The organism is Streptomyces sp. NPDC048637 (assembly GCF_040650675.1).
Taxonomy (GTDB): domain Bacteria; phylum Actinomycetota; class Actinomycetes; order Streptomycetales; family Streptomycetaceae; genus Streptomyces.
This window is the reverse complement of sequence record NZ_JBEZHQ010000010.1, coordinates 56324-112930: the sequence shown is the minus strand read 5'-3', so window position 1 is coordinate 112930 and position 56607 is coordinate 56324. Positions and strand designations below refer to the sequence as shown.

Annotated in this window: 49 protein-coding genes, 5 pseudogenes and 1 riboswitch (1 of these 55 running past the window's edge); of the genes and pseudogenes, 21 read left to right on the top strand and 33 right to left on the bottom strand. The window is 69.4% G+C overall.

Annotated features, from left to right (window positions below):
• The first annotated feature begins 25 nt into the window (after positions 1-25).
• Complete coding sequence (locus AB0C46_RS15820) at positions 26-1594, top strand: FAD-dependent monooxygenase (protein WP_362828377.1); 1569 nt, start codon at positions 26-28, stop codon at positions 1592-1594.
• A gap of 34 nt (positions 1595-1628) precedes the next feature.
• On the opposite strand, the gene AB0C46_RS15815 is transcribed toward AB0C46_RS15820, so the two are convergent.
• Positions 1629-2228 (bottom strand): TetR/AcrR family transcriptional regulator, encoded by a 600-nt coding sequence (locus AB0C46_RS15815; protein WP_362828376.1) that lies wholly within the window; start codon positions 2226-2228, stop codon positions 1629-1631.
• Between the two features lie 78 nt (positions 2229-2306).
• Here AB0C46_RS15815 and AB0C46_RS15810 point away from each other — a divergent pair, with 78 nt between their 5' ends.
• Entirely contained in the window at positions 2307-3296 is a 990-nt protein-coding gene (locus AB0C46_RS15810; RefSeq protein ID WP_362828488.1) for a DMT family transporter, read from the top strand.
• Between the two features lie 37 nt (positions 3297-3333).
• Here the strand turns inward: AB0C46_RS15810 and AB0C46_RS15805 are convergent, their stop codons facing one another.
• Together AB0C46_RS15805 and AB0C46_RS15800 are read right to left on the bottom strand one after the other, a co-directional pair.
• On the bottom strand, positions 3334-4731 hold the full coding sequence (locus AB0C46_RS15805; protein WP_362828375.1) for a gluconate:H+ symporter: 1398 nt from the start codon (positions 4729-4731) through the stop codon (positions 3334-3336).
• A 79-nt stretch (positions 4732-4810) separates the two neighbouring features.
• The gene (locus AB0C46_RS15800) at positions 4811-5341 is read right to left on the bottom strand and encodes a gluconokinase (protein ID WP_362828374.1); all 531 of its coding nucleotides are present in this window, start codon (positions 5339-5341) and stop codon (positions 4811-4813) included.
• 133 nt (positions 5342-5474) lie between these two features.
• Between AB0C46_RS15800 and AB0C46_RS15795 the strand changes: the two genes are divergently transcribed.
• Positions 5475-6176: a FadR/GntR family transcriptional regulator gene (locus AB0C46_RS15795; protein WP_362828373.1), complete on the top strand. Its 702-nt coding sequence runs from the start codon at positions 5475-5477 to the stop codon at positions 6174-6176.
• A 28-nt stretch (positions 6177-6204) separates the two neighbouring features.
• On the opposite strand, the gene AB0C46_RS15790 is transcribed toward AB0C46_RS15795, so the two are convergent.
• A complete protein-coding gene (locus AB0C46_RS15790; protein ID WP_026169541.1) occupies positions 6205-6417 on the bottom strand; it encodes a hypothetical protein in 213 nt (70 codons plus the stop codon).
• A gap of 141 nt (positions 6418-6558) precedes the next feature.
• Between AB0C46_RS15790 and AB0C46_RS15785 the strand changes: the two are divergent.
• Both AB0C46_RS15785 and AB0C46_RS15780 read left to right on the top strand, forming a co-directional pair.
• Positions 6559-7200 (top strand): annotated as a pseudogene (locus tag AB0C46_RS15785) (hypothetical protein); the annotation flags it as partial.
• Between the two features lie 16 nt (positions 7201-7216).
• On the top strand, positions 7217-7885 hold the full coding sequence (locus AB0C46_RS15780) for a YdcF family protein (protein WP_362828372.1): 669 nt from the start codon (positions 7217-7219) through the stop codon (positions 7883-7885).
• Between the two features lie 136 nt (positions 7886-8021).
• Here AB0C46_RS15780 and AB0C46_RS15775 read toward each other — a convergent pair whose 3' ends face one another.
• Positions 8022-9620, bottom strand: a complete 1599-nt coding sequence (locus tag AB0C46_RS15775) for a methylmalonyl-CoA mutase family protein (protein ID WP_362828371.1) — start codon at positions 9618-9620, stop codon at positions 8022-8024.
• A gap of 137 nt (positions 9621-9757) precedes the next feature.
• Here AB0C46_RS15775 and AB0C46_RS15770 point away from each other — a divergent pair, with 137 nt between their 5' ends.
• Complete coding sequence (locus tag AB0C46_RS15770) at positions 9758-10633, top strand: L,D-transpeptidase family protein (RefSeq protein WP_362828370.1); 876 nt, start codon at positions 9758-9760, stop codon at positions 10631-10633.
• A 293-nt stretch (positions 10634-10926) separates the two neighbouring features.
• Here AB0C46_RS15770 and AB0C46_RS15765 read toward each other — a convergent pair whose 3' ends face one another.
• Both AB0C46_RS15765 and AB0C46_RS15760 read right to left on the bottom strand, forming a co-directional pair.
• Positions 10927-11289, bottom strand: a complete 363-nt coding sequence (locus tag AB0C46_RS15765) for a hypothetical protein (RefSeq protein ID WP_362828369.1) — start codon at positions 11287-11289, stop codon at positions 10927-10929.
• Positions 11290-11803: 514 nt separating this feature from the next.
• Positions 11804-13147, bottom strand: coding sequence for an MFS transporter (locus AB0C46_RS15760; RefSeq protein ID WP_362828368.1), 1344 nt, complete (start codon positions 13145-13147; stop codon positions 11804-11806).
• 142 nt (positions 13148-13289) lie between these two features.
• On the opposite strand from AB0C46_RS15760, the pseudogene AB0C46_RS15755 reads away from it, so the two are divergent.
• A pseudogene (locus AB0C46_RS15755) lies at positions 13290-13415 on the top strand (L,D-transpeptidase); the annotation flags it as partial.
• Positions 13416-14430: 1015 nt separating this feature from the next.
• Here AB0C46_RS15755 and AB0C46_RS15750 read toward each other — a convergent pair.
• The 3 genes from AB0C46_RS15750 to AB0C46_RS15740 all read right to left on the bottom strand — a co-directional run bounded on the left by AB0C46_RS15750 (position 14431) and on the right by AB0C46_RS15740 (position 17480).
• On the bottom strand, positions 14431-15468 hold the full coding sequence (locus AB0C46_RS15750) for a hypothetical protein (RefSeq protein ID WP_362828367.1): 1038 nt from the start codon (positions 15466-15468) through the stop codon (positions 14431-14433).
• Positions 15468-16364 (bottom strand): sigma-70 family RNA polymerase sigma factor, encoded by an 897-nt coding sequence (locus AB0C46_RS15745; protein WP_362828487.1) that lies wholly within the window; start codon positions 16362-16364, stop codon positions 15468-15470. Before AB0C46_RS15745 ends, AB0C46_RS15750 begins: the two co-directional genes overlap by 1 nt.
• Positions 16365-17012: 648 nt before the next feature.
• Positions 17013-17480: a hypothetical protein gene (locus tag AB0C46_RS15740; RefSeq protein WP_362828366.1), complete on the bottom strand. Its 468-nt coding sequence runs from the start codon at positions 17478-17480 to the stop codon at positions 17013-17015.
• 664 nt (positions 17481-18144) lie between these two features.
• On the opposite strand from AB0C46_RS15740, the gene AB0C46_RS15735 reads away from it, so the two are divergent.
• A complete protein-coding gene (locus AB0C46_RS15735) occupies positions 18145-18564 on the top strand; it encodes a hypothetical protein (RefSeq protein ID WP_362828365.1) in 420 nt (139 codons plus the stop codon).
• 166 nt (positions 18565-18730) lie between these two features.
• Positions 18731-19414: a hypothetical protein gene (locus AB0C46_RS15730; protein ID WP_362828364.1), complete on the top strand. Its 684-nt coding sequence runs from the start codon at positions 18731-18733 to the stop codon at positions 19412-19414.
• Positions 19415-19738: 324 nt separating this feature from the next.
• On the opposite strand, the gene AB0C46_RS15725 is transcribed toward AB0C46_RS15730, so the two are convergent.
• Together AB0C46_RS15725 and AB0C46_RS15720 are read right to left on the bottom strand one after the other, a co-directional pair.
• Complete coding sequence (locus AB0C46_RS15725; RefSeq protein ID WP_362828363.1) at positions 19739-21244, bottom strand: ATP-binding protein; 1506 nt, start codon at positions 21242-21244, stop codon at positions 19739-19741.
• A 357-nt stretch (positions 21245-21601) separates the two neighbouring features.
• The gene (locus tag AB0C46_RS15720) at positions 21602-23326 is read right to left on the bottom strand and encodes a glycoside hydrolase family 20 protein (RefSeq protein WP_362828362.1); all 1725 of its coding nucleotides are present in this window, start codon (positions 23324-23326) and stop codon (positions 21602-21604) included.
• 454 nt (positions 23327-23780) lie between these two features.
• Between AB0C46_RS15720 and AB0C46_RS15715 the strand changes: the two genes are divergently transcribed.
• The 5 genes from AB0C46_RS15715 (at position 23781) to AB0C46_RS15695 (ending at position 27885) form a co-directional block, all read left to right on the top strand.
• Complete coding sequence (locus AB0C46_RS15715) at positions 23781-24257, top strand: 2-oxo-4-hydroxy-4-carboxy-5-ureidoimidazoline decarboxylase (protein ID WP_362828486.1); 477 nt, start codon at positions 23781-23783, stop codon at positions 24255-24257.
• Between the two features lie 204 nt (positions 24258-24461).
• The gene (gene sdhC, locus AB0C46_RS15710) at positions 24462-24842 is read left to right on the top strand and encodes a succinate dehydrogenase, cytochrome b556 subunit (protein WP_026169539.1); all 381 of its coding nucleotides are present in this window, start codon (positions 24462-24464) and stop codon (positions 24840-24842) included.
• A 6-nt stretch (positions 24843-24848) separates the two neighbouring features.
• Entirely contained in the window at positions 24849-25337 is a 489-nt protein-coding gene (locus AB0C46_RS15705) for a succinate dehydrogenase hydrophobic membrane anchor subunit (protein ID WP_362828361.1), read from the top strand.
• Between the two features lie 20 nt (positions 25338-25357).
• Positions 25358-27112, top strand: coding sequence for a succinate dehydrogenase flavoprotein subunit (sdhA, locus tag AB0C46_RS15700; RefSeq protein WP_362828360.1), 1755 nt, complete (start codon positions 25358-25360; stop codon positions 27110-27112).
• On the top strand, positions 27112-27885 hold the full coding sequence (locus AB0C46_RS15695; protein ID WP_129294548.1) for a succinate dehydrogenase iron-sulfur subunit: 774 nt from the start codon (positions 27112-27114) through the stop codon (positions 27883-27885). The genes sdhA and AB0C46_RS15695 overlap by 1 nt, the downstream gene beginning before the upstream one ends.
• On the opposite strand, the gene AB0C46_RS15690 is transcribed toward AB0C46_RS15695, so the two are convergent.
• Entirely contained in the window at positions 27869-28696 is an 828-nt protein-coding gene (locus AB0C46_RS15690) for a hypothetical protein (RefSeq protein ID WP_362828359.1), read from the bottom strand. The genes AB0C46_RS15695 and AB0C46_RS15690 overlap by 17 nt on opposite strands.
• A 353-nt stretch (positions 28697-29049) precedes the next feature.
• Here AB0C46_RS15690 and AB0C46_RS15685 point away from each other — a divergent pair, with 353 nt between their 5' ends.
• Both AB0C46_RS15685 and AB0C46_RS15680 read left to right on the top strand, forming a co-directional pair.
• The gene (locus AB0C46_RS15685; protein WP_362828358.1) at positions 29050-29217 is read left to right on the top strand and encodes a hypothetical protein; all 168 of its coding nucleotides are present in this window, start codon (positions 29050-29052) and stop codon (positions 29215-29217) included.
• Between the two features lie 273 nt (positions 29218-29490).
• Entirely contained in the window at positions 29491-30720 is a 1230-nt protein-coding gene (locus AB0C46_RS15680; protein ID WP_362828357.1) for an alpha/beta hydrolase, read from the top strand.
• A 120-nt stretch (positions 30721-30840) separates the two neighbouring features.
• On the opposite strand, the gene AB0C46_RS15675 is transcribed toward AB0C46_RS15680, so the two are convergent.
• The 6 genes from AB0C46_RS15675 to AB0C46_RS15650 all read right to left on the bottom strand — a co-directional run bounded on the left by AB0C46_RS15675 (position 30841) and on the right by AB0C46_RS15650 (position 36816).
• Positions 30841-31344: an FBP domain-containing protein gene (locus AB0C46_RS15675; protein ID WP_362828356.1), complete on the bottom strand. Its 504-nt coding sequence runs from the start codon at positions 31342-31344 to the stop codon at positions 30841-30843.
• A gap of 252 nt (positions 31345-31596) precedes the next feature.
• Entirely contained in the window at positions 31597-32784 is a 1188-nt protein-coding gene (locus AB0C46_RS15670; RefSeq protein WP_362828355.1) for a S8 family serine peptidase, read from the bottom strand.
• Between the two features lie 116 nt (positions 32785-32900).
• Positions 32901-34460 (bottom strand): hypothetical protein, encoded by a 1560-nt coding sequence (locus AB0C46_RS15665; protein ID WP_362828354.1) that lies wholly within the window; start codon positions 34458-34460, stop codon positions 32901-32903.
• Positions 34461-34504: 44 nt separating this feature from the next.
• A complete protein-coding gene (locus AB0C46_RS15660) occupies positions 34505-34822 on the bottom strand; it encodes a hypothetical protein (protein ID WP_362828353.1) in 318 nt (105 codons plus the stop codon).
• Between the two features lie 196 nt (positions 34823-35018).
• Complete coding sequence (locus tag AB0C46_RS15655) at positions 35019-36503, bottom strand: metallophosphoesterase (RefSeq protein WP_362828352.1); 1485 nt, start codon at positions 36501-36503, stop codon at positions 35019-35021.
• A 22-nt stretch (positions 36504-36525) separates the two neighbouring features.
• Positions 36526-36816: a hypothetical protein gene (locus tag AB0C46_RS15650; protein WP_362828351.1), complete on the bottom strand. Its 291-nt coding sequence runs from the start codon at positions 36814-36816 to the stop codon at positions 36526-36528.
• Positions 36817-36826: 10 nt separating this feature from the next.
• Between AB0C46_RS15650 and AB0C46_RS15645 the strand changes: the two genes are divergently transcribed.
• Positions 36827-38272, top strand: coding sequence for a D-alanyl-D-alanine carboxypeptidase (locus tag AB0C46_RS15645; RefSeq protein ID WP_362828350.1), 1446 nt, complete (start codon positions 36827-36829; stop codon positions 38270-38272).
• A gap of 87 nt (positions 38273-38359) precedes the next feature.
• Here AB0C46_RS15645 and AB0C46_RS15640 read toward each other — a convergent pair whose 3' ends face one another.
• The 3 genes from AB0C46_RS15640 to trpS form a co-directional block, all read right to left on the bottom strand.
• The gene (locus AB0C46_RS15640; RefSeq protein ID WP_362828349.1) at positions 38360-39403 is read right to left on the bottom strand and encodes a YhjD/YihY/BrkB family envelope integrity protein; all 1044 of its coding nucleotides are present in this window, start codon (positions 39401-39403) and stop codon (positions 38360-38362) included.
• 341 nt (positions 39404-39744) lie between these two features.
• Positions 39745-40329 carry a 2'-5' RNA ligase family protein gene (locus AB0C46_RS15635; RefSeq protein WP_362828348.1) on the bottom strand — a complete coding sequence of 195 codons (585 nt, stop codon included), beginning with the start codon at positions 40327-40329 and terminating at the stop codon, positions 39745-39747.
• A gap of 182 nt (positions 40330-40511) precedes the next feature.
• The gene (gene trpS, locus AB0C46_RS15630) at positions 40512-41525 is read right to left on the bottom strand and encodes a tryptophan--tRNA ligase (protein ID WP_362828347.1); all 1014 of its coding nucleotides are present in this window, start codon (positions 41523-41525) and stop codon (positions 40512-40514) included.
• 341 nt (positions 41526-41866) lie between these two features.
• Here trpS and AB0C46_RS15625 point away from each other — a divergent pair, with 341 nt between their 5' ends.
• Complete coding sequence (locus AB0C46_RS15625) at positions 41867-43276, top strand: cytochrome P450 (protein ID WP_362828346.1); 1410 nt, start codon at positions 41867-41869, stop codon at positions 43274-43276.
• Between the two features lie 54 nt (positions 43277-43330).
• Here the strand turns inward: AB0C46_RS15625 and glyA are convergent, their stop codons facing one another.
• A complete protein-coding gene (gene glyA / locus AB0C46_RS15620) occupies positions 43331-44602 on the bottom strand; it encodes a serine hydroxymethyltransferase (RefSeq protein ID WP_362828345.1) in 1272 nt (423 codons plus the stop codon).
• A 42-nt stretch (positions 44603-44644) separates the two neighbouring features.
• Positions 44645-44736: riboswitch (ZMP/ZTP riboswitch) on the bottom strand.
• A gap of 129 nt (positions 44737-44865) precedes the next feature.
• On the opposite strand from glyA, the gene rocD reads away from it, so the two are divergent.
• Positions 44866-46071 (top strand): ornithine--oxo-acid transaminase, encoded by a 1206-nt coding sequence (gene rocD, locus AB0C46_RS15615; protein WP_362828344.1) that lies wholly within the window; start codon positions 44866-44868, stop codon positions 46069-46071.
• A gap of 294 nt (positions 46072-46365) precedes the next feature.
• Here rocD and AB0C46_RS15610 read toward each other — a convergent pair whose 3' ends face one another.
• Both AB0C46_RS15610 and AB0C46_RS15605 read right to left on the bottom strand, forming a co-directional pair.
• Positions 46366-46953: a hypothetical protein gene (locus AB0C46_RS15610; protein WP_362828343.1), complete on the bottom strand. Its 588-nt coding sequence runs from the start codon at positions 46951-46953 to the stop codon at positions 46366-46368.
• A gap of 347 nt (positions 46954-47300) precedes the next feature.
• Positions 47301-47648: pseudogene (locus AB0C46_RS15605) on the bottom strand (tetratricopeptide repeat protein); the annotation flags it as partial.
• A 29-nt stretch (positions 47649-47677) separates the two neighbouring features.
• On the opposite strand from AB0C46_RS15605, the pseudogene AB0C46_RS15600 reads away from it, so the two are divergent.
• Positions 47678-47991: pseudogene (locus AB0C46_RS15600) on the top strand (hypothetical protein).
• Between the two features lie 83 nt (positions 47992-48074).
• Here AB0C46_RS15600 and AB0C46_RS15595 read toward each other — a convergent pair.
• The 4 genes from AB0C46_RS15595 to AB0C46_RS15580 form a co-directional block, all read right to left on the bottom strand.
• On the bottom strand, positions 48075-48248 hold the full coding sequence (locus AB0C46_RS15595) for a hypothetical protein (RefSeq protein ID WP_362828342.1): 174 nt from the start codon (positions 48246-48248) through the stop codon (positions 48075-48077).
• A 696-nt stretch (positions 48249-48944) separates the two neighbouring features.
• Positions 48945-49799 (bottom strand): helix-turn-helix transcriptional regulator, encoded by an 855-nt coding sequence (locus AB0C46_RS15590; protein ID WP_362828341.1) that lies wholly within the window; start codon positions 49797-49799, stop codon positions 48945-48947.
• A 24-nt stretch (positions 49800-49823) separates the two neighbouring features.
• Positions 49824-50351, bottom strand: a complete 528-nt coding sequence (locus tag AB0C46_RS15585) for a DUF6879 family protein (protein ID WP_362828340.1) — start codon at positions 50349-50351, stop codon at positions 49824-49826.
• Positions 50341-50556, bottom strand: a complete 216-nt coding sequence (locus AB0C46_RS15580; protein WP_362828339.1) for a hypothetical protein — start codon at positions 50554-50556, stop codon at positions 50341-50343. Before AB0C46_RS15580 ends, AB0C46_RS15585 begins: the two co-directional genes overlap by 11 nt.
• 395 nt (positions 50557-50951) lie before the next feature.
• Between AB0C46_RS15580 and AB0C46_RS15575 the strand changes: the two genes are divergently transcribed.
• Positions 50952-51173 carry a hypothetical protein gene (locus AB0C46_RS15575; RefSeq protein WP_362828338.1) on the top strand — a complete coding sequence of 74 codons (222 nt, stop codon included), beginning with the start codon at positions 50952-50954 and terminating at the stop codon, positions 51171-51173.
• A gap of 23 nt (positions 51174-51196) precedes the next feature.
• On the opposite strand, the pseudogene AB0C46_RS15570 reads toward AB0C46_RS15575, so the two are convergent.
• The 4 genes and pseudogenes from AB0C46_RS15570 to AB0C46_RS15555 form a co-directional block, all read right to left on the bottom strand.
• Positions 51197-52052, bottom strand: a pseudogene (locus AB0C46_RS15570) (IS5 family transposase).
• Positions 52053-52074: 22 nt separating this feature from the next.
• Positions 52075-53268 carry a glutathionylspermidine synthase family protein gene (locus AB0C46_RS15565; RefSeq protein WP_362828337.1) on the bottom strand — a complete coding sequence of 398 codons (1194 nt, stop codon included), beginning with the start codon at positions 53266-53268 and terminating at the stop codon, positions 52075-52077.
• 16 nt (positions 53269-53284) lie between these two features.
• Entirely contained in the window at positions 53285-53692 is a 408-nt protein-coding gene (locus AB0C46_RS15560) for a hypothetical protein (RefSeq protein WP_362828336.1), read from the bottom strand.
• A gap of 196 nt (positions 53693-53888) precedes the next feature.
• On the bottom strand, positions 53889-56607 hold the 3' end of the coding sequence (locus tag AB0C46_RS15555; RefSeq protein ID WP_362828335.1) for an Ig-like domain-containing protein. 4016 nt of this gene lie beyond the right edge of the window; the window shows 2719 of its 6735 coding nt (coding positions 4017-6735); its start codon lies off the right edge, out of view; it ends in the stop codon at positions 53889-53891.

Genomic DNA, 56607 nt, shown 5'->3' with positions numbered 1-56607 from the left:
CACTGTTAAACCCATTCTCGGAGCCATGGAACTTAACAACGTTAAGGGCGCCCGCGGCGTGCCGGACGACCTCCCCACGACCGTCGACGTACTGATCGCCGGCGCCGGCCCGACCGGCCTCGCCCTCGGCATCGACCTCGCCCGGCGCGGGGTGCGCGCGCTGCTCGTCGAGCGGCAGGACCGCCTCTCGCGCGGCGCCCGCGGCACCGCTCTGCAGCCGCGCACCCAGGAGGTCTACGACGACCTCGGCGTGCTGGCGGCCATCCAGGCGGCCGGCGGCCACTACCCGAAGACCGCCCGCTGGGAGAACGGCCGGATCGCCGAGATCAGCGAGATGATCGAGCGGGTCGCCCCCACACCCTCCACGCCCCACTCGAACGCCCTGATGGTGCCGCAGTTCCGCAACCAGGAACTACTGCACGCGCGGCTGCAGGAACTCGGCGGCAGGGTCCTCCTCGGCACCGAACTCACCGCGTTCACCCAGGACTCCGACGGGGTGACGGCCCATCTGCGCGGCGCCGACGGGGTGGAGCGCAGCGTGCACGCCGCCTATCTGGTCGCCGCCGACGGCGGGCGCAGCACCGTACGCCGGGCGCTGGGGATCGGGATGAGCGGCCCGTCACTGCCGGCGGGCGCCGCGGTGCTCGCCGATGTCCGGGTGGACGGCCTGGACCGGGACCACTGGCACCGCTGGAACCTGCAGGGCCACGGGTTCGTCACCCTCCTCCCCCTCGCCGGTACCGACTACTTCCAGACCTTCGTCGTCGCCGGCGAAGCGGCGGATACCTCGCCCGAGGGGGTCCGCGCCCTGCTCGCGGCCCATACCCACCTCGGCGCCGAGCAGATCCGCGAGGTCCTGTGGTCCTCCCTCTACCGCCCCAAAGCGGGCCTGGCCGACGCCTTCCGCACCGGCCGGGTCTTCCTGGCCGGCGACGCCGCGCACATCCACTCCCCGGCGGGCGGCCAGGGCCTGAACACCAGCGTCCAGGACGCCTACAACCTCGGCTGGAAGCTCGGCCAGGTACTGCGGCACGGCGCCCCCGACACCCTGCTCGACAGCTATGAGACCGAGCGCCGGCCGATCGCCGCGCACATCCTCGACACCAGCACCCGGCTGCACCGCTCCGGTTCGCTGCGCCGCGGCCGGGACCTGCACCAGCTCGGCATCGGCTACCCCGACAGCCCGTTGACGCGGGAGCTGCGCAGGAACGTCACCGAGGGCGTGCCCGCCGCGGGCGACCGGGCCCCCGACGCCCCGTGCACCACGGCCGACGGCCGGCCCACCCGGCTCTTCGACGCCTTCCGGGGCCCGCACTTCACCCTGCTCACCCTCGGGTCGACCGACCTCGACGACACCGCGCTGCCGGCCGATCCGGCGCTGCTGCGCCTCGTCCGCGTCGGCGGCCCGTCCCCCGATCTGCTCGACACCGACGGCCATGTCCGGGACGCCTACGGCAGCGACCCCGCCGTCCTCCTCATCCGCCCCGACGGCTATCTGGCGCTCGCCGCACCGGCCGAGGACGCCACGGCCCAGGTGACCGCGGCCCTCGGGACGTTCCTCGGCGCGGGCACGGCGCGGGCGGTCGCCCGGTGACCCGCGCAGGCCGGCCCGGCGGACCGGCCTGCGGTCAGGGCCGCACCCCCGCGGCGGTGAGCAACCCCCGCGCCTCGTCCCGGGCCTGACCGATCGGGTCGGGGAAGATGTCCAGGCCGTGGGCGACCAGGGCCCCTTCATGCAGGAGCATCAGCGCCCGGCCCAGCCGGTCGGCCCGGTCAGGGGCGGCGGCCCTCACGAGATCGGTGAACAGCGCGAGCATCCACGCCTTCTGCGCGGTGATGATCGCGTACGCGGGGTGGGACGGGTCGCTGATCTCGGCGTGGGCGTTGACCATGCTGCACCCCTTGCCGCTGTGCTGTGCCGACCAGGCACCTGCGGCATCGAACACCGCCAGGACCCCCGCCGCGGGAGACGGCCGTGCGGCGTCGAGATACGGCGCGAGAAAGGCCCGCCACCGTTCGTCACGGTCCGCGAGGTACTCCACGACGATCTGCTCCTTGGAGCCGAACCGGTCGTAGAGGGTCTTCTTCGTCACCCCGGCCTCGGCCGCGATCAGATCCACCCCGACGGCATGGATGCCGCGCTCGTAGAACAGCCGCTCGGCGGCCGCCAGGGCGCGGCGCGCGGCAGGCGTCATGGTGATCCGGCGCGGCGTCTGCGAAGTAGCCATGGTCAAAAGTATACCGATCTGTATAGTGGAAGGAGAGGTATACAGATCGGTTTAGTGAAGGAGCACGGTATGCACGGCATGCGCTTCCTGCTCTCGGCCGCCTTTGTGCTCTGCTGGAGCTCCGGTTTCATCGGCGCCAAGCTCGGCGCCGGCAGCGCGCCCGCGGCCACGCTCCTGATGTGGCGGTTCCTGCCGCTCGCCGCCGTCCTGGCCCTGGTGGCGGCGACCGCCACCCGCTCCTCGTGGCGGGGCCTGACGGCACGGACGGTCGCCCGGCAGGCCGCCGTCGGCGCCCTGTCACAGAGCGGCTATCTCTTCACCGTCTACTACGCGATCCAGCTCGGGGTCTCCAGCGGCACCACGGCCCTGATCGACGGCACCCAGCCCCTGGTGGCCGGGGCGCTCGCCGGGCCGTTGCTGCACCAGTACGTCTCCCGCCGGCAGTGGCTCGGACTGTGTCTGGGCGTGGGCGGCGTCGCGCTGGTCACCACGGCCGATGCGACGGCCGCCGCGGGCGTGAGCCGGTGGGCGTACCTCGTCCCGTTCCTCGGCATGGCCTCGCTGGTGGCGGCCACGTTCCTGGAAGGCCGCTCGCGCACCCGGGTCGCACCGTCGGTGGCGATGACCGTCCACTGCACCACCAGCGCCGTCCTCTTCACCGCCCTCGCCACCGCCACCGGCTCCGTACTGCCGCCCGCCTCACTCTCGTTCTGGGCCGCGGTCGGCTGGCTGGTGGCGCTGTCCACCTTCGGCGGGTACGGGCTGTACTGGCTGATCCTCCGGCGCTCCGGCATCACCGAGGTGAACACCCTGATGTTCCTGATGGCACCGGTCACCGCGCTGTGGGGCGCCGCCATGTTCGGCGAACCCTTCGGCCCGCAGACCGCCGCCGGACTGGCAGTCGGCCTCGCGGCGGTCGTCCTCGTACGCCGCGGTGCGACGCCCCCGGCCGCGAGCCGTACCGGGAACGCGCCCGTACGCGCACGAGGCCGCACCAGCGGACCTCCGCTCGTACCGCCTCGTGCCGGGGACAGGCGCCTGAGGGGGGTGGGGCGCCCGGGGCGGTGACCCGCCCGGAAAGAACAGCGGTCCGACGGACCGGGCCCTAAAGGACCAGCGACAGCAACAGCACGCAGACGATCCCGACCACCGAGATCAGCGTCTCCATCACCGACCAGGTCTTCAGCGTCTGGCCGACGTTCATCCCGAAGTACTCCTTGACCAGCCAGAACCCGGCGTCGTTGACATGGCTGAAGAACAGCGACCCGGAGCCGATGGCCAGCACCAGCAGCGCGGCATGAGGGGTGCTCATCTCCGCGGCGAGCGGGGCGACCAGCCCGGCGGCGGAGATGGTGGCGACGGTCGCGGAGCCGGTCGCGAGCCGGATGGTGACCGCGATCAGCCAGGCCAGCAGCAGTGTGGAGATGTTCCAGCCCTTGGAGATGTCCAGGATCATCTGGCCGACGCCGGCGTCCACCAGCGTCTGCTTGAAGCCGCCGCCCGCGCCGACGATCAGCAGCACCCCGGCGATCGGGGCGAGCGACTTCTCCACGGTGGTGGCGATCCGGTCCCGGGTGAAGCCGGCCGCCCGGCCGAGCGTGAACATCGCGACGATCACGGCGGTGAGCAGGGCGATCAGCGGCGAGCCGATGACGTCGAAGACCTTCTGGACCTGGTGCCCGGGGTCGTCGACGACGATGTCCACCAGCGCCTTGGCCAGCATCATCACCACCGGCAGCAGCACGGTGGCCACGGTGATCCCGAAGCCGGGCCGCTTCTCCAGGTCGTCGGAGGTGCGCTCGGGCACCAGATTCTCCGGCGGCTGGATGTCGACCCAGCGGGCCGCGTAACGGGAGAAGACCGGACCGGCGATGATCATGGTCGGGATGGCGACGACCACCCCGAGTGCGAGCGTGACCCCGAGGTTCGCGCCGACCGCGTCGATCGCCACGAGCGGCCCGGGGTGCGGGGGTATCAGCCCGTGCATGACGGACAGTCCGGCCAGCGCCGGGATGCCGATGCGCATCAGCGAGAAGTTGCCGCGCTTGGCGACCAGCAGCACCACCGGGATCAGCAGCACGATGCCGACCTCGAAGAAGATCGGCAGCCCGACGATCCCGGCGATCAGCACCATCGCCCAGGGCATCGCCTTCCGGCTCGCCTTCGCCAGGATCGTGTCGACGATCTGGTCCGCACCGCCGGAGTCGGCGAGCAGCCGCCCGAGGACGGCACCGAGCGCAATCAGCACACCGGTGCCCGCGACCGTCGTGCCCAGGCCCGCCGAGAAGCTGGTGAGGGTCTTGTCGAGCGGTGCGCCGGCCACCGCGCCGAGCACCAGCGAGCCGACGATCAGCGCCAGAAAGGCATGCAGCTTGAACTTGGTGATGAGCAGGACGATGACGGCTATGCCGGCCAGGACGGCGATGCCCAGCTGCGCGTGACCGGCCGTGGTGATCGGCTCGGCCGCGTCCGCTGCGAGCATCTCGACGCTGAGATGTGTCACGGCGATTCCCTTGGTTGGACGGAGGGGGAAGGGGGTGCTGCGTTACCTGTGGGGGGAGTTGGGGTGAGGGGGAGGCGTTCTAGGACGCGCCCCGGCCGTCCGCCGCGTCCCGCGCGCGCAGTGCGGCCACCGCCCGCTCGGCGATCTCCTCCGGGGTGCCGGACACCTCGACGGTGACGCCGGCCTCGTCGGGCGCGGGCGGTTCGAGCGTGGCGAACTGGGAGTCCAGCAGCGCGGTCGGCATGAAGTGGCCCTTGCGCCCGGCCATCCGCTCCTCGATCAGCGCGCGATCGCCGGTGAGGTGCAGCAGGACGATGCCGGGGGCGACGGCACGCAGCCGGTCGCGATAGGCGCGCTTGAGCGCGGAGCTGCTGACCACCCCGCCGCGCCCGGCCCGTTCACGCGCCCAGGCTCCTATGGCGTCCAGCCAGGGGCCCCGGTCGTCGTCGTCCAGCGGGATGCCCGCCGACATCTTGGCGATGTTGGCCGGCGGATGGAAGTCGTCACCTTCGGCGTACGGGACGCCCAGTTCGCCGGCCACCAACGGGCCGATCGTGGTCTTGCCGGTGCCGGCCACGCCCATCACGACGATCACGTCGGGGGTGCTCATCCCGTGGTACCTCGCTGTCCTCATCGACCCCGTGCGGCCCCCACTGAAACCCATTAGGTACGACGTATTCAAGAGCCTGTGATGCAAACGTCATACTTAATTGGCCGAGGGGTCGGGAACGTAGGCTTGCCCCATGGAAAACGAGGGGAAGGGACTGCACGCCCGAGTGCTGGAGTCCCTCGGACCCGCGATCACCGCGGGCGACTACCCTCCGGGCACGATCTTGCGAACGGACGAGCTGGAGCAGCGCTTCGACGTCTCGCGCACGGTCATCCGCGAGGCGATCCGGGTACTGGAATCCATGCAGCTGGTCGCCTCCCGGCGCCGGGTGGGGGTGACCGTCCGGCCCACCGAGGAGTGGAACGTCTACGACCCGCGGGTGATCGGCTGGCGGCTGGCCGGCCGGGACCGCCCCCGGCAGCTGCGCTCGCTGACCGTGCTCCGCTCGGCGATCGAACCGGTCGCCGCGGGCCTGGCCGCCCAGCACGCCACCCCCGAGCAGTGCGCCCGGCTCACCGAAGAGGCGATGGGCATGGTCGCCACCTCACGCGGCCAGCAGCTCGACGCCTACCTCGTCCACGACATGGCCTTCCACCGGGTGGTGCTGACCGCCTCCGGCAATGAGATGTTCGCCCGGCTCGGCGATGTGGTCGCCGCCGTCCTGACCGGCCGCACCCAGCACCATGTGATGTTCACCGACCCCGACCCGGCCGCCGTCACCCTCCATGTGCAGGTCGCGGAAGCCGTCCGCACCGGCGACGCGGCGCGGGCGGAGTCCCTGACCCGTGAGATCACGGCCGGCGCGATGGCCGAACTGGACGTGCTGGCACCGTAGTTGACCCCGGCGCCGCCGGGCCCACGGGTCAGAACAGCGGCTGCTGCCCGGGAATCGGCGGCTCCTCCGGGTCGAACAGCTTCTCCGCGGGCGCCATCATCGGCGCCATCCTGCGCGACCCCGGGCAGGAGATCAGCTCCAGCACCGTCCGCCGGCCGGGCGGGTCATGGCGGGCGAAGCGGCCGCCGACAACGGCGATCTCTCGGGTGCAGATGGGGCACGCGCGGCGGGGTGACGACATGACACCAGTGTGACTCAGGCCGGCTCGCCGGTCACAAGCTCCCGACCCCCACCGCGCGCCCGCACGGGACTCCGGAAGCGACGCGGGCCGGGGCCGCTTCCGGAGCGCCGGGGGGACTGCCGGCCGGTGTCAGCGAAGAAGCTGGGTGATCTCCAACGAGACCAAGGAGCCGTCCTCGGCCCGCTGTCGGCCCAGCACTCCTATGCCGGTGCCCGCTCGCTGTTCACCCAGCTCGACATTCCTCGCCGCATCGCCCAGCTCGACCTGTCCCTCGCCGTGGTCGCCGAGATGTCCGGCAAGCTGGAGACCGCCGCCCGCCATTACGAGACCCTGGCCGTCGACGACAGGCTCTCCCGCCGCGACCGGGCCAGAGCCCAGCTGTGGGTGGGCACCGCGCTGAGCAAGGGCGGCAACAACGACTACGCCGCCCGGGTCATGCTCGCCGCGACGCACGAGTTCGAGGACCTGGCCGAGCCCGACGACTGGTCCGTCGCCCATCAAAAGCTCGCCCTCGCCCACCGCGGCGTTGGTGACATCACCCAGGCCCTGTACTTCATCGACATCGCCCGTAGCACCGGAACGACCGACTCACCCATGCAGCAGGTCCGGCTGGACACCGCCCACGGTCACATCCTGCTGTCCGATCCCGTCACCCGGGATGATGGGCTGCATGTGCTCGACGACGCCGCGAAGCCGGCCGCCAAGTTCGGTCTGAGTCACCAGTTCCGCAGCATCGGGGGCATCCGGATGACGAGCGAGGGGGCCTCCGGCCCCCGGCGGTGACCAGGGAGAGACGCGAGTGACGGACAACGAGCGGGCCATCACCGAAGGCCAGCGACAGCAGGCCGAGCTGATCTGGGACTACCACCAGATGCACCACGAGGTGCGGCCCACCGACGCCGCCATCGGCCTGGGCAGTCACGACCTTGGTGTCCCGGCTTTCTGTGCCGAGCTGTACCGAGCCGGCCTGTTCCCCACTCTGGTGTTCTCCGGCGGCTCCAACCCCACCGCCCCCGAACGCTTCCCCCGCGGCGAAGCAGTGCACTTCCGCGAGCATGCGATCGCCCTCGGAGTGCCGGCGGACGCGGTTCTGCTGGAGCCCGGCGCGAGGAACACCGGGCAGAACATCACCCTCTCCCGCGAGGTCCTGGTTGCCGCCGGGATCATGCCGAAGACTGTGTTGCTGGTCTCCATGCCTTATATGGAGCGACGCGCCTATGCCACTGCCCGCAAGGTGTGGCCCGAGGTCGAGGTGATCTGCGCCTCGGCTCCCTTGGAGTTCGATGACTATCTGAAGACGATCGGTGACGAAGAACTCGTCGTCCACCAGCTCGTCGGCGACCTGCAGCGGGTGGTCGAGTATCCCCGTCTCGGGTTCGCCATCGAGCAGGTCGTCCCGGAGGACGTGCGGGTCGCATACGCATCGCTCGTCCACGACGGCTTCACCAGCCGCCTCCTCGCTCCCTGACGTGCCGCCTCCGGGCGGGCTGTGCGCGAGTCACCAGCCCAACGCGTTCCCGGGGCAAAGCCGTGCCACTGCCCTGGCACGTCTCTCTGGAGGGCAGTGCGCGCTGACTTGGCACCCCGTCGTGCCCGGCACACCCTCAGAAAGCATCCGTCGGAACATAAGTCCCCCACACCCCCCGCAGCGCCTCACACACCTCGCCCACCGTCGCCCTCGCGCGCAGCGCCTCGCGCATGGGGTGGAGGACGTTGTCCGTGCCCTCGGCGGCCTTCTGCAGGTCGCCCAGGGCCGTGGTGACCGCGCGCTGATTGCGGCGGGACCGCAGGGTGGCGAGCCGTTCGACCTGCTGGGCCTCGATCGCCGGGTCGACCCGCAGCGGCTCGTAGGGCTCCTCCTCGTCCAGCTGGAAGCGGTTGACGCCGACCACGACCCGCTCACCGGCGTCCGTCTCCTGCGCGATGCGGTAGGCGTTGCGCTCGATCTCGTCCTTCTGGAAGCCCCGCTCGATGGCGGCCACCGCACCGCCCAGGTCCTCGACCCGCCGCATCAGCGCCACGGCCGCCTCCTCCACCTCGTCCGTCATCGACTCGACGGCGTAGGACCCGGCGAACGGGTCGACGGTGGCGGTCACATCGGTCTCGTACGCGAGCACCTGCTGGGTCCGCAGCGCGAGGCGGGCCGACTTGTCCGTGGGCAGGGCGATGGCCTCGTCGAAGGAGTTGGTGTGCAGCGACTGGGTGCCGCCGAGCACGGCGGCGAGGCCCTGGACGGTCACCCGGGCGAGGTTCACCTCCGGCTGCTGGGCGGTGAGCTGCACCCCCGCGGTCTGGGTGTGGAACCGCAGCATCATCGACTTGGGGTTCTTGGCACCGAACTCCTCCCGCATCACCCGGGCCCAGATCCGGCGCGCGGCACGGAACTTGGCGACCTCTTCGAGCAGCGTCGTACGGGAGACGAAGAAGAAGGACAGCCGCGGCCCAAAGTCGTCGACGTCCATCCCGGCGGCAACGGCGGTCCGCACATAGGCGATGCCGTTGGCGAGCGTGAAGGCGATCTCCTGCGCGGGCGAGGCACCCGCCTCGGCCATGTGATAGCCGGAGATGGAGATGGTGTTCCACCGGGGGATCTCGGACCGGCAGTACTGGAAGATGTCCGCGGTCAGCCGCAGCGACGGCTGCGGCGGGAAGATGTAGGTGCCCCGCGCGATGTACTCCTTGAGCACATCGTTCTGGACGGTCCCGTTCAGCTGACCGGCCGCCACCCCTTCCTCCTCCCCCACCAGTTGGTAGAGGAGCAGCAGCAGCGCGGCGGGGGCGTTGATCGTCATCGACGTCGACACCCTGTCCAGCGGGATGCCACCGAGCAGCACCCGCATGTCCTCGACGGAGTCGATGGCCACCCCCACCTTGCCGACCTCGCCGGAGGCGATCGGGGTGTCCGAGTCGTGCCCCATCTGGGTCGGCAGGTCGAAGGCGACCGACAGTCCCGTCGTGCCGTGGGCGATCAGCTGCCGGTAGCGGGCGTTGGATTCGCGGGCGGTGCCGAAGCCGGCGTACTGCCGCATCGTCCAGGGCCGCCCCGTATACATCGACGGATACACCCCCCGGGTGAAGGGGTAGCCGCCGGGCGCACCGAGCCTGCGCTCCGGGTCCCAGCCGTCCAGCGCCTCCGGCCCGTACACGGGCTCGACGGGCAGACCGCTCTCGTTGTGCCGCACACTGCCCGACTCGTGCGCCATGGGTGTACGCCTCCCATTGGGTGACCGGTTCGTCCGGGTTTACGCCTTGCTGACAGCATGCCCGCAGGTTCGCCGCCCCGCAGCACTGGGAAGAGTCACCGATGGCCGGTCGGGCCGCCGAGATCCGGGGGTTGCGCATGCAGCGGAGCAAGGGACGACGTACGGCGCCGGCGGTGGCCGCGGTGCTGGTGGTGGCGGCGCTCGCGGTGGGCTGCCGCCCGGTGACGGTCACCGGGGCCGGTTCCCCGGACAGCAAGGGCGCCCGCTACGCCCCCACCACTCCCGCTCCCCCGCCGCTCGGTCATCACAAGCCCCCCACCCCCGCCCGGCACGCCACCCGGCCGCGCCCCCCGCGCACCGCCCACCATCCGTCCCCGGCGCCCAGGCCGCTGATGGCGGCGGGCTCGCGCGGTGCGCAGGTCCGCGAACTCCAGGCGCGGCTCGCCCAGCTGGGCCTGTTCCACCGCGCCCCGACGGGCTATTACGCCTCGGTCACCGCCACCGCGGTCCGCGCCTTCCAGCAGCGGCAGGGCCTGCCCCGTACGGGCACCGTGCCGCCCGCGACCTGGCGCGCACTGCGGTCACAGACCCGCCGGCCGTCGCATGCGGAGCTCCGCCCGCCCACCACCCGGCCGGTCGGCGTCCCCGATCCGCGCTGCATGAGGGGCAGGGTGATCTGCATCAGCAAGCGGAGTAACACGCTCACCTGGGTGGTCAACGGCCGGATCGTCTCGGCGATGGATGTCCGCTTCGGCTCGCAGTACACCCCCACCCGCGAGGGCACCTTCCGCATCACCTTCAAGAGCCGCCACCACCTCTCGACGCTCTACCACACGGCCATGCCCTACGCGATGTTCTTCAGCGGCGGCCAGGCCGTCCACTACTCCGCAGACTTCGCCGCCCACGGCTACCGCGGCGCTTCCCACGGCTGCGTCAACGTCCGCGACAAGAAAAAGATCGCCGCCCTGTTCGACACGGTGAAGGGGGGCACCAAGGTGGTCGTCTACCACTGAAGAGCCGTCCCGTAAATCATCTTCGAGTCGTCTGGGGCGCGACCTCCAAGAGGCAGTGGAGAAGTCGTCCCGGGCACGGTTCCGGTCTTTCGACCGGCCCGCTTCCCCGAGCCGCTTCCTGCACCCACCGTGCAACTTCCACTGCAGCTTGGACAGCTTCCGCCCGCCACACCCGACCCCACCAGCCACCGTCGCGCAATCGGCGGCGCAGGTGGGAATCATCCGCTCCGCACCGAAAGGGAAGGGAAACTGGCCCCGGTCGTCCGACCGGAGCCAGAACCACCCAGCTCCGGCTATCTCGGCGTCGGGAACGCTATAGAGATGATGTTCCAGTTCTCCGGGTCATAACCTGGGGGGAGGTCTCCGAGCCTGCCCTCAAACTTCCTGCCCCCAGGATCCAGTATCTTGCCCTCAAATTCCAGGTAGGTGAAAGTGATACAGTCCTCTGGATTTGAGCCGATCCGTTGCCAGGTGATTTTTGCCACCGGGCCTTTTTCGATGGCGTTCCCGGACCCCTTCAGCGAGGGTTCACACTTGTTCGCCTTGGAAACGGGGCCATCTGCAGCGGAGGAAATTCCCGGGGCGCCCAGAACGAGCACCCCCGAGACGCCAACAGCTGCAGTAACCTTGAACAATGCCCTGCAGAACTTACGCATACACTCCCTTTGTTCGATGAAGGCGCGCCATCACGCCGCCCCCCTCAAGGACCGAAATCATGAAGGCCATGCGACAGAAAGGCATGAAGCCTTCACAAGAGGCTTCTTGGGTGCCATTCCTATCCACAACCCGCGGCACTCCTGAAATTACGTCCGCGCAAGGGCTGGAACATCCGCCATCTGACGGATACTTTGATCCGCCGCCGAAATCGGCGCAGACCGGAGTGCGGCGCCCGCCCCGCACTCCTCCGGGACATGGACCAAGGCCAGTTGAGTAGCTGTGAGATGGTCAGCGACGATGTTGCTGCCCGCGCTCCCCGCTTGCCGAAGACCCGCTACCGGCTCACCAGCCCCGCCCGGAACGATGCCCAGCGAGCCAGTTCTTCGACCGAAGCAACAATTGCTCCACCCCACCCAGAGCAACCACATCCGCGAGAGCGCGCGCCGGCTTAAGTGGCAGGGGATTCACCAGTGCTCGGACACTGCTCCGTAACGCTGTCAGACGGAGCATGCCTCATGGGCCCGCAAGATCAGCACCGTCGCTGAGCTGCGCTGATGGCCGTTTAAGCACTACATTTTGCTCGCCGCGGCGGCCGGCTCGTGCTGCCGCCCCCACCGGATGGTCGCTCCCCTGATTCTCTATGGAGGACGTGAGGGTGCGGTGCCCGAAAGCCAGTGCGATGCAAGCAAGGGCCGCGCCGGAAAGGGCTGTGGTGACCGGAGCCCATGGCCCGTGACCGCCGACGGAACCGGCCAGTGCGGTGCCGGCTGCCTGGCCGAGACCGAGGGAGGCAACCAGCCACGCAGCGGCCTCGCCCAGAGTGCCGAGCGGTGCGAGATGGTCCAGGCCGGCGAATGCCTGTACCAGGAGCGGGGCGAGAAAGAGCCCCGGCAGGGCGGCTGCCGCCACGGCGCCGATCGGGCCGGGCCCGGCGAGCAGAGGGAGCAGGGAGAGGAAGATGCCGGTGGCGGTCCACAGAAGCCGGCTCGCCGTCGTTCCGGGCCAGGCCCTGCGGCCGTAGAGGAGTCCGCCGGTGAGGCTGCCGACTGCCAGTGCAGCCGGAATGAGGGTGGACAGGGCTTGGTTGTGGTGGAGTTCGGAGAACGTGAGAGCGGCAACGTTCACGGCTCCCAGCGCGGCACCCGCACCGAACAATGCAGCGGCCATCACGCGGGGGCCGGATGCCCGCAACGGGCTGGGCCGGACCGCGCTGACCACGGGTGCCGTGTGCCGCCGGCGCCGAACGGGCGGAGTGGTGGCGAAGAGGAAGCTGCCGGCCAGCCCGATGAGAGCGCAGCTCGCCAGGGCCAGACGAGCGTCGGCTGCCACATCCAGGACGAGGACCAGGACGGGGCCGACGATGAAGACGACCTCCTGAGCGGAGGCGTCCAGGGCAAGGACCGCACGCAGTTCGCCGTCGGAGGCGGTGACGTCACTCCACAATGTCCGCAACGCTGCCTCAAGCGGCGGTGTTGCCAGTCCTGCCGCGGCGGTGACGACGCACGCGGCCGCGAGGTGGTCGACGGGGCGCATCACGGCGAGAGCGGTGAAGGCCATGGTGGATCCGCCCGCGGTGACTGCCAGGGTCAGGAGGTGGCCGCGGCTGTCGAGCATCCTCCCCCATAACGGCTGCGCCACGGCCGTGCTCACGCCATACATGGCGGCGAGCATGGCGGCGTCGCTGACTGTTCCTCCCTCGGTGCGAATCACCAGGAGGATCGCCAGGGGCGCCATGGCAACGGGTAAGTGCCCGACTACGGCGCCGACGAGCAGCCGCAGGACATCTGGCATGCCCAAGACGTTGCGATAGGTGGCGGCGGGCGCCGGGGTTTCAAGGACGGTGGTGCTGCTGGGCATGGTGCCGGTTCCGGTGGGTGGTGAAGAGGTGAGCGCGCCGCGGACGGTGCGCGGGCTCGACGGCCAGGCGATCTTGGTGTCAACGAGACGGGCCCAGGCGCAAGAAGAAGGAGAAGGGCGCGGGCAGGGCCCGGGGGAACTCGCGGATTTCGCCGCCCACGGCTACCGCGGCGCCTCCCACGGCTGCGTCAACGTCCGCGACAGACGGAAAATCGCCGCCCTGTTCGACACGGTGAAGGGGGGCACCAAGGCGGTCGTCCACCACTAGTGGGGAAGCCGGCACGGGGCGCGATTCCGGTCTTTCGACCGGCCCGCTTCCCCGAGCCGCCCCCGTGCGACTTTCACCGCAGTGGGCACTCCACAATCCCCGTTCAAGAAACCGGGGTGACCACCGGCGGCGATCTCGGCGCAACCTACCCGCTACAGCTCCTCAAAGGTCACCCCAGTGAGGTGCCATTCTTCCGGGCAAGTAATCGGGTCGGAGGGATTTGGCACCGGGTAGAAGCGACCGTTCGGGCCCCCATCTACGTCGTATGTGAATTTGGAACCGCCCCCCCACGTCGGGCGTTCCAAAGTCCAGTGCACAGTGATGCGCCACTTCCCGGGGCCGATCCAGACGGTGGTCGTCTTCGCGGGACAGGACCGGTCCGACTTCGGCGAGGTTAGCGGGCCAACGGGATCAACCTTATTCGCCCTGGGAAGGGGGCCATCTGCAGCAGAGGAAATGCCCGGGGCGCCCAGAACGAGTACCCCCGAGACGCCAACAGCTGCAGTAACCTTGAACAATGCCCTGCGGAACTTGCGCATCTATTCCCCTTGTTCGATGAAGGCACCCCAGCACGACGGGCCCCTCAAAAACCGAAATAATGAAGGCCATGCGGCAGAACGGCACAAGGATTTACCAGTCGCTTCTTGGGCGCCGGCCCCGTCCGCACCCCGCACTCGTGAAATTACGGCCGCGCGAGGGGCGGGACATCCGTCATCTGACGGATAGTTTCTTCAGCTCGGTGAGGTGGTCAGCAGCGGTGCCGGCTGTCGGCGTCCCCCGCTTGCTCTGTGACCGAAGCGAAAATTGAGCAACCCCCACCCAGAGCAACCACATCCGCGAGAGCGCGCGCCGGCTCGGGCGCAAAGACAGGGGGCGCGGGCAGGGCCGGGGGAACGTGCCCCGCCCGCGCCGTGTGCGCTGAGCCGTGGGTACGGGGGGAACCCCGGCTCTTCGCGCAGCCGATGACCAGTCGGCTTCATTCAGTACTGCGTCACCGGCTCAAAAAACGTCACACCTACGGGGCGGCGGTTCCGGTCGGGGTGGCGTGTCCGGGGTCCGTGGTGGTCGCCGAGGGCGTGGGGGCCGGGGCGGACGCGCCGGGGCCGGGGGTGGTGCCGGGTGTCTGGGAGGGGTGTTCGTCGTCGTCCTCGTCGCCGCCCGAGCCGCCGCCGCTCTGTTCGGTGCCGCCGGTGCCGCCGCCGAAGCCGTCGTCGCCGCCCGTGCTGCCGCCGTCCTGGTAGCGCGCCAGGTAGGCGCGGCAGAAGAGGTGCACCTTCTCCGGGCCGCCGGCCTTGCGTTCGAGGCGCCGCAGGGTGTCGCGGTCCATGCCGTCCCGTTTGCCGGACTCATAGCTCTGGCACAGCGCGAGCAGCAGGTCCTTCTTGTCGCCGTGGCCGGGCGGGGTGCCGTCGCCGCCGGGTCTGTCGTCGCGTCCGGTGCCGCCACCGGGGTTGCCACGGCCGGGGTGCCTGGTGGCGCCGGGGGGACTGCCGGGTGCGGGGGTTCCGGTGGGGCCGGCCGACTTCCCGCCGGGGGTGGCGTCGGGGGTGTGCGCCGTGGTGCCGTCGGTCTGGGCGCCGGGCTCGCGGGTGTCGAGCGGCCCGGGGGTCTCGGCGGCGGAGACGCTGGAGGCGGGGTCGGGTTCGCCGCCCCGGAAAGGGCTGGGCAGTACGCCGGTGCCGGCTCCGACTGCGACGCCGCCGATGGCGCAGGCGGCGAGCGCCACGGCGAAGCCGCGCCGGAAGGGGCGGCCGACGCGGGTGCGTTCGGCGAGGCCGGTGGCGCGTGCGGGGCGGACGCCAGGGAACGGTTCGTCGGCGGCGCGGTTGCGGGCGCCGGAGCCGCGGCGGGCGGCCTGCCGGAACGCGGCCAGGGCGGCCTCTTCGCCGGGGAGTTCGGCGGTACCGGGCGTCTTGGCGCCGACCGCGGCGGCGGCCTGCAGGAGCTGTTCGAGTTCGTGTGCGCCGTCACCGTGCCGGGCACTGACCTGTTCACCGCGCAGCAATCGCTCCGCGGTGTCCTTGTCGAGCCAGTCGTACCGGTCGTCGGCCATCACATGTCCTTCTGCGTTCGTGCGGCCGTTTCCGTCACACCTGGTACGTACGATTCCGCCACGCCGTCGCGGCGCCTTCTGCCCTGTGCGGGCACCCCACTCACCGTTCCACCACCTCGGCGCGGGCCCGGTGCGGACCGGCCGGAGGGGGCGCTTTCCTGCTGGTCGGCGCCGTCTTCGCCACCGTCCCGACCGCTGCCCTGACTACCGTCCCGACCGCTGTCCTGACTGCCGTCCCGACTGCTGCCGTGGCCGCTGCCCTGACTGCCGTCCCGACTGCTGCCGTGGCCGCTGTCCTGGCCGCTGCCCGGACTGCTGTCCTGGCATCCGTCCCGGCCGGCTCCCGGCGTCTCGCCGATGAGCTCGGCGAGCCGTCGCAGTCCGCGGTGTGCGGCGGTGCGCACCGCGCCGGCCCGTTTGCCGAGCACTTCTGCGGCGCTCTTGGCGTCGAGCCCGACCACCACCCGGAGCACCACGGCCTCGGCCTGGTCCTGCGGCAGCCGGGCTATCAGCCGCATGGTGTGGCCGGTGCCCAGGGCTTCGAGTGCCTCGCCGGCAGTGTCGGACGCGCCGGGGGTGTCGGCCAGTTCGCTTTCGTCGCCGCCGATCGCCGGGCGGCGGCCGCGCATCCGGATGTGGTCGAGGGCGCGGTTGCGGGCGATACGGGCGGCCCAGCCGCGGAAGCGGTCGGCGTCGCCGCTGAAGCGGGCGAGGTCACGGGTGATCTGGAGCCAGGCTTCGGAGGTGACGTCCTCTACGTCCGGTTCGCTCACCAAGGTCCGCACATACCCCAGAAGTCGGGGATGTACGGCGCGATAGACGGTACGGAACGCCGCCTCGTCGCCGTCCTGCGCCGCCTGCACGGCCGCCGTCAGCCGACGGTCGTCCGGCTGAATGTCGTCCCCTCGCACGGGTCCATCCTGTCGCACGCGGAATGTCCGCCGCCCGGTCCTTGCTGCATTGTCGCTTCACCCGGCCACGTCACCGGCCCGGCTCCGCCAGCGGCGTCGGAGCTGTGCCGGTTACCGCCCGCCGCCGGCCACGGTCGGCCGGAAACCCCCGGTAACCCGGATGTTCCTGCAGACCGTAACGCGTGAGCCGCCGCACTCCACACCCGGGAGGGGCGCACCACCCGCCCCGGCGGGGCCGGGAGCGCGGGCGCGAACGACGCCACCGGTACACCGGCGAAGTGCGCGCACGGATCCATCTGGAGCTCCCGGGGAGGACGGCTTTCCAGGCCGCGGCAAGCGGCGCGAACAGTGCGCCTACCAGCGCGGACCCGCACGTTACGGGCCTCGCCGGGCCCGCGTCCAGACCACTAGCCGTACCCCTGCCCGTACCCCGTGTGACGCTTTCGAGGTGTCTGGCGCTGTATCGGATAGGGGGCCTTCACCGGCCCTTCGCGAACGACGGCCGGGGCCTCTCCTGTGGGGGGTGGCGGCCCCGGCCGTCCTTGCGCTCCCAGCGCTCTGGCCTGGGACGTTGCGCGGAGTCCGTGACCAACGTGACCAACGCGTGACCAACCGGCCAGGCGCCTCATGTGATCACCCCCAGCCCGTGCGCCCAGCCGTCCCGGACGCCGGCTCACTGGCTCCTTCGACTCGGCGCTTGCCGTGCTGGTCCATGGCATAGCTCGGTGAGTGGTGTCTCACCTTCACCGAGACCTCAACGGGATTCTCACCTGCTTCTAGATCGTTCGTGACCTTGCTGTGACGCCAGTCGTGGATCCGGAACTTCTGCGGGAGATCCAGCCTCTGCCTGGTGCTGCGCCACCGCGCACTGACCTGGCCGGCATCCTGGGGCCACCGGGCGTTATTCCGTTCGGACGAAGCATGTATCCATCTCGCGCGAAGACGAGGTCGTGGTCGGCCCACCGCGAGCCGAGCTTCTCCTTCCATGCCCGCTGGCTGGCACTGGATCTTGAGCACGGTCATGAGCGCTTGGTCGACGTAGATGATCGCGTTGTCGTCTCCGTCCTTGGTCAGGCGCCGCAGGACGCTCTTCTTGATCACCTCGACGACGAGCCACCCCAGCTCGATGGAGCAGCCCCCAGTGGATGAGGTGCCGCTTCATCCCCAGTGGTTCACTGCGCCGGGTGCCGGTGGCCGTGTACGTCGTCCACAGCGGCGCGTCACACGTGCAGAAGTGCAGTGGCCTGCAGGCACGCTTACCGCCAAGGCGTCCGGATGTCCCCAAGGAGGCGTGCCGTGCCCGCATCGTCGAGGGTCAGGCACTTCCTCTACTGGGCCTTGATCTGCCGGATCGTGGGCGTGGTGGCGGCTGCCGGTGGAGGTCGCCGTCCGCCTGATCGACGACTTCTCCCTCCCCGCGGTCCCACCCTCCGGGCTAACCCCGCCCCCTACACCCTGCTCATCGGCCGCGGTACGGCCAACACGACTCGGTCACCGCCGCCACAGCAGGCATGGCCATCGGCGAAACCGTCGGCCCGGCCTTGGTAGGCGACGCCTTCCAGGGGTTGCGGAGACGCGATCAGATTGAAATGTGGGAGAAATCACCGGACGACGCCGAGGCATGGGCAGGTCGACATAGCCGGATCTACGGAGACGGTCATCCACATGACTATGATTACGTACGCGGCCCCACAGGCCTGGGCCCAGAGAACTATTTCAGTAAGCGCATATTCCATCTCCTGAAATTCGACTGACGGGCCATCTCGTGGAACGCGTGTTCAAATATCGCAGCAAAATCTCGCCTTTGGGTGGCCTTGCGGCCAAATTGACCGCAGAGAGCCTTCGATTGCAGACTCCACCCAGCAACGGGGTACAGATCTATCAAAGTTTCTGGATCCTCCCTCATGAAGGCATCTATTGGACCGACCTGACCTGGCTATGCTTTGGCGCATCACTGTCCGGACGGTCGATTTCGTCAAGGCACCCCGAAGGGGTGTATATCAAGATTCATAGCCTGACCTATGCCCCTGCGGATTATCGCCCGGAAGTCGCCGCGATCGCCATGGACGGCTGGCTGCACGACGAATTTGAGTTGCCAGACACCGGGGTTCGCTGCGACTACAACTCTGACCCGCCCGCATATACCTTCCATTGGGGCGGAAGAGAGCCGCTTTCAGACGACTGAGTCCAGCCACTCAGGATCAGTCGCCCAATCAAACAATCGCGCCATGTCCAGACGGGGCCCGTGAGTTCCTCCGCACGCCGGTGTCGCGGTCGAGAAGCTCGCCAAGGCGGCCCTCGCCGCGAAGAATCCGGTCTACGTCGCGGAGATCCGCAACGGCTGCGCGGACATGGTCATGCATCTCGGCGGACATGTTCAGTTGGGCGAGGAGAAGGTCCGCACCGTTGGGGCCGCAGAGGCCATCAAGCGGCTCCGGAAGATCGGTGTGCTCAAGACCGATACCGATCTCGACCTGCTGATCGAGATGCGCAACGGCGCGGTCCATGCCGTCCCGGACAGCACTCTGGCCAAGGGGATGATTTCTCCGCTCGCCCGGACGATCGAGACGCTGCTTAGTGATGTCAGCAGGCCACTGGACGACTTCTGGGAGCGGTGGACGAAGGCCGTCAGGGACGCAGTGGACGAGCAGAGGGACGCGGTCTTCCAGGACGTCCAACTCCGTATCAGTCAGGCTCGACACCGTCTGGAGGATCGCCTTGAGGGGCTGCCCTTGCCCAAGGAGCTCCGGCTCCGGCCCAAGACGTCCCGCTTCAGCTTCTTCTTCGGAGCGGAAAATCCCGATGCTGACGGAGACATCGTTTCCGTGACTGGTGGTGCGGGCTGCCCAGCCTGCGGCAGGGAGGCGCAGGTGACGGTGGAGCCCTCCTCGGACAAGGGTGCGGTCGCTGTGGCTCTGACATGCCCGTGGTGCCAACTTCAACTCAACGGTTCAGAGGAAATAGAGGCATCGGACGCCGACCTGGACATACCCCTAGAGGTCGCAGAAGCCGCCCTCCACGGCGACTACGACTAGGACTTGTCCGCGCTTGTCGTAGCTGGTGGCGACTGCCCGGGACTGTCTCAGGCGATTGATCGCCCCTTCGACGGTGTTGCGTTTCTTGTAGCGGTCCCCGTCGAAGTCAGGTGGCCGTCCGCCGCGCGAGCCCTTTCGCAGGCGGGCGGCCTGGCTGTCGGTCTTCTCCGGGATCGTGTGGCTGATGCCCGTTGCCGCACGTAATCGCGGCAGAGTCCATTGCTGTAAGCCTTGTCGGCCGCCAGGCTGTCGCACTTCTTACACGGCCTGCCCGAACCGGTCCTGGGGACGCGCACCTGGTTCGAAGGCAGGCCGCTCTTGGTGTCAGCCGCCGTAGAGGGCGGGCAGATCGACCAGGAGGAGGTCGTCTCGGCGGTCGGCCAGGTCCACCAGGTCGGGGTAGAAGCCGTGCAGTGAGTACAGGACCAGAGTGGTGGCAGCGGTGTCGTACCTCTGATCTGCGAGCAGGGCACGGATACGTTCCAGGCGCTCCAGGTCACCAGTCCCACGGCGGGCGGCGGTCGCCTTGGCCTCGCCCAGCAGCGCGATCCTCGCGCGGGGAGCCTGCGGGCGCTCGCCGGCGGCCAGGGCGATGACATCGACCTCGTGCTTGGTCCGGGCGGCCTGGTCGGCGACCTCGGTGGTGCCGACCGGGCCGGGCAGTCCACCGGGCAAAAGGGTGTGGGCGTAACGACGGGTGAAGTCACGGGCCAGGTCCTCGAAGTGCGGCCCGAGGATCTTGGAGTTGAAGGTCGGAGCGGCCTGTTGCCACACCTGCTCGGCGAATCCCTGTTCCACGGCGGCGGCCTGCGGGACGGCGATGAGCTGGTTGAAGCGGATGACGGGGTCGGCGAGCGTGATGACGGGGTGCCTGGCGCGGAGGATGTCCTGCTCCCGCCGGACGTATCCGGTGGATTCCAGCACTCCGAGCGGGTGAGCGACGGCGTTGCGTGGGCGTTCCAGGGCGGCACCGATCTTGCTCGGGGTACTGGCGCCCTGCGCGATAGCGGTGAGGATGTCGTAGTACAGCGTGTGCTGCGTGATCCTCGGGTCCTCACGCAGCAGGTACTCGGTCTCCGTACGCGAGTACACCGCCCGCCCCGGGTCCAACAGCGTCCGGGTGAGCCAGGTGTCGAAGCCGTCGTCCGGATGCGGCCGGGCGGCCACCGGTCGGTAGCCGGGGGCGCCGCCCAAGACCGCGTGCACCTTCAGCGCGGTCAGCGGGTCGGCGATCTGCCAGAACGCCCGGCTCTCACGGTAGTCGAAGGCGCCCAGCCGTAGATCAACCACGGCCCGACCCCGCAGCGGCTTGGTCCCCGAAAGTAGTTCGTGCATCACGCTCATCGCCGAGCCGCACAGGATCAGCCGCGGACCCGGCCCGGCACCAGGCCGGGCGCCCCGCTGACGTTCGTCGTAGAGCTGTTGCAGCAGCCCCGGGATTTCAGGCGAGTGCTGGAGCAAGTACGGCAACTCGTCGATCACCAGAAGCGGGTGTGACGAACGGGCGGTCACATCAAGGGCATTGGACAGCACGTCACGCCAGTCGGTCAGACGCAGACTCCCTGGCCGCAGGCCGGCATGGGCAGCGACCGCGTCACTGAACCGCTGGATCGCGGGCAGCCGCCCCTCCTCCCGGACCGCTGTGACGTACAGGCCACCGACCTGCTCGGACAGGGCCTGCAGAAGGTACGACTTCCCATACCGCCGCCTCCCCGACACAATGCCGAGCCGCATCGCCGGATCCGGATCAGTGAGGAACTCAGCGAGCAGATCCCACTCCCGGTCCCGGTCGACCACGTCGTCCGGCTTGATCGGCAGGCTCTTCTTCACTCACCCTCCTAGACTGCGACGAAATTCGTCTAAGTCTACTTCGACAGAATGCGTCGTACTGGGGTATGCCCATGAGGCAACGGAGCCCAACGGATCCGACGGGATGCTCGGCAGATGCACGACGGCCTTCACCACTTCCCAGCGACCGAACCGACGGTTGGCCGCATGACCAACGCGTGACCAACAGCGGTCAGGAACACTCAGAAGCCCTCAGATGAAGGCCGATCCAGGCAGTAATCGAGAACCTGCACCAGGGCAACAAAGTGCCTGTTCAGAGGCCCTTTGCGGCTCGATCGGGACAGGGGTGGCGGCCCCGGCCGTCCTCGTTCTCTCACCCGTTTCTTACCGGGCCCGCTCTCACACCCGGTTGGCCAGTGCCTTGAAGTCCGTCCAGGACAGGGCGGGCGTCCGCGGGTCCCAGGTCTTCTGCGCCAGCGCCGCCAGCGGCAGCCGGATTCCCGCCGCCACCTGCGGTGCGGTCTGTGCCTGCGACCGGTCGCACCAGATCGCGAAGCGCGCCCCGGGGATCCGGTCCGGACCGGTCATGTTCGCGGGCACCGCCACCGGCCGGGTCCCGCGGATCACCAGCGGGGTCCAGCTCTCGTAGATCCGCTGGCCGGTCGGGTAGACGAACTGGTTCGGCTCGCCGAGGACGTAGTAGAGGTACTCGTCGTTGAAGTTCATGACGTTGCGGCCCTCGCGCAGGAACGTCGCGGGGTCGGGGTGCCCGACCTCCTTGCCGGTCCAGTAGTCGACCATCCGGTTCTTGTCGGGGGACACCCGCGGACTGGAGAAGAATCCGTCGTTCCAGGCCTCGATACGGTTCTTGCCCTTCGCCTCGACGGTCTTCTGCCGGTCGTTGAGCCAGCCGGTCGCCAGGTCCTCGATGGTGCCGTTGGGTCCGTACTTCTGCCGTGCGGCCCGGGTGAGCTGCGGATATGTGGTCGCCGGGGTGGACGACAGCAGAGCCTGGTACTCATCTCCGCCCAGGTGCCAGTAGGCGGGCGCGCCCTTGGGGTTGGTGAACAGCTCGCTCATTTCCTTCAGCAGCGAGTCGATCAGCGGGGCCGCCTTGGGGTTGGAGATATCGATCGCACCGGGGACCACGCTGCCCGATGCGCGGTGCAGCAGCAGGTCGGGATAGTGCTTGAGCACGGCGCCCAGGTGGCCGGGCGAGTCGAGTTCCGGGACGACGGAGATGTGCAGACTGCGCGCGAGCGCGACGATCTGGCGGATCTGGGCCTTGGTGAGATGGTCGGCGGAGACGATCTCGGGGTGGGTGTCGCTCTGGATGCGGAAGCCCTGGTCGTCGGAGAAGTGCAGCTGGAACTGGTTGAGCTTGAGGTCGGCGATCTCCCGGATCCGGGCCTCGATCCAGTCCTGGGTGAACGGCTTACGGGCGTTGTCCAGTGACATTCCGCGCTGCGGACGGCCCGGCCGGTCCTGGATGGTGCCCTCGGGAAGCCCGCCGGCGGCGCGCACCGCCTGCTTGACGGTGCGGGTGCCGTAGAAAATTCCGGCGTCGGTGGGGGCCGTGAGAGTGAGCCGGGTGCCGTCGGCGGTGAGCGTGTAGGCCTCGTCGGCGGCGCCCTGGACGGGCACATTGTTCGCCTGGTCCGCACCGTTCTTGCCGGTCAGCTTCACCTCGATGTCGCCCGGCCGTACGGTCTCGTCGCCGTAGACGACGGTCAGCCCGCCGAGGTCGCGGGCCATCCGCTGGGCCTCGTCGGCGACATTGCTCTTCTCTCCGGCCGGGACCACCACCCGGGCCCCGTTGGTGGGCCGCCAGCCGCGGCCGTCGGCCCGGCGGAAGTCGCGGACGGCGGGGATGACCTGCGGCTGCCCGGTCACCGGTGCCCAGGTCGGGGTGGCGGCGGGCGTGGGGTTGACCTTGGCGCTGGTGCTCCCGGGCGGCTCGGTGTCCGCGGCGTCGGAGCAGCCGGCGAGCAGCAGGGCAGCGGCGAGCGCCGCGGCCGGCAGCGCGGACCGGGCCGCCGGGCCCTTGCCCGCCGTCGGCCGCGTCACGGGGAGCGGGGAGGCCGAGGGCCGCGGGGCACGCGGCGGCCGCATCGGGTTCGACATCGTGCAATCCTCACTTTTCGGGGCGAAGGCATTGCCAGGTGTGCGGAGCCGGTCGTCCAGGGAACGTGCGAAAGCTCTCCCATCCGGGTGAAATTCGCGCATCCGTCGGACAGTGGTCGCCAAGCGTCGTTAGCGTGGCGTTTCCTTCGTCACCCCCTTCACAGGGCTCCCGGAACCGCCGGATACCGCCCGGGGTGTCGTCGCACACGCACCACCGCCATACCCGCCGCCGCTTCGTACGCGTCCCGGCTTCGGTCCGCTTCTCCCCCAGCTTCCTTCAGTCGCCCGTCCCGCACCTGTCGAACCGACCTATTCGCATCCGTCCGAGGAGCCCACGCTGTCCGGTGACATCCCGGCCGCCCGGCCGACGACGCTGCACCCTCCGCAGCCCCCGCGGCGCGGCATATCGTCGCGGGTCCTCGATGCCGCGCTGCCGCACCCCCGCACCGAGGGCATCGGGCTCGTCCGCTTCAACGCCCTCCCCCGGGAGGACGCCCTGGCCGTGCTCCTGAGCTGCTGCGGCAGCCGCCGCTGGGCCGAGCGGGTCGCCGCGCACCGCCCGTACCCCGATCCGGAGTCCCTGTTCGCCGCGGCCGACGAGGCCTGTTACGACCTGACCGCGGCCGAGCTGGACGGGGCGCTCGCCGAGGAGTCGCTCTCCTCCCAGCCGCTCGTCGGCGCCCGCGGTCCCGGCACGCTGGCCGCCCACACCGCGCTGCGCGCCGCGCACGCCGAGTACGAGCGGCGCTTCCGCCATGTCTTCGTGATCTGCCTGGACGGCTACCGCGACGAGGAGCTGCTCGACCAGGTGCTGTCCGGGATCCGCACCCGGCTGGGCAATGAACCGGACGAGGAGCGGGCGGTCGCCGCGGACGAACTGCGCCGGCTGACCCGCGGGCGGCTGACCCGGCTGACGGCCTCCGGCCCGTGAGGGATCGCGGCTTGTGACCGGGAACGTTCCGGTTGGTGCTTGGGTGATAGCCCGTTGGTGCCTGTTTGATCACACCTAAGGACCCCGGCGCAAGGAACCGACAGCACGTCGCTACGATGGCCAGGGCCGGTGGACCGTACCCGGCCGGGCCCGACCGACAGAGAAGCCGGCTGGCCCCAATCCCCGCTCCCGGAGGGTTTTTCCGTGCCGGCTGGAACGCTGTACCGCGGCCGGGAAGGCATGTGGTCCTGGGTGGCTCATCGAGTCACCGGCGTCCTCATCTTCTTCTTCCTGTTCGTTCACGTCCTCGACACCGCACTCGTACGCGTCTCCCCTGAGGCGTACGACGACGTCGTTGCGACCTACAAGACGCCGATCGTCAACGTGATGGAGTACGGCCTGGTGGCCGCCATCCTCTTCCACGCGCTCAACGGCCTCCGGGTCATCGCCGTGGACTTCTGGTCGAAGGGCCCGAAGTACCAGAAGCAGCTGCTGTGGACCGTTGTCGGTATCTGGGCCGTACTGATGGCCGGTGCCTTCTACCCCGTGCTGCAGCACACCCTGCGCACGCTGTTCGGGAGCTGACGCGAGATGTCTGCTGAAACCACCTCCGCAGGTGCCACCGCGGCGGGCGCGCCCGACAGCGTCTCGCTCTACGACGTGGACCACCCGGCTCCGGTCATCGAGCCGCCGCGCAAGCGCACCGGCAAGACCCCGAAGTCGACCCGCACGAACTTCGAGCTGTACGGCTGGCTGTTCATGCGGCTGTCCGGCATCGTGCTGGTCGTCCTGGTCCTGGGTCACCTGCTGATCCAGCTGGTCCTCGACGGCGGCGTCTCCAAGATCGGCTTCGCGTTCGTGGCCGGCCGCTGGGCCTCGCCGTTCTGGCAGGTCTGGGACCTGCTGATGCTGTGGCTGGCCATGCTGCACGGCGCCAACGGCCTGCGTACGGTCATCAACGACTACGCGCAGCGGGACAACACCCGCTTCTGGCTGAAGATGCTGCTGTACACCGCGACGGTGTTCACCGTCCTTCTGGGCACGCTGGTGATCTTCACCTTCGACCCGAACATCTCCTAAGGCCGGGGCTGACTGGAACCATGAAGATCCACAAGTACGACACCGTCATCGTCGGCGCCGGCGGCGCGGGCATGCGTGCGGCCATCGAGTCGACGAAGCGCAGCCGCACCGCGGTCCTGACGAAGCTCTACCCGACCCGCTCCCACACCGGCGCCGCCCAGGGCGGTATGGCCGCGGCCCTCGCGAACGTCGAGGAAGACAACTGGGAGTGGCACACCTTCGACACGATCAAGGGCGGCGACTACCTGGTCGACCAGGACGCCGCCGAGATCCTGGCGAAGGAGGCCATCGACTCGGTCCTCGACCTGGAGAAGATGGGCCTGCCGTTCAACCGCACGCCGGACGGCACGATCGACCAGCGCCGCTTCGGCGGTCACTCCCGTAACCACGGTGAGGCCCCGGTCCGCCGGTCCTGCTACGCCTCGGACCGCACCGGCCACATGATCCTCCAGACGCTGTACCAGAACTGCGTCAAGGAGGGCGTGGAGTTCTTCAACGAGTTCTACGTGCTCGACCTGCTGCTCCAGGACGTCGACGGCGTCAAGAAGTCCGCGGGCGTCGTCGCGTACGAGCTGGCCACCGGCGAGATCCACGTCTTCCAGGCGAAGGCGATCATCTTCGCGTCCGGCGGCACCGGCAAGTTCTTCAAGGTGACCTCCAACGCGCACACCCTGACCGGTGACGGCCAGGCCGCGGCCTACCGCCGCGGGCTGCCGCTGGAGGACATGGAGTTCTTCCAGTTCCACCCGACGGGCATCTGGCGCATGGGCATCCTGCTGACGGAAGGCGCCCGTGGTGAGGGCGGCATCCTCCGCAACAAGGACGGCGAGCGCTTCATGGAGAAGTACGCGCCCGTCATGAAGGACCTCGCCTCGCGTGACGTCGTCTCGCGCTCCATCTACACGGAGATCCGCGAGGGCCGCGGCTGCGGTCCCGAGGGCGACCACGTCTTCCTGGACCTCACCCACCTGCCGCCGGAGCAGCTGGACGCCAAGCTCCCGGACATCACCGAGTTCGCGCGGACCTACCTCGGCATCGAGCCCTACACGGACCCGATCCCGATCCAGCCGACCGCGCACTACGCCATGGGCGGCATCCCGACGAACGTCGAGGGTGAGGTCCTGGCGGACAACACCACCGTCGTGCCGGGCCTGTACGCGGCCGGCGAGGTCGCCTGCGTCTCGGTCCACGGCGCCAACCGCCTGGGCACCAACTCGCTCCTGGACATCAACGTCTTCGGGCGCCGGGCCGGCATCGCGGCGGCGGAGTACTCGGCCACCGCCGACTTCGTCGAGCTCCCCGAGGACCCGGCGCAGCAGGTCATCGACCAGGTCGAGCGGCTGCGCGACTCCAACGGCACCGAGCGGGTCACCGAGATCCGCAAGGAGCTGCAGGAGTGCATGGACGCCAATGTGATGGTGTTCCGCACCGAGCAGACGATCAAGACCGCGGTCGAGAAGATCGGCGAGCTGCGCGAGCGCTACCTGAACGTGTCCGTCCAGGACAAGGGCAAGCGGTTCAACACCGACCTGCTGGAGGCCATCGAGCTGGGCAACCTCCTCGACCTGGCCGAGGTCATGGCGGTGTCCGCGCTGGCCCGCAAGGAGTCCCGCGGCGGTCACTACCGCGAGGACTACCCCAACCGCGACGACGTCAACTTCATGCGGCACACCATGGCGTACCGCGAGGTGGGCGCAGACGGCGCCGAGTCGATCCGCCTCGACTACAAGCCGGTCGTGCAGACCCGCTACCAGCCGATGGAGCGTAAGTACTGATGAGCACCCCGACTCTCGACAAGCACTCCGCGGCACTGGACGCGGCCGAGGACGGCGCTTCGCATCTGATCACGGTCACCTTCCGGATCCGCCGGTTCAACCCGGAGGTCTCGGAGGACGCCAGCTGGGAGGACTTCCAGCTGGAGATCGACCCGAAGGAGCGCGTCCTGGACGCCCTCCACAAGATCAAGTGGGAGCTCGACGGGACGCTGACCTTCCGCCGTTCCTGCGCCCACGGCATCTGCGGCTCGGACGCCATGCGCATCAACGGCCGCAACCGTCTCGCCTGCAAGACGCTGATCAAGGACATCAACCCGGAGAAGCCGATCACGGTCGAGGCCATCAAGGGCCTCACGGTGATGAAGGACCTTGTCGTCGACATGGAGCCCTTCTTCCAGGCGTACCGGGACGTGATGCCCTTCCTCATCACGACCGGCAACGAGCCGACCCGTGAGCGGCGCCAGTCCGCCGAGGACCGCGAGCGCTTCGACGACACCACCAAGTGCATCCTGTGCGCCGCCTGCACGTCCTCGTGCCCGGTGTTCTGGAACGACGGCCAGTACTTCGGCCCGGCGGCGATCGTCAACGCGCACCGCTTCATCTTCGACTCGCGTGACGAGGGCGGCGAGCAGCGGCTCGAAATCCTCAACGACAAGGACGGCGTCTGGCGCTGCCGGACGACCTTCAACTGCACGGACGCCTGCCCGCGCGGTATCGAGGTCACCAAGGCCATCCAGGAAGTCAAGCGGGCACTGATCACCCGGCGCTTCTGAGACCGGCGGCGAGCCGGGTTCCGACCCGGCCGCCGAGCAGAGCCGGCACCTCCCGAAGGGCCCCGCCTCCGTACCCCCGGAGGCGGGGCCCTTCGGCATGCACGCTCTCCTTCTCCCTCGCCGGGTACACGAGCACCGGCGGCAAGGCCTCGTCCACCAGGGCCACCGGTACGTCGCGGCAGAAGTAGGACGGAACGAACACCAGCCCCCGCCCCTCCAGGAACAGCTCCCGCTCCACCGGATAGCTGACCTCCAGCACCGGCGGCCGCCAGCGCATCACCGGCCCGAACGTCCGCAGCATCGCCTCCGCCCCGGACTGCCCCAGCGCATGCCTCCGCAACGCCCGGTCGGCGCCCACCCGTTCGGCGATCCGCGGCCAGCTCGGTGCCACCGCCCGGTGGTGGTACGTCCGCAGACTGCGCGCGAGATGACGCAGCGCGGCCGGCTCACCGTCCGCGAGCCCGCGCGCCCAGCCCGGCAGCGCCCGGTGCCCGGACAGCAGCGTCAGCTCGGACCGCAGCCGCTCCCGCGGGGTGCTCATCACGGCCTCCAGGCCGGGCTCGACCCCGTCCAGGCCCGCGAACGGCGTGAGGAAGTCCGGGAAGTAGCCGTACCGCGGCACCAGCGGCAGCAAGGACCGCAGCGGCCCCGGCCCGTGCCGTACGGCGTGCTGGCGCCAGGCGGCCAGCGCCGGTTCGGTCCGGCTCTCCCGCAGGGCGTGCAGGCTCAGCACCGTCTCCCATAACGGGTCGGCCCCTTCGGCCACCCTCGTACGCGCCAGATCCTGCGCGGTGAAGTGCACTCGCAGCACGTGGTCCCCCTGGTTCTGCGCCGCCTCCCCGAGCGGCGTGCCACGAGGATCTGTCCGGCGAGAGCATTGCCGCAACCGAAACCCGCGGGTAGCCTCCCGTGCCCCACGGGGATCCCTCTCCCGTGCCCCACGGGGATCCCTCTCCCGTGCCCCACGGGGATCCCTCTCCCGTGCCCCACGGGGATCCCTCTCCCGCGCCCCACGGGGATCCCTCTCCCGCGCCGCTCGGGGCGACCGCAGCGCCTGCGCCGCCAGTGCCTCGTCCTCTGCCCGGCGGGCTCGGGTGATCTGCGCAGAGGCTTCGAGGGCGGCGCCCGCCGCCGCCGGTCCAACTTGCCTCCTTTTTCCGCAAGTTGAGCCATCTGTCGCGCCATGACGCCGCAGGGGAACGCACCCGGCGTCAGCCTGGGGCCGCCGCCCTGGGCATCACCGTCGCCATGGGCGTGCGCCCGGAGGAGTGGGAGGAGTGGGAGGAGTGGCAGGGCCTGATCCAGGACTTCCTCGGCCGGCATGGGTTGTGACGGGGGAGGTGCGGTCGTGGCGGGCACGGCCGGGGGCGGGCACGACCGGGGGGGCACGGCCGGGGGCGGGCACGGCCGGGGGCTTCGAAGACTTTCGGTGGCGGGCACGGCCGGGGGCTTCGAAGACTTTCGGTGGCGGGCACGGCCGGGGGCTTCGAAGACTTTCGGTGGCGGGCACGGCCGGTTGGCTTCGGAGACTTTCGGTGGCGCCCTCTCCGCACCTCATTACTTTCGTCAGTACCGGCAGCGAGGGGCTCTGCTTACGCTCTGATCATGAACCGAATTCGCCGTGGCGCAGCCGCGTTACTCCTCGCCGTCACGCTCCCCCTGCCCCTCACTGCCGCGGGCACCGCCGTCGCGGCCCCCGCGCCGCCCGCCGCCCACACCGCGTCCCCCTCGGCCCCTGCCGCCCATCCGCGCCTCGAACTCCCCCGCCCCACCGGGCCGTACGCGATCGGACGCGACACCCTCCCCCTCACCGACACCCACCGCGGGGACCCTTGGGTGCCGTCCGCGGGCCCGCGTGAGCTGATGGCGTCGATGTACTACCCGGCCCGCCCCGGCACCGGCGGCGCCCGCGCTCCCTACATGACCACCGAAGAGGCGCGGCTTCTGCTGGAGGGCATCCAGCGCGCGGACGAGCTGCCGCCCGAGCAGCTCGCCGCCACCCGGACCCACGCCCGCACCGGCGCCCGCGCCATCGGCGGTAGGCACCCCCTGGTGGTGCTCTCTCCGGGCTTCACCCTCAACCGTGCGACGCTCTCCCTGCTCGCCGAGGAACTGGCCTCCCGCGGCTATGTCGTCGCCCTTCTCGACCACGCCCACGAGTCCTTCGGCACCACCTTCCCCGGCGGCCGTACCCTCACCTGTGTCGCCTGTGACACGGTCAACAAGGCCCCCGAGAAGGCCCAGCGGAAGCTGCTGGCCAAGGTCGCCACCGGACGCGCCGCCGATATCTCCTTCGTCATCGACACCCTGACGGCGGCTCCCGGCCGGCACCACGCCCCGGCCTGGCGGCACTCGGCAATGATCGACCCGAAGCGGATCGGCACCGCCGGACACTCCATCGGCGGCAACAGCGCGGCAAGCGCCATGGCGGCCGACCACCGGATCCGCGCGGGGGTGAACATGGACGGCACCTTCTTCGCACCCGTCCCGCGCTCCGGGCTCGACGGGCGGCCTTTCCTGATGCTCGGCGGCCTCAACGGCCATGCGCCGGGCGACAAGGACACCAGCTGGCTGCGCGACTGGCGCCGCCTGGACGGCTGGAAGCGCTGGCTCACGGTGCGCGACGCCGGCCACTTCACCTTTATCGACCTGCCGGTCCTGGGCGCACAGCTCGGCGTCACCGACCCCACGGCCCCGATCTCCGGCAAGCGCTCCGGCGAGATCACCCGTGACTATGTGAGCGCCTTCTTCGACAAGCAGCTGCGCGGCATACCCCGGCCCCTGCTGGACGGCCCGTCCACCGCCAACCCCGAGGTCATCTTCCAGAAGCCCTGACCTCACCCCGGCCGGTCCGGCGCGATTCGCCCAGAGGGGGAGGAGGGGGAGCGGCCGCCCGCTCCCCCTCCTCCCCCCGATTCCGCTATCGCTCCACGTCCACCACTGCCGCCGCGCTGCTCACGCGCCCTCAAGAACCTTGTCCAGGAAGGCGTCCAGGTTCTGTACGGTACGGGCGATCCGCTCCTCCAGCGGCAGCGTCTCCTCATGCCGCCCGGCGAGCTGGGACCGCTTACGTCCCCGGACATACAGGGAGCAGGCGAGATCGGCGCACAGATAAGTCCCGACGGTGTTCCCCTGCCGTCCCAGCGCCCCGGCCCGGCGCGCGGCGAGCAGGCTGACTCCGGACCCGGGGTGCCCGGTCACACAGACCGAACACACCGTCGTCTTGGTGAAGCTCCGCCGCACACCCTGCGGCACCCGCAGCGTCACCCCGATGACCCCGTCCCCTCGCGGCGCGACCAGATAACTTCGGTCCGGCGCCCCCGGGTCCCGCCACCCCAAGAAGTCCAGCTCTCCCCAAGGAAGTTCGACCAGCCCCACAGGCAGATGGATTCTGCTCGCCTCACCCTTCGAGCAATTGACGAAGGAGGCACGTATTGCTTTTTCACCTACGGGGTCCATGGCGCCCGAAACTAACAGCGCGCCCGGAGGAATGTCGCCCGATTTTTTCCGCCTCACATGGGCACACAACTGGCTGGAACGGCAGACGTTGGCCGGCGCGGACATCAAGTCGGCCCCCGGGCCAGCAACGAGCACGGGGTGTGGAGAACCGAACGAGCCGCTGTCCCGTACGTGTACGGACAGCGGCTCGTTGCGTTGCTCTGCGGACTCGGGGGGCGCGGGCCGGGGCTCGTTGTGGCTGCGTGTTGTAGCTCAGCCCCAGCTCTGGGCGCTGGCGCGCTTGCGGCGACGGGACAGCACGATGGCGATGACGGCCCCGATGACGACCAGCACACCGACACCGATACCGCCGAAGAGCGCGAGCCTTTCACCGATGCCCATGGGCGGGTTTGGGTTCGGTCCATCTTTCAAGCCGGCGGTGACGGGCGTCTTGGACGCCTTGCCCTTCGGCATGGGCAGGGGGCCCTGCGCGGGGCCTGCGGGGATGTCCTCGTTCAGAGCTGCCTCGGGAATGACGTAGCCATACCCGTAGTGGTTATCGGGAAGTTTGAGGTGCTTCTTCTTCACGGAAGGGCTCAGACCGGCTGTCTTCACAAGGCGGTTGGCGATTTGCCCCGGAGTGAGGTCGGGGTACCTTTCGCGGAGCAGAGCGACCGTGGCGGAGACGTAGGCGGTGGCGACGGAAGTACCGTCGGTCGTGCCGTAGTGAGAATCGCTCTTTCCGCCAAGGACCGGAACATCCACGCCGGGCGCAAGAAGGTCGACAGCGGAGTTGTAGTTGCTCATGTCCCAGACCTTCCCGTACTCGTCGACCGCGCCAACGCCGATCGCACCGGGGCAGGCGGACGGCAGATTCTTCTCCGACTGCCCATCATTGCCGACGCCCGCCACCACCACGACGCCCTTTTCCATCGCGTAATGGATGGACTCACACATGTCCGGCGTATTCGGGTCGGCCAGGAATGACATGTTGATGACGTCGGCTCCATGATCCACCGCATAGCGAGTTGCATCCGGAACCGTCTTGTCCGCCGTCAAGGGCAAGATCTTCGCCCCGGGCGACAGCCCCTTCATACCTGCAGATCCACCGGGGCCATGCCCATGCCCGGCGATGAGACCGGCCATACCGGTACCGTGATCGCGACGGTCTTCACCCGGTTCCAGATTCGGGGCGCCGTCATTCCTCGGATTGGGAAAGTCCTTGCCCGGGAGAAACTGGCCCGTGAGGTCCTGATGGGTCTTGCGGAACGCCTTCTCGATGACAGCCACAGTGACACCCTTGCCGGTGCCCTTCTTCCAGATGTCCTGGGCGCCGAAAGCGGTCAACGGCCACTGAGCGTCCCGGTTTTGGTCCGCTACTGCTGGGCCGCCCGCGGCCAGAAACAGTGCTCCGGTCAGCGCAGCACCGATGGTCGCGCGCAGAGTTCGTGTGACCCTCATGCCTTGCTCCTCATTGCTTCCGTTCCGGGCGGATGATGACCGCCTGACGAGGTGCTCCGTGACGACGACGCACGGAGCACCCCCTCACGCCGACAGCGTCGTCGGCGTTCGCCGCCCTACTCGATGACTCGCGGCGCCACATTACGTTGCGGAGCCCACGTCTCTTCGTCCTCGATCAGGTAATCGGGGCGCTGACTGGTGGTGCGCTCCTTCTCCTTGCCGTTCCCCCTGGCTCCAGGGGCGCCTGCCATGCCCTGACCGGCGTTCGCGCCGCCGCGGCTGCGGTGCAGCCCGGAGCCGCCCTGCTTGGCGCCACCCGTGGGTGCACCCGGCTTCCCGACCATGCCACCAGGGGTACGGGCCTGCGCACCGCTGCGCCCGGCAGCACCGCCGCGACCTGCAGCGCCACCTCCGGCTCCGCCACCCATTCCACCGCCGGGCATACCCGCACGGCCCGCGCCAGCTCCGCCAGGCGTGCCTGTACGGCCCGCTCCAGCTCCACCGGGCATACCTGTACGGCCCGCGCCAGCTCCACCGGGCACGCCCGTACGGCCCGCTCCGGTTCGGCCACCCATGGATCCGCTGCGGCCACCGCCGCCGGGCCCCATGGGTCCGCCTCCCCTGCCAGGCATAACGGGCATCATTCCGCCGGGCATGCCGGTCGAACCGCCGCCCCCACCGCCGCTGTGGCCACCACCGCCGGTGGAACCACCGCCGGGGATATGCGGGTTGGCCGGCGTCAAGGTGCCGCCCTGCACGCCATCGAGGTCCGTCCGCACAGGAGGAGACGACGGCTTGATGTTCACACCACTCGGGTCGAACGGCGCGCTCGGGCCGCTCGGCCCGTGCGGGGAGCGCTGAGACGGCTTGACGCGCGGGCCACCGGGAGTCGGCATATTGACGGGCGCCGGGTGCGCAGGCTCCCTGGGCTCGGTGGGCCAGTCATGGCCAGGTCCGGGCGGGGGCCCGATGGCATTGGAAATGTTCGGTGTGTGCGCCCGGTAATTGTTCGCCAGCTCTTCCATGACGATGACCGCTTCAACCTGACGCTCTTTACTCAGGGAGAGGCCGTCCCGGTTGAGCTCGAGCGCCATCTTGGCGTCCATCTTCGGGTTGGCCATGTCCTTGTGGAACTGAGCGTCATCGCCATCTTTGCCATTGGTGTCGAACAAGCCCTCGACACTGCCGGCGTCCTCAATCTTCGACATGGCGTTCTTGGCTTCACGCAAGCTGTGCGCAATACCGCCCTTCGGCCCGGACCCGCGACCTCCGATGAGGGCTGCCTCAACATTCCGCGCATGACGATAGGTCAGGTCGACCTTCTTCAGGACCTTTTGCGCTTCGCGTCGGAATGCATCCGCGGCGGTGCCATGCCAGTGCGCCGAGGCATGGTCGACAGCGTCCAGGAACGCCTTACGAATTCCGCCGCTTCCGTCTTCACCTGCAAGTCGGTCAGCCGACTTGCGCCAGTGATCGCCCGCACTCTCAATAGCGTCCGGGTCGGAATTCTTGACCATCGCCCGGAGTGCGTCGAGTCCGTGGTTATGAAAGTCGGAGTCGGACTTCTTGATGGCCGTGTACGAACTGAACTTTTCTTCGATCTCCTCCTTTCGGTTCTTTTCGTCGATCTTCTTCCCGTACTCTTTGTTGCCGGAATCCTTGGGTAGTTCTGGCATGGCCTCCCCCTGATCGTCAGTCTGGCGTTCGTTTTACTGTGGACTCAACTGCCTTGCCGCATAGACGTCTTGGTCTCGTGCTCCTGGTCCTCATACGCGCCCCGGCTGCGCTCGGTCTTGTCTCCGAACTCCGTGATGAGTTCGTGGAGCGCAGTGATCACCTGGGTCATGTACGTCTGCATCTTGTCGTGCGACGCGGCAAGCTTTTCGGCTTCATCGAAGCTGGAGCCGAACGCCGACTTCGGGATGGCCGTGCTGTACTTCACCTTCTGGCTGGGTTCGTCCATGTCGCCGCGAAGCTGCTTGAGCTTGCGTACGACGCTGTCGAGCTCGTCGAGGTCGACCTTGAACTGCTCACCCACTGGTTTCACTCCCCCGTTGGCCCACCTCGCAGGCCGACGAAGCCTGCGGTATGAGCAGCTTAAAGAATGCCAAGACTAGGGAGTTGGCGGCCTTCGCCGCAAGATCGAATGTCGGAATGTGTGCGATTTAGCACAATGTGCGATCGCAGTTGTCGACGGGTTGTTACCTACGTAGCGCAACTCTTCCGGGGTCCAGTCACGCCCGCAGCGACGCGAGTTCGACGATCGTGACGTCCGGCGGGGCGCCCAGCCGTACCGGTGGCCCCCAAGTGCCCGCGCCTCGGGAGACATAGAGCTGGGTGTCGCCGTAGCGCTCCAGGCCAGCGACGGTGGGGTTCGTGGCGTCGGCGATGTAGGTGAAGGGCCACATCTGGCCGCCGTGAGTGTGCCCGGAGAGCTGGAGGTCGACGCCGTACCGGACGGAGTCGTGGATGGTGACCGGCTGGTGGGCCATCAGGACGACGGCGCGGGCGGGGTCCCGGTCGCTGAGGGCCTGGTCGTAGTCGGGGCCGGCGTGCTCGGTCTGGCCCGCGATGTCGTTGATGCCGGCGAGGTCGAAGCCGGGGAGTTCGATGCGGGCATTCTCCAGCGGATGGATGCCCAGCTCCCGTACGTGGTCGACCCATTGGTCGGCGCCGGAGTAGTACTCGTGGTTGCCGGTGACGAAGAACGTGCCGTGTGGGGCGCGCAGTTCGCGCAGTGGTGCAGTGGCCGGGGCGAGATCGGTGACGCTGCCGTCGACCAAGTCGCCGACGATGGCGACCAGGTCGGGGTGGGTGCGGTTGATGGTCTCGACGACGCGCCGGGTGTGGGCGCGGCCGAGGACCGGGCCCAGGTGAATATCGCTGACCACGGCGATCCGGAAGCCGTGGGCGGCGCGCGGCAGTTTGGCCAGTGGGATCGTGACGCGCTTGACCACCGGGCCGCGGAGGGTCGTGGCCGTGCCGTATCCGACGGCGGCCGTGGCGGCGAGGGAGGCGCCGGCGGCGACCGCCCGGGCGAGGAAGAGACGGCGGGGCGGGGTGGCGAGCGGCGGCAGGGCGGGGGTGCCGGGTGGGAGAAGCGTGGGGGAAGGGGAAGAGGAAGAGGAATAGGAAGGGAACGGGGACGGGGTGTGGGGTGCGTCCGGGGAGGGGGTGGGAGAAGGGGCAGGGGTCGGTGCCGGGGTCGGCGGCGGTGTCTGTGCTCCGGGCTCGCACTCCTGTCCGGCGGGTGCCCCGTCCCGTTCCGTGCGCCGCCCGTGTCCGTGCCCGGCGGGTGCCCCGTCCCCTTCCGCATGCCCGCGCCCCTGCCCGGCCGGCGACCCGTCCCCTTCCGCATGCCCGCGTCCCTGCCCGACGGGTGGCCCGTCCCCTTCCGCGCGCTCGCGGGCGCGCAGTGCCCGCAGCCACACCGCCCGGACCGCTTCCCCCGCCAGCAGCGCCAGTGTGAGGTAGAGCACCAGGGCCAGCCAGAGATAGCCGGGCCAGGCCAGTGCCTGCTGGAGGGGGAAGGGGGCGCCCGTCCGGCCGGCCAGGAGGGTGGCGAGGGTGAGCACGGGGAGGACGAAGGCGGCGGCGGTGCCCGCCCGGCGCAGCCGGCTGCCCGGGGTGGTGGGGTCCCGGACGAGTCGGCACCACAGGTAGCGGTGCACGCCGAAGAACAGTCCGAGGACCGGGACCACGATCAGGGCGAAGATCACGGCGTCTTCCCGTGTCCGTGGTTCAGGAGGCGGCGGAGGAGGGGGCGGCGGGCTGCTCGGGCGTGTGATCCGCGGCCGCGCGGCGCAAGGCCCGTACGCCACGGAACCCGATCACGCCGATCGCCGTCCCCAAGAGAAAGGAAGCCACCGCGAGCAGCAGATGGACCCAGAAGTAGGCGGTCGGGTCACCCGCGTCGTCGAAGGCGAGGCCGCTCCCGTCCTTCCAGAGGTTTTTGACGAAAGTGATCCAGATGAACCAGCTCCACACCCCGAAGGCGAGCAGGAACCAGGACACGGGGCGAGAGAGCTTCATACATCCCAGTATGGGCAGCGGCTCCATCCGGCGGTCGACAGGGGCACTCTTCCGTGGGGTGCTGTCGGCGTCCCGGGCAAAGGCGGGTACCTTCACCGACGTGCCGACGACCTTCAGTGCTTCCACGGCTTCCACGGCTTCCATGGCTTCCACGGCTTCCTCCGACCCGACCGCCCCGAATGCTTCGGCCACGACCGGCAACGCCGGGCGTGCGGCGCGTCACGGCTTCCCCCTGCGCACCGTCGCCGCACTGGCCTCCTCCGGACTGCTGGCCACTCCGCTCCTGGCCGGCACCGCCCACGCCGACCCCAAGGAGCCCAAGGCTCCCAAGCCGCCGGCGAAGATGTCGCAGATCGGCGGTGACCGGCTGGGGACGCCCGGCGTCCAGGTGGCCCTGAAGCCCGGTGCCCCGAAGCTGCCGGGCCCGGACGCGCTGACGGCCCGTTCGTGGATCGTGTCCGACGCCGAGTCCGGCAAGGTGCTGGCCGCCAAGAACTCGCACTGGCAGCTGGCGCCGGCCAGCACGCTGAAGATGCTGTTCGCCGACACGGTGCTGCCGAAGTTCCCCAAGGACCAGAAGCACACGGTCAAGCCCGCCGATCTCGCGGGGATGGGTGACGGCAGCAGCCTCGTCGGGATAAAGGAGAACCTGAGCTATTCGGTCCACGACCTGTGGCTGGGGGTCTTCCTGCGGTCCGGCAACGACGCGGTGCACACGCTGTCGGCGATGAACGGCGGGACCGAGGCCACCGTCACGCAGATGCAGCGGCACGCGAAGGAGCTCAACGCCAACGACACGCATGTCGTGACCCCGGACGGCTATGACGCGCCGGGCCAGGTCTCCAGCGCGTACGACCTGAGCCTGTTCGCCCGGTCGGGGCTGCAGAACCCCGACTTCCGCGAGTACTGCTCGACGGCAAGCGCGCAGTTCCCGGGTGACAAGGGCAAGGACGGCAAGCGGGCGACGTTCGGCATCCAGAACACCAACCGGCTGCTGAGCGGCGATTACGACATGAAGCCGTATCCGGGCATCGCGGGGGTGAAGAACGGCTCGACGACCAACGCGGGGTCGACCTTCACCGGCGTCGCCCAGCGCGGCGACCGCAAGCTCCTGGTCACGGTCATGAACCCGGAGAAGAAGGAGCACAACGAGGCCTACAAGGAGGCCGCCAAGCTGCTCGACTGGGGCTTCGCGGCGGCCGACAAGGTGGAGCCGGTCGGCCGGCTCGTCGGCCCCCGGAGCGAGGACGACGGCACCGGCGCCGAGGGCGCCAAGGGCAAGGGCGCGGACCAGAGCACCCAGGCCGCGCTGGACAGCGCCGGCGGCAAGGGTGGCGCCTGGACGGCGCTGGGCCTCACCGCCGCGGCGGTGGCGCTGCTCTCCGTGGGGGCGTTCGCCGTGCACCGCCGCTGGCCGCTGCCGGAGCTGGTGCGGGGGCGCCGACCCGGCAAGTGATCAGCAAGTGACCGGCAGCAAGTGACCGGAGCCGGGAGGGAGATGGGCAGGTGAGGGGCGGGTGATGGGCCGGCGGGCAGGCAGGGGCTACGCCGCCCGGGGCCGCTCCGGGCCCTCCCGGCCCTCTCCCCCCGCGTGCCGCTCCGGCTCCTCCGGCCGCTGCGGCCCTTCTCGCTTCTCCCGCCCTTCTCGCCCCTCCGGATCTTCTCGCCCCTCCGGCGCGTCCGGCCCCTCCGGCCGCTCCGGAGCGGCCGACCCCTTGAGCTCTTCGCCCTCCCCGTGCCGCTCCCCCTCCGTGGCCGTCCACGAAGCGCAGTACACCAGCAGCTTCGCGGTGAAGTTGATCCAGAGCAGCAGGGCGATCGGGGTGCCGAAGGCGCCGTACATGCTCCGTGAGGCGACGCCCTGGAGATAGCTGCTGAGCAGCAGCTTCAGCAGTTCGAAGCCGATGGCGCCGAGGAGGCCGGCGATCACGACGGCACGCCGCGGCGGATGGACGCCGGGGAGCCTGGTCAGTATGTAGGCGAGCAGCAGGAAGTCCGCCAGGACGGCGATGACGAAACCGGCGACGGAGAGCAGGACGCTGCCGATACCGCCCTCCGGCAGACCGATCGCGTCCGCCGCCTTGCCCACCGCGGCGGACGCGAAGGTCGAACAGGCCAGGGAGAGCACCGCGACGCCGCCCACCCCGAGCAGCAGCGCGCCGTCCCGGAGCTTGCCGAGGAAGAAGTTGGTGTCCTCGTCGGGCTTCTCCCATACGGCGCGCAGACAGTCGCGCAGCGATTCGACCCAGCCGATGCCGGTCAGCAGCAGCGCGGCACCGGCGACCAGGCCGATGGTGGTCGCGTTGGCGACGAGTCCGGCGATGTCGAGCCGGTCCGAGAGGCCGGGGAGCTGCTCGGCGAGCTTGCCCTCCAGCGAGTGCAGCCGGGCGTCGCTGAGCAGCGCGGCGCCGATCGCGGCGGAGACGGTGAGCAGCGGGAAGAGCGCGACGAAGCTGGTGAAGGTGATCGCGGCGGCGAGCCTGGTCCAGTGCACCCGGAGCATGCGTTCGTAGGCGCGCCAGAGGTGTGTGGTCATCAGCCGGCTGACGGCCGGTCCGATCACCGGGAGTTTGCTCAACCAGTCCATGGCATTCCCCTCGTGCCCTGTCGACCGCCGGGCCGGGCAGGATGTGGCGGCCGGCGCTCCGGCTGATCCGGAACACTAGCGTCCGGGTACCCCGGAAATGCGCATGCTCATACGTGCCGTGCATGCCATACGTGCCGTGCGTGCCGTACGTGCCGTGCCGTGCGTGCCGTGCGTGCCGTGCGTGCCGTGCGTGCCGTGCATGCCATGCGTGCCATAAGGCCATCGCGGGCCGGGACGGGTTCGGCCGGGCGGACGGGAGGCCGGGAGGCCGGTGCCGCGCGGCTCCCCGGCGGGGTCCGGTGGGCGGCTGTCGCTTTGAGGGCAGGGGCGGGCAGCGGCCGTCAGCAGGAGGGCGCGGGCGGGCGGGAGAGATCGGCGGCCTGGCGGGGGACGGCGGCCGTCTGCGGCCCGAAGGGGTACTCCCGCTCCAGGCGCCACACCTCGTCCGGGCCCTGCTTGTAGAGGGCGAAGCCACCGATCGTCCAGGTCGCGGTGAAGTCCCGGAGCCCGGTCTGGGCGCGGTCCATGGCCTCTTCGGTGATGCCGTGGGCGATGGTCACATGCGGGTGGTACGGGAACTGCAGCTCGCGGGCGCAGGGGCCGGAGGCGGCGCGGATCCGGGCCTGGAGGGCGGTGCAGCCCGCCACGCCGTCGGTGACCTTGACGTAGACGACCGGAGAGAGCGGGCGGAAGGTCCCGGTGCCTTCCAGGCGGAGCGGGAAGGGGCGGCAGCCGGCGGCGACCTCGGCGAGGTGGCGTTCGATGCCGGGCAGCGCCTCGGTGCGGACCTCCGTCGGCGGGAGGAGGGTGATATGCGTGGGGATGCCAGGTGCGGCAGGGTCCCCGAAGCCCTCGCGCTTCCTCTGGAGGAAGCTGCCATAAGGCTCCGGGACCGCGATCGAAACGCCCAGCGTTACGGTCCCCACTGCGTTCTCCCTCCTGACGTGTGTGCGGCGCGCTCGCGCACCCTCTTAGTGTGCCGGGTACGCGCCCTTCTCGGGGAGCGTCCTCGGACCTGTTGCAAGCGGACAAGGGGCCCACGGGTGGGGCCCCCTGGCTCGGTGGGGTCCGCGCGGCCGGCCGTGGCCCGCCGCGCGGGGGGACGGCGTCAGTGCTTGGCCGGCAGGAATCCGAGCCGGTCATAGGTGGTGGCGAGGGTCTCGGCGGCTACCGCGCGGGCCTTCTCCGCACCCTTGGCCAGGATCGCGTCCAGCGTCTCGGGGTCGTCCAGATATTCCTGCGTACGGTCCCGGAAGGGTGTGACGAAATCGACCATCACCTCGGCCAGGTCGGTCTTGAGAGCGCCGTACATCTTGCCCTCGTACTTCTGCTCCAGCTCCGGAATCGAGGTGCCGGTGAGGGTGGAGTAGATGGTGAGGAGGTTGGAGACGCCGGGCTTGTTCTCGGCGTCGTAGCGGATCACGGTGTCGGTGTCCGTGACCGCGCTCTTGACCTTCTTCGCGGAGACCTTGGGCTCGTCGAGGAGGTTGATCAGGCCCTTGGCGCTGGCGGCCGACTTGCTCATCTTGGCCGACGGGTCCTGGAGGTCGTAGATCTTCGCCGTCTCCTTGAGGATGTACGGCTCCGGCATCGTGAAGGTCTCGCCATAGCGGCCGTTGAAGCGCTCGGCGAGGTCGCGGGTCAGCTCGATGTGCTGGCGCTGGTCCTCGCCGACCGGGACCTGGTGGGCCTGGTAGAGCAGGATGTCGGCGATCTGCAGGATCGGGTACGTGAACAGGCCGACGGACGTGCGGTCGGCGCCCTGCTTGGCGGCCTTGTCCTTGAACTGGGTCATACGGGACGCCTCACCGAAGCCGGTGAGGCAGTTCATGACCCAGCCGAGCTGGGCGTGCTCGGGCACATGGCTCTGGACGAAGAGGGTGCAGCGCTCCGGGTCGAGACCGGCGGCCAGCAGCTGGGCGGCCGCGATCCGGGTGTTGCTGCGCAGTTCCGCCGGGTCCTGCGGGACGGTGATCGCATGCAGGTCGACCACCATGTAGAAGGCGTCGTGGGACTCCTGAAGCGCCACCCACTGGCGTACCGCACCGAGGTAATTGCCGAGGTGGAAGGAGCCGGCGGTGGGCTGAATGCCGGAGAGCACACGCGGACGATGGAGAGCCATGGCCCGATTGTCTCAGGTCCGCAAGGGGGGACCGGCGTGTGGTGGCACACGCGGGGACGGTCCCGGACGGGCAGCGGCACGGCGGGCCGCTCCCGGCGGCGCGGCGGCGGCCTGTTCGGGGCGGCCGGAAGCTGGAATCGTGGTGCTGTCGTGCCCCTGTCGTGGTCCTGTCGTGGTCCTGCCGAGGCCCAGTCATGGCCCTGTCGTGGCCCTGTCGTGGCCCTGTCGTGGCCGCGTGGCAGTGCCGTGACGGCCGCGGCGCCGTGGTCCGCGCTCATGGGCCCGTGCACCGCCCCGGATCTCCGCCCCGGATCTCCGCCCCCACTTTGTGAGGACCGCCGATGACCGACGGACAGCCGATAACCCCCGACGGACAGCCGATACCCGACGGACAGCCGACCCCCGACGGACACCCGACGACCAGCGCCCGCCGTCCCGCACCCTCGCCCGGCACCACCCGTCCCGCACCCTCGCCCGGCACCGCCCGTCCCGCACCCTCGCCCGGCACCACCCGTCCCGCGCACGCCGGCGAGGGGGCGCCGCACCGGCTCGCCCCCGGTGGCGCCGGCCGGGCCGCGGCCGACGCGTTGCTGCGGGCGGCCGGGGCGGTGGTCCCCGTCGTCCTGCCCGGAGAGGTTCCCGCGGTCGCCGTGACCCACCACGCGGTGCTGCGTGAGGTCCTCGCGCACCCCGAAGTCGCCAAGAATGCCTGTCACTTCGCGGCCCTGCACGACGGCACCGTGCCGCCCGGCTGGCCGCTCACCACCTTCGCCACCGTCGACGGGATGACCACGGCCGACGGCGCGGACCACCGGCGGCTGCGCGGCCTGGTGACCCAGGTGTTCACCGCGCGGCGAGTGTCGGCCCTGCGGCCCCGGGTGGTGGAGCTGACGGCCGGGCTGCTGGACGGGCTGCCGGGCACCGCCGCGGCCGACGGCACGGTGGATCTGCGCCGGCACTTCGCCTATCCGCTGCCGATGAGCGTGATCTGCGAACTGCTGGGCGTGGAGGCCGCGTTGCGCGACCGGCTGCACGAGCTGTCGAACCTGATCGTGGGCACGACCGGCACGGCGGCCGAGGTGCAGGCGGCCAACCGTGAGATCACCGCCGTCCTCGGGCAGGTCGCCGAGTCCCGGCGGGCCGACCCCGGTGACGATCTGACCAGTGCGCTGATCGCCGCCCAGGAGGAGGACGGCGACCGGCTGAGCGCACGCGAGCTGGTCGGCACTCTGCTGCTGATGATCATCGCCGGGCATGAGACCACGCTCCATCTGATCACCAACGCGGTGCGGGCCCTGTGCACCGACCGCAAGCAGCTGGCGCTGGTGCGGGCCGGGCGGGCGACCTGGGACGACGTGGTCGAGGAGACGCTGCGCCACGACAGTCCGGTCGCCCACTTCCCGTTCCGCTACCCGGTCCGGGACCTGGAGCTGGGCGGCACGGTCGTGCCGCGTGGCACACCGATGCTGGCCTCCTACTCCGCGGCCGGCCGGGACCCGGCGGCGTACGGCCCCGACGCGGACCGGTTCGACGTCACCCGGCGGCCCGCCACCCGGCATCTCTCCTTCGGCCACGGGCCGCACTACTGCCTGGGCGCGCCGCTGGCCCGGCTGGAGGCGACCGTCGCCCTGGAGGCGCTCTTCACCCGCTATCCGGCGCTGGACCTCGCCGTCCCGGACGCGGAGCTGCCGCCGCACCCGAGCTTCATCGGCAACAGCACCCATGTACTGCCGGTCCGGCTCACCGGCTGATCACGGCAGCCGGTGAGCCGGTGAGCCGGTGAGCCGGGCGGGACGCCGTGGGCCTCAGGCCGTCGGCAGCCCCGGCGCCGGGTAGCCGGCCATCAGCTCCGCGACCTCGCCACGGATCACCGTCAGCGCCTCCTCGTCGCCCTTCGCCGCGGCCTGGACGCTGCGGTCGATCCACTCGGCGACCAGCGGCATCCGGTCCGTACCCAGCCCGCGGGAGGTGAGGGACGGAGTGCCGATGCGGATGCCGGAGGGGTCGAAGGGCTTGCGGGGGTCGAAGGGGACGGTGTTGTAGTTGACGACGATGCCGGCCCGGTCCAGCGCCTTCGCGGCGACCTTGCCCGGGACGTCCTTCGAGGTGAGGTCGATCAGCACCAGGTGGTTGTCGGTGCCGCCGGAGACCAGGTCGTAGCCGCGGGCCAGCAGCGCCTCGGCGAGCGCCTTGGCGTTGGCGACGACGGCATGCGCGTAGTCACGGAAGGACGGGGCGGCCGCCTCGTGCAGCGCGACCGCGATGGCGGCGGTGGTGTGGTTGTGCGGACCGCCCTGCAGACCGGGGAAGACGGCCTTGTCGACAGCCTTGGCGTGGCTCGCCCGGGACATCAGCATCGCACCGCGCGGGCCGCGCAGGGTCTTGTGGGTGGTGGTCGAGATGACGTCCGCGTGCGGTACGGGCGAGGGGTGGGCGCCGCCCGCGATCAGACCGGCAATGTGGGCGATGTCGGCGACGAGGACGGCATCGACCTCGCGGGCGATCTCGCCGAAGGCGGCGAAGTCGATGGTGCGGGGGACGGCGGTGCCGCCGCAGAAGATGATCTTCGGGCGTTCCTTGCGGGCGAGGTCGCGCACCTCGTCGAAGTCGATCAGCGCGGTGTCGGGGCGGACGCCGTACTGGACGCCGCGGAACCAGGTGCCGGTGGCCGACACCCCCCAGCCGTGCGTGAGGTGGCCGCCCATCGGCAGCGCCATCCCCAGCACGGTGTCGCCGGGCTCGGCGAAGGCGAGGTAGGCGGCGAGGTTGGCGGGCGAGCCGGAGTACGGCTGGACGTTGGCGTGTTCCACACCGAAGACGGCCTTGGCCCGCTCGACGGCCAGCGTCTCGACGCGGTCGATGTTCTGCTGGCCTTCGTAGTAGCGACGGCCCGCGTACCCCTCGCTGTACTTGTTCTGCAGGACGGTGCCGGTGGCTTCCAGGACGGCGGCGGAGACGTAGTTCTCGCTGGGGATCAGTCGCAGCGTGTCGGCCTGGAGCTGTTCCTCGGCGCCGACCAGCGCGGCCAGTTCGGGGTCGGCAGCGCTCAGCGCGGGATGCGAAAGGGGCAGTGACATGGCGTCCTCCGGGGCGGTCGATCGGTGTTGCCGGTCGTGGTCCCGGGGTGCCCAGGCGGGGCGGCACCTCGTGATGGTTGCCGCGCACCGCTTCCTCGAGGTTGCTTCCCCGTACGCCAGTCGCAGTGCGCACCGCAGAGTCTAAGGCACCCCCGGGGCCCTGTCCGGCGGATCTTCGCAGGCCCACGGCCCGGGCGGGGCGCAACAATGGAGAGGGACGCGGCAGTGCCCGCGCCCGCACGGCCTACCGAACGGAGTCACCGGTGACGTCCACGGAACGCAGCATCGCCGCCGCCGAAGCCCACAGCGCGCACAACTACCACCCGCTGCCCGTCGTCGTGGCCACCGCCGAGGGTGCCTGGGTGACGGATGTGGCGGGCCGCCGCTACCTGGACATGCTCGCCGGGTACTCCGCCCTGAACTTCGGACACGGCAACCGCCGGCTGCTCGACGCGGCCAAGGCACAGCTGGAGCGGGTCACGCTCACCTCGCGCGCCTTCCACCACGACCGGTTCGCCGACTTCTGCACACAGCTGGCCGAGCTGTGCGGGATGGAGCTGGTGCTGCCGATGAACACCGGCGCCGAGGCGGTCGAGACGGCGGTGAAGACGGCCCGTAAGTGGGGCTACAAGGTCAAGGGCGTCCCGGACGGCCGGGCGAAGATCATCGTCGCGGACAACAACTTCCACGGCCGGACGACCACCATCGTCTCCTTCTCCACCGACCCCGAGGCACGCGCCGACTTCGGCCCGTACACCCCCGGCTTCGAGATCGTCCCGTACGGCGACCTGGCGGCGCTGGAGGCGGCCCTCGACGCCAACACCGTCGCTGTCCTTCTGGAGCCGATCCAGGGCGAGGCGGGCGTGCTGGTGCCGCCGCCGGGCTATCTGGCGGGCGTACAGGAGCTGACCCGCAGCCGGAACGTGCTGTTCATCGCCGACGAGATCCAGTCGGGGCTGGGCCGCACCGGCCGGACCTTCGCCTGTGAGCACGAGGGCGTGGTGCCCGACATGTATGTGCTGGGCAAGGCGCTGGGCGGCGGGGTGGTGCCGGTGTCGGCGGTGGTGTCCTCCCGTGAGGTGCTCGGGGTGTACGCGCCGGGCGAGCACGGGTCGACGTTCGGCGGGAACCCGCTCGCCTGCGCGGTGGCACTGGAGGTCATCGCGATGCTGCGGACCGGCGAATTCCAGCAGCAGGCCGTCGAGCTGGGCGAACATCTGCACAGCGAGCTGGGGCTGCTGGTGGGCGGCGGCGCGGTGGACGCGGTGCGCGGCCGCGGACTGTGGGCCGGTGTGGACATCAACCCGTCACGCGGCACGGGGCGGGAGATCTCCGAGCAGCTGATGGCGCGCGGGGTGCTGGTCAGGGACACCCATGGCTCGACGATCCGGATCGCCCCGCCACTGGTCATCAGCAAGGAGGACCTGGACTGGGGGCTCGATCAGCTGCGGGGGGTGCTGGAGGGATGAGGCGGGGCCGGACGCGGGATGCCCTCGTGTGCCTCCTCCGTACTCCACCACCTGTGGCGTGACTGGTTCAGTACTCCAACCACCTGTGGCGTGACTGGTTGTTGTTTCACGCCTCCGCCACGGGCGGTGGCAAGGGAGGAATGGTGCCAGATCACCAACAGTGAATGCGGCCTGGACCACTACCAAGTCCGTCGCTACCCGGCCCTGGTACCGGCACATCACCCTCGCGATGGCCGCCCTCCCACCTGCCCCGCCCACCCCATAAGGAACCGGGCACCCGCCAGAGGCCGACCGTCAGGACTCGGGCATCCCCTGGAGAAGACCCTCAAGCGGATTCCAATTCTGGTTTACGTCCTCTGCGCACGTTTCGGTGCGGACATCACTGCCACTACGTGTCAAGCACTTGTCCGTACCGACGTTGCGGAGTTTATTGGCCAGGCCGTCCGATGCCGGCTCGAACTTCCACTTCTGCTCGGCGTTGGGAGTTATACGGTTGCCTTCGCTTTCATAGCCGCAGGCCGTTTCGAGCAAGGACGCCCCATCCTGGAGGCACGACAGATCGGGCCACGTTCCGCGAGCGAAACTCACGGTCCCGTCATCGTTGTTTTTGTACTGGAATCCCTGCGTAGCCTTGTCGTACGCCAGTGGCCGGAGGGCGAAGGACACCGGGCTCCCCACGGGGCCCGAGGCGGTGAGCACCAGGGAAGGGTCGCTCACGGGCGATACCCTCTCAAGATCCGGCTCTTCGGGGCCGCCTTCGAAGGCGTAGGCAGCCGATGGCGCCGTAACGGCCGCGAGTGCCACAACGGGGACCGCGAACCGTGCGATGCCCCGCAGGGGGCGCGAGATGGGATGGAACGGAAGCTGACGGGCCAAGGCCACGGTACTTCCCCTTTCGGTAACGGGTACTTTGACTCGGACCCGGGGCATCGCCCTCCGTCCTGCGTCGTGCACAGAAAGTCGCGCGAAGCTCGCCGCGTGCAGCACGCTGCCTTTTACCGGGTCGTCTGACTCCGCGTGGAGATGACTCGAAGCTACGATGCTTCAGGATCCTTTAAATCTGTCATCTGACCTATCTTCTTCAAGAATTTCGGCCGGCTGCGGTTAAGGCCCCGGGGTGTGCGGGAGGCGCTGATCACCTGGCCCGAAGGGGTGACGGGGCTTCACGACACCACTGTCCGGCGAGGAATGCGCGCATGCGGGGACCGGATTGCGGGGACGCGGCTGCTTGGCCGGGCGTGGCGCCCGCCGAATTGGTCATCGAGTTCTGACACTCGTTCGGTCATGGCAATGACCATGTCGACCTCTGGCATGCCAATGCGCCGGGTCCGGCCGCTTTGAACGGCTTCCATCCGCCCCACCACATCCGGCCAATCGGGCACCGTCACCGCTACAGAAAAGAGCCCTATCCCGAGGTGCTGCCCCTGACACCACTGATGGGCCGACGGCTCGCGGTACTTGAGCGGGGTTCCCCGCTCGGTGCCGATGCGGTTCACGGCCTGGACGAACTGCCGCAGCGCCCAGCCGGTCTGCCGGTAAAGCCGTTCAAGGTGCCGGTTCGGTTCCCGAGTGGCCATTAGCCCTCAACTACAAGGGAGTTGACGACATGCCCAACGCTACAGCGAGGGTCTTCGTCCGGCTACTGCCGTGGACCAGCCCGGACGGGAATCCGTGCTTCCTGGCAGGCGACGGGACCGGATATGTCTCCCGCGTCGCCGACCGGATCGAGGATGAGCAGCTCAGCTCGGCCGACGATCTCATCGAAGAAGCCCGCCGCGTGCTTGCCGGACGGCGTGGACGCCCGGGGAACTGCACCTGCTGGCCGTTGAATTGACCGCAAGCCTTGCCGAGGTACGCCGGGTGGCCGAGAGCCGGGGCGGGCGCTTGACCGCCCTCGGGCCGGCGTCGGTCAATACGTAGAAGTTCGTGTACCACTGAATGCACCGCGCCCCTGCTCCGGCCATGCGCCGGAGCAGGGGCGCTTTCGTCTCTACCAGCGTGGGTTACTTGTCCCCGCCCTGTGGCGACGGTTCACGCGGAGCCTCCGGAGGCATGGGGCCGCCATCGTGTTTGCCGCCGTCCTCCTCCGTCTCCGCCTCGTGGCGGAAGGGCACACCGCGCCAGCCTTCGGCGTCGGGCGTGCGCGTCTCGTACATATCGACGCTCACAACGCTCATTCACCAACCTCCTCTTTCGCGAGGAGCCATGCCGCCGTACGGTCGAGGGCATGGCCCATTGGCCGCAAAGGGGCTTCCTTTGCGGTTGGTCACCCGCCCCGGCTGCTCGACTGTCCAGGTTTCCGCCGCCGGGGCAGGAGTCTTCAGGCTCCGACTGCCGCCGGTCAGATGCGGCAGGCCCACAGGCCGGCCTGTTCTTCACTCATCATGTGTCCGTGGCCGCAGAGCATTCACTGACGTCCCTTGGCACGACAGCTAAAGCATGGAAACGGGCATGGGGGCACCTTCGATCGCTGCGGCACAAACACGGTGTTTGAGTGGCGATCCAGGGTTCCGCCGAGTGCTGCCCACCAGTCCTCAACGATCTTGACGCTCGGCCTGTCCTGCTCGGGGGTGGTCATGACGCCTCCGCGTGCCCACGGCCGTGATTTCGGATCTCCCGGGCAGCAACACATGCCGCAACCTTGTCGTTTCGCTTCAACGCCTCACTTCGCTGGATTCCCAAGGCGCCACACACCTTGCAACCGGGGGCTGGTTCGCCCTCCACTAGCCAGCCATTCAACGGCAGTTCAACGGGCGTTTGGCTGTACCGAATTGGGCTCGTCATGGCGTCTCCGCGGGGTGAACGGCTTGTCTTCCCGACGGTATGGAGAGCGAAAGACTCAGCTCAATGAACTTCTACGAACTTGCACGCCGTCACCCGAGCGCGTCGACGGCCGAAGTAATAAGCTTCCTGGCTGCCGCCCCGTAAACAGCGATGCCTGCGAGTTCGGTGAACGTCTTGGCGTACTCGGCGATTTCACTCGGTTGCTTCACAGTGAGGCTGGCAGACACAAGCTCACAGGAGGCCCGTTCCTCGTCGTACAGAGAGAAGGACTCGCACGGCCATGCATTGCCGCGCACGACCCCCATGGGGATCACGCCAAGGCTCAAGGAGGGCGTGGCCGTCATTCCGATCAGGTGACCCAATTGGCTCACCATCGTGGCGGAATCTCCGATGACCGTGCGAAGAACCCATTCCTCAATCAGGAAGGCAAACCGGCGTCCTCCCGTGTACAGGACACGTTGGCGCTCCATCCGTGCTGCGACAGCCTCGTCAGTGTCGCCAGGAGTGTCCCTGACAGAAGCAACCGTGTCGAGGATGGCGCGTGTGTAGTCCTGGGTCTGGAGCAGCCCTGGGATGACCCACGACTGATAGAAGCGGAACCAATGGGTTCGCTCGAAGAGCGGTCGCACGGACTCCTGGGCACGCTTCAGGCCGGCGCTTTCCAGACGCCGCCACTCCACGTACATGCCGTCAATGCCACGGGCGGTCGCAATGAGGTCCGCGGCTTGGCTCTCGGCGTCACAGATCCGGGTCCAGGTACGAATGTCCTCATCGGAGGGAGGTGTTCGACCGTTCTCAAGCCGGGAACTCTTCGACTCATGCCACCCTGCCGCCGCCGCCACAGCGCGGGCGGTCAGACCGGTATCCTTGCGGATCTCGCGGAGGCGCTTCCCAAGCGCTTCCCTGGCCTGCTGGATGCTGGACGACGGCGACGACGGGGACACGGAGAGTTCAGCCCTGTTCGTGGGTCAGACCGGCCTGTAAACCTCGTGCGGGACTGCGCGTTCCCAGACCGCCTCGAAAGACGTTGAGCAGAGCTGCACGATGGCTGGTTCCGTCGTCCGCTCCTCGTCTCCCTCGGGTGACAGCTCGCCATCCCCGGTGAAGTGCAGGAACACGACCAGGCTGTCATCGAACAGCCAGAAGTCATTGCCTGGGAGCGCTAGGTCCGACACCTTGCGACGTGGCAGCCAGCGCACCTGCTCGCCAGCCTCCACGTTGCTGGGCGTGAGGTGGTGCTCAAAGCGGAGGTAGTCACTCATGGGCTCGGAGAAGATCCGAGCACGACGGACTTCCACACCGCGCGTGGTGATCTCTTGCATCAGGGCGAGCCAGGGGCGGGAGGCTGAGTCGCTCTTGGCAGGAACACTTTGCGGGTCCTGCCGCCAAGAGACGAATCGCGGGTCGGATCGCATGTACCCGTCCCTCATCTCTAGGTGAACGGCTGAACGCTTCGCCTGCTTGAACAGCTCGCTAAACGTCAGCTCAGCCGCCACCGCGTACCTCCGGAAAGAACTGTGTCATGTACTTGGGGATCTCCACGACCGTCTCATGGTCCGGGAGATCCAACTGGGAGAGTCGTTCGTCGTCCAGCACTTTCAGGCCCTGGACCAGGTACTTGTCAGTGACGTCGTCGTAATAGACGGTGGCGGACTTCCCCTCGGGGGAGTTCGGGTCCTTGCCGAGCATGTGCAAAGCCATGGCGCCCTCCTCACTCGTTGAAGACGATCTCTGACTACGAGTTTGCGCTCAATTCACCTTGCTGCGCATCGAACTTGCATGAACTTGCACGGGTTTAGGTTCCTGCGATCGCCGCCGCCTCAATGTGTGCCGGGTGGCCGAGAGCCGGGGTGAGCGCTTGAACCGCCCTCGGCCACGACGTCCCGGATGATGCCGACAGCGCAGGGCCGGCTGCCAGCGGAGGCGTTCGGATGACGCGGCACCTGGCCACGCTGGGTGGCCCGTGCCTAGGACCTCTCTTACGGATCTTGTACTTCAGTTCTCGGACCGCTGAGTTCCGACAGCTGGCAGGTGGAGGGCATACGAGGGCGTAATGCGATGGCCGCATTCTCCGCTGAGTCCGTACGGTCGGTGGAATGACACAGAGCACTGTGAACCCGTCGACAATCACGTCCGAGATGGCCGCTCAGATCCGCACCTGGCGGGTAGATGAAGACCTCACCTGGCGCTCCGTGGCCCAGGCCGCGACCGACCTGTGGGGCTCCGAGTGGGGCAGCAACCAGCTCTGCGGCCGGGATCTCTGCGTGGCCGCAGCGAAGGTGATGGGTGAGGACCCCGACCAGGAACCGTGGAACTGACACCCGCCAGATGATTCCCTGGATCAGCGAGCGGACCAGATGAAGATGCCGGCGATGTGGAGTCCGGCTCGGAAGACGGTGGCGGTCTTCTCGTATCGAGTTGCCAGGCCACGCCAGTTCTTCAGGCGGTTGATGCAGCGTTCGACGGTGTTACGTCGCTTGTAGGTCTCGCGATCGAAGGCTGGGGGTCGTCCGCCCCGGCGGCCCTTGCGCCTGCGGCTGGCAACCTGGTCAGCGGGCTGCGGGATCACTGCCCGGATCCCCCGTCTGCGTAGGTGTGCGCGGATGGCCCGGGATGAGTAGGCCCGGTCCGCCAGGACCACGAGCGGTCGGGTGCGTGGTCGACCAACCGTCCTGGGCACACGCAGGGCAGCCATGACGTGCTCGAACGCGGCGCATCATTCGCCTGGCCCGGTGTGAGGACGAAGCACAGCGGACGGCAACAACCGTCCGCAGCAAGGTGAATCTTCGTGGTCAGCCCACCACGAGAGCGCCCGGTCGCGTGGTGACCAGGCTCGGCGTCCGGGCCCCCTTTCGCGGGCCCCGGACGCGTGCTGGTGCGCGCACGATCGTGGGGTCGACTACGACAACCCAGTCCAGATCGCCCTCGGCGTCGGCCTGCGTGAGCAGAGCGGTGAAGACCCGCTCCCAGGTACCGTCGATCGCCCAGTTCCGCAGTCGGGTGTAGACGCCCTTCCCCGAGCCATACTTGGCAGGCAGGTGCACCCACTGCGAGCCGGTCTGGAACTTCCACGCGATCGCGTCGATCACCTGTCGGTGATCCCGCCAACGCCCGCCACGCTTCGGCGTCCGGTCCGGCAGTAACGGCTCTATCCGCGCCCACTGCGCGTCAGTCAACGGCACGGCCAGGCCGACGATCCGATGATCGGAAAGAAATGGCCTAGGTGCGGATCACATGCGGCAGGAACCGCGCGTACTCATCGGTGACCGGCCCCGCCGACTCCCGGATGCCGAGCCCCGCCGACTCGTCCTCGACGACCCAGGCGCCGAGCACCACCCGGTTGCCGTCGAAGTCCGGCAGCGGCGCCAGCTCCTGGTAGCAGCACGGGTCGTCGGGCCCCCGCAACACCGGTTCGGCGCCCGGCTCGTGCAGCGTGACACCGGCGCCCTCCCGGCCGAGCAGCGGCTTGGCCACGTAGCCGCGGGTGTGCGCGAGCTCGCGCGGCCCGTCGAGGTAGGCGGGCAGCAGGTTCGGATGGCCGGGGTAGAGCTCCCACAGGACCGCCAGCAGCGCCTTGTTGGAGAGCAGCATCTTCCAGGCAGGCTCGATCCACAGGGTGGAGCCGGTGCCGCCGCCGTTGTCGAGCGTGTCCAGGACATGCGGGCCGAAGTCGTCGGTGGCCAGCCACTCCCACGGGTAGAGCTTGAAGCAGGCCCGCATGAAGCGCAGCCGCTGGTCGACGAAGCGGCCCGAGAGCCGGTCCCAGCCGATGTCCTCCATCGAGATGGCGACGGTCTCCAGGCCCGCCTGCTGGGCCGTCTCCTCCAGGTAGGCGACGGTCATCAGGTCCTCGCCGAGCTCGTCGCCTGACGAGTGCGCGAAGTGCAGCGGTGCGCCGGGCGGCAGCAGCGGGGCCTGCCGCTTCCAGGCCGCCACCAGCCGCTCATGGAGCGAGTTCCACTGGTCGGCGCCGGGAAAGCACTCCTCCATCCAGAACCACTGGGGGCTGGCGGCCTCGACCAGCGAGGTCGGCGTATCGGCGTTGTACTCCAGCATCTTGGCCGGGCCGCTGCCGTCGTAGTGCAGATCGAACCGCCCGTAGAGGGAGGGGAGTTCGGCACGGCGGCGCCAGGACTCGGCGATCAGCTTGGCCAGCCGCGGGTCCTCGATGCCGAGGTCGGCGAAGCGGTCCTGGTCGACGATGTGCGCGGCCGCGGCCAGGCACATGCCGTGCAGCTCCTCGACGACCTCCTCCAGGGCCTCGACCTCGGGGAGGGTGAAGGAGTAGTACGCGCTCTCGTCCCAGTACGGGCGCAGCGAGTCGTCCGGGTAGCGGGTCAGCGGGTAGATCAGGCCCTGCGCCTCGACGGTCTGCTGCCAGCCGGGGCGCGGCTCGATGGTGTGGCGTTCCATGCCGTCCCGTGTCCGCTCAGCCGCCGAAGGAGCCGTGCCGGCCGCCGCCGCTGCTGTGCGACCCCGAGCAGCCGAAGCCGCCGCGGTTGACGGCCGTGCTCTTGCTGAAGGTGCCGTTGTCGGCGTACTTGCCGCCGGTGTTGTCCGGGGCGTAGTACCACTGGCCGTCGACGGACTGCTTGCCGCGGCCGCTCTTTCCGTATCCGCCGCTGCTGGAACCGCTGCTTCCGGACGACGAACTGCCGCTCGCCGAGCATTTCTTGGAGTCGACGACGCGGTAGCCGTTGAGCGCGTCGTAGCTGTTGCGGTCGACGCAGCGCTTGTCGGGCTCGGAGCCGCAGGACGTCAGGGCGGCGGCGAGCGCGCCCATGCCTCCCAGGATCACCGTGCTCGACCGCAGCCGCCGGCGTGCTTTCTCCGCCATGTCTTGCCTTCCCCCGTTGGACATCTGTTTGAGCGGGGCCAGCGTAGACGGCATCCAGGGGCCCGCCGCAAACGAGGTGCCGTCCGGCGCCGGTACAAACGGGCCGGGCGCCGACAGACCGGGAGCAGACAGGCGTCGGGCCGCCCTCGTGAGGACGGCCCGACGGTGTTGCGCGTGCGGTAGAAGGGGCGGTTGGTCAGATGACGGTCTGGGTGTCGGTGTCGCTGGAGCCGGTGAAGTTGGGGTCACCGGAGTAGACCCCGGTGATGGTGTAGTTGCCCGTGGTCAGCGGAGTGCTGACGGCGGCCACACCGCTGCCGTCGAGGGTTCCGGCCAGGGTCACCGTGGTCACGCCATCGGTGACGGTGAAGGTGACCGTCCCGGTCGGGACGCCGCTGCCCGGAGGCTGCGCCACCACGAACGCGAAGATCGTGACCGTACCGCCGGAGACGGACGGGTCGGGGAACGAGCTGACAGTGGTGAGGGTGGATGCCTGGTTGACGGTCTGGGTGTCGGTGCCGCTGGAGGTGCTGAAGTTGGTGTCACCGTTGTAGGTCGCGGTGACGTTGTGCAGCCCCGCGTCGAGGGTGCTGGTGGTGACGGTGGCCACGCCTCCGGCGACAGTGCCGGTCAGCGTGCCGCCCCCGCCACCGTCGATGACGAAGGTGACCGTGCCGGTCGGGACACCCGCACCCGGTGAGACCGGGGCGACGGTGGCCGTGAAGGTCACCGGCTGCCCGAACACCGACGGGTCCGGCAACGAGGAGACCGAGGCGGTCGTGGACGCCTGGGCCACGGTCTGGGTGTCGCTGCCGCTGGAGCCGGTGAAGTTCAGGTCGCCGCTGTAGGTCGCGGTCACCGGGAAGGTGCCGGCTCCGAGTGCGTTGGTCGAGACGGTGGCCGTGCCCCCGGAGAGGGTGCCGACCAGCGTCGGGCCGCCGGTGATCACGAACGTGACCACCCCGGTGGGGGTACCTGCCCCCGGCGCGACCGGCGCGACGGTGGCCGTGAAGGTCACCGGCTGCCCGAACACCGACGGGTCCGGCGACGAAATCAGCGCCGTGGTCGTCGAGGCCTGGGTCACGGTCTGGGTGTCCGCACCGGTGGATCCGGTGAAGTCGGCGTCGCCGCTGTAGGTCCCGGTGACGACGTACACGCCCGCTGTCACCAGCCCGTTGGTGGTGACACTGGCGGTGCCCCCGCTGAGCGTGCCGGTCAGCGTCACCGTGGTGACACCGTCGGTCGCGACGAAGGTCACCGTCCCGGTCGGCGTGCCCGCACCGGGCGCGACCGGCGCCACGGTGGCCGAGAACGTCACCGTCTGGCCCACCACGGACGGGTCCGGTGTCGTGCTCACCGCGGTGGTCGTCAACGCCAGGATCACCGTCTGGGTGTCCGTACCGCTCGATGTCGTGAAGTTGGAGTCACCGCTGTACGTCGCCGTGACCGTGTGCGTACCGGCGCTCAAGGCGCTGGTGGTGACGCTCGCCGTACCGCCCGAGAGCGTCGCGGTGAGCGTGGGACCACCAGTGATCACGAAGGTGACCGTGCCGGTCGGGGTACCGGCCCCCGGCGCGACCGGGGAGACGGTGGCCGTGAAGGTCACCGGCTGCCCGACCACGGACGGGTCCGGCCCCGAGCTCACCGCGGTGGTGGTCGACGACTGGCCCACCGTCTGGGTGTCCGTACCGGCCGAACCGGTGAAGTCGGCGTCGCCGCTGTAGGTCGCGGTGATGAGGTAACTGCCCGCCGTCACCAGACCGTTGGTGGTGACACTCGTGGTGCCGCCGACGAGGGTGCCGGTCAGCGTCACCGTGGTGACACCGTCGGTGGCGACGAAGGTCACCGTCCCGGTCGGAGTGCCCGCACCGGGCGCGACCGGCGCCACGGTGGCCGAGAACGTCACCGTCTGGCCCACCACGGACGGGTCCGGCGACGAACTCACCGCAGTGGTGGTCGACGCCTGGTTCACCGTCTGGGTGTCCGTGTCGCTGGAGCCGGTGAAGTTGAGGTCACCGCTGTAGGTCGCCGTAGCGGTGTGGGTGCCGGCGCCCAGCACACTGGTGGTGACGCTCGCCGTACCGCCCGAGAGCGTCGCGACGAGAGTGGGACCACCGGTGATCACGAAGGTGACCACCCCGGTGGGGGTACCTGCCCCCGGCGCGACCGGCGCGACGGTGGCAGTGAACGTCACCGGCTGCCCGACCACGGACGGGTCCGGCGACGAACTCAGCGCCGTCGTCGTCGAGGCCTGACCCACCGTCTGGGTGTCCGCGCCGACGGAACCGATGAAGCCGGAGTCGCCGCTGTAGGTCGCCGTGACGGCGTAAATGCCCGCCGTCACCAGCCCGTTGGTGGTGACACTGGTGGTGCCGCCACTGAGCGTGCCGGTCAGCGTCACCGTGGTGACCCCATCGGTCGCCAGGAACGTCACGGTGCCGGTCGGGGTGCCCGCGCCCGGCGCGACCGGGGCGACGGTGGCGGTGAAGGTCACCGGCTGACCGACCACGGACGGGTCCGGGGACGAGGTGACCGCGGTGGTCGTCGCCGCCAGGATCACCGTCTGGGTGTCCGTACCGCTCGATGTCGTGAAGTTGGGGTCACCGCTGTAGGTCGCGGTGACCGAGTGCGTGCCCACGGCCAACGCGCTGGTGGTGACGCTCGCCGTACCGCCCGAGAGCGTCGCGGTGAGCGTGGGACCACCAGTGATCACGAAGGTGACCGTCCCGGTCGGCGTGCCCGCACCCGGCGCGACCGGCGCGACGGTGGCCGTGAAGGTCACCGGCTGACCGAAGACCGACGGGTCCGGCGACGAGGAGACCGAGGTGGTCGTCGAGGCCTGGCCCACCGTCTGAGTGTCCGTACCGCCCGAGCCGGTAAAACTGGCGTCGCCGCTGTAGGTCGCCGTGACGGTG

Bases quoted from the DNA above. Each gene is read 5' to 3' on its own strand.
- AB0C46_RS15795 (WP_362828373.1), top strand. From the start codon at position 5,475: ATGGAAAACGAGGGGAAGGGACTGCACGCCCGAGTGCTGGAGTCCCTC.
- AB0C46_RS15560 (WP_362828336.1), bottom strand. From the start codon at position 53,692: ATGGCGGAGAAAGCACGCCGGCGGCTGCGGTCGAGCACGGTGATCCTG.
- AB0C46_RS15760 (WP_362828368.1), bottom strand. From the start codon at position 13,147: ATGCCCAGCAGCACCACCGTCCTTGAAACCCCGGCGCCCGCCGCCACC.
- AB0C46_RS15800 (WP_362828374.1), bottom strand. From the start codon at position 5,341: ATGAGCACCCCCGACGTGATCGTCGTGATGGGCGTGGCCGGCACCGGC.
- AB0C46_RS15815 (WP_362828376.1), bottom strand. From the start codon at position 2,228: ATGGCTACTTCGCAGACGCCGCGCCGGATCACCATGACGCCTGCCGCG.
- AB0C46_RS15625 (WP_362828346.1), top strand. From the start codon at position 41,867: ATGACCGACGGACAGCCGATAACCCCCGACGGACAGCCGATACCCGAC.
- AB0C46_RS15730 (WP_362828364.1), top strand. From the start codon at position 18,731: ATGGTCATGCATCTCGGCGGACATGTTCAGTTGGGCGAGGAGAAGGTC.
- AB0C46_RS15575 (WP_362828338.1), top strand. From the start codon at position 50,952: ATGACACAGAGCACTGTGAACCCGTCGACAATCACGTCCGAGATGGCC.
- AB0C46_RS15770 (WP_362828370.1), top strand. From the start codon at position 9,758: ATGCAGCGGAGCAAGGGACGACGTACGGCGCCGGCGGTGGCCGCGGTG.
- AB0C46_RS15675 (WP_362828356.1), bottom strand. From the start codon at position 31,344: ATGGACCCCGTAGGTGAAAAAGCAATACGTGCCTCCTTCGTCAATTGC.
- AB0C46_RS15750 (WP_362828367.1), bottom strand. From the start codon at position 15,468: ATGGCCGACGACCGGTACGACTGGCTCGACAAGGACACCGCGGAGCGA.
- AB0C46_RS15650 (WP_362828351.1), bottom strand. From the start codon at position 36,816: ATGAAGCTCTCTCGCCCCGTGTCCTGGTTCCTGCTCGCCTTCGGGGTG.
- AB0C46_RS15665 (WP_362828354.1), bottom strand. From the start codon at position 34,460: ATGCCAGAACTACCCAAGGATTCCGGCAACAAAGAGTACGGGAAGAAG.
- AB0C46_RS15720 (WP_362828362.1), bottom strand. From the start codon at position 23,326: ATGTCGAACCCGATGCGGCCGCCGCGTGCCCCGCGGCCCTCGGCCTCC.
- AB0C46_RS15810 (WP_362828488.1), top strand. From the start codon at position 2,307: ATGCGCTTCCTGCTCTCGGCCGCCTTTGTGCTCTGCTGGAGCTCCGGT.
- AB0C46_RS15765 (WP_362828369.1), bottom strand. From the start codon at position 11,289: ATGCGTAAGTTCTGCAGGGCATTGTTCAAGGTTACTGCAGCTGTTGGC.
- AB0C46_RS15680 (WP_362828357.1), top strand. From the start codon at position 29,491: ATGAACCGAATTCGCCGTGGCGCAGCCGCGTTACTCCTCGCCGTCACG.
- AB0C46_RS15705 (WP_362828361.1), top strand. From the start codon at position 24,849: ATGTCTGCTGAAACCACCTCCGCAGGTGCCACCGCGGCGGGCGCGCCC.
- AB0C46_RS15695 (WP_129294548.1), top strand. From the start codon at position 27,112: ATGAGCACCCCGACTCTCGACAAGCACTCCGCGGCACTGGACGCGGCC.
- AB0C46_RS15790 (WP_026169541.1), bottom strand. From the start codon at position 6,417: ATGTCGTCACCCCGCCGCGCGTGCCCCATCTGCACCCGAGAGATCGCC.
- AB0C46_RS15775 (WP_362828371.1), bottom strand. From the start codon at position 9,620: ATGGCGCACGAGTCGGGCAGTGTGCGGCACAACGAGAGCGGTCTGCCC.
- trpS (WP_362828347.1), bottom strand. From the start codon at position 41,525: ATGGCTCTCCATCGTCCGCGTGTGCTCTCCGGCATTCAGCCCACCGCC.
- AB0C46_RS15580 (WP_362828339.1), bottom strand. From the start codon at position 50,556: ATGGCTTTGCACATGCTCGGCAAGGACCCGAACTCCCCCGAGGGGAAG.
- AB0C46_RS15565 (WP_362828337.1), bottom strand. From the start codon at position 53,268: ATGGAACGCCACACCATCGAGCCGCGCCCCGGCTGGCAGCAGACCGTC.
- sdhA (WP_362828360.1), top strand. From the start codon at position 25,358: ATGAAGATCCACAAGTACGACACCGTCATCGTCGGCGCCGGCGGCGCG.
- AB0C46_RS15595 (WP_362828342.1), bottom strand. From the start codon at position 48,248: ATGAGCGTTGTGAGCGTCGATATGTACGAGACGCGCACGCCCGACGCC.
- AB0C46_RS15820 (WP_362828377.1), top strand. From the start codon at position 26: ATGGAACTTAACAACGTTAAGGGCGCCCGCGGCGTGCCGGACGACCTC.
- AB0C46_RS15645 (WP_362828350.1), top strand. From the start codon at position 36,827: ATGGGCAGCGGCTCCATCCGGCGGTCGACAGGGGCACTCTTCCGTGGG.
- AB0C46_RS15670 (WP_362828355.1), bottom strand. From the start codon at position 32,784: ATGAGGGTCACACGAACTCTGCGCGCGACCATCGGTGCTGCGCTGACC.
- glyA (WP_362828345.1), bottom strand. From the start codon at position 44,602: ATGTCACTGCCCCTTTCGCATCCCGCGCTGAGCGCTGCCGACCCCGAA.
- AB0C46_RS15640 (WP_362828349.1), bottom strand. From the start codon at position 39,403: ATGGACTGGTTGAGCAAACTCCCGGTGATCGGACCGGCCGTCAGCCGG.